Origin of the sequence: Flavobacterium cerinum (genome assembly GCF_024496085.1) — a bacterium.
GTDB classification, from domain to species: Bacteria; Bacteroidota; Bacteroidia; order Flavobacteriales; family Flavobacteriaceae; genus Flavobacterium; species Flavobacterium cerinum_A.
The window spans coordinates 1-57671 of sequence record NZ_CP101751.1; the positions used below are offsets into that span (position 1 = coordinate 1).

Consider the following 57671-nt stretch of genomic DNA (forward strand, 5'->3'; position numbering starts at 1 on the left):
ATGAATAAAACTGCGCAATCGGTATGGGATAACTGTCTATCGTTCATAAAAGACAATATTCAGGACCAAGCATATAAAACATGGTTTGAGCCAATCAAAGCTGTTGAGCTTACTGATAACGCATTATATATTCAGGTACCTAGTAAATTTTTCTACGAATGGTTGGAGGAACATTATGTAAAGCTACTTAAAGTTGCCTTGACTAAAGAACTTGGTGCAAGCGCAAAGTTACTTTATAAAATTAAAATGGAACACACTTATGGCAACAAACTACCGTTTACGGAACAATTGCCAAGTGTTAGCCGTCCTCAGGTAAAACCACAGGAAGTTGACGTACCGATTCAGAATAAAAACCCGGAATTGAAAAACCCGTTTATTATTCCCGGAATCCGAAATGTAAAAATTGAATCTCAGTTAAATTCCAACTATAGCTTTGATAATTTCCTGGAAGGGGAATCCAATCGTTTAGCGCGTTCTGCCGGTATGGCTGTTGCCAACAAACCGGGCGGAACCTCTTTTAACCCACTATTATTTTTTGGTGGCGTAGGATTAGGGAAAACGCACCTTGCACATGCTATCGGTGTGGAAATCAAAGAAAAACACCCGGAAAAAACCGTGTTATACATTTCTGCCGAAGTGTTTACACAACAATATATTGATTCGGTTAAAAAGAATACCCGAAACGACTTTATCCATTTTTACCAGTTAATTGACGTACTTATCATTGATGACGTACAGTTCTTATCCGGTAAAGCCGGTACACAGGATGTATTTTTCCACATTTTTAACTACCTGCACCAAAACGGAAAACAGGTTATCCTTACTTCCGACAAAGCGCCTGTTGATATGCAGGACATTGAACAACGTTTACTTTCCCGTTTCAAATGGGGACTTTCGGCTGAAATCCAACAACCGGATTACGATACCCGTATTGCTATCCTGAAAAACATTTTATACCGTGACGGTGTTGAAATGCCGGATGAAATCGTGGAGTATGTAGCCAAAAACATCAAAACCAACGTTAGAGAATTAGAAGGTGCTATCATTTCATTGATTGCACAGTCTTCATTTAACAAACGTGAAGTTACAACTGAATTAGCCAAACAGGTTGTTGAGAAATTCGTAAAGAATGTAAAACGCGAAGTTTCGATCGATTATATCCAAAAAGTAGTATCCGATTATTTTCAATTGGATATTGAAACACTTCAGTCCAAAACCCGAAAGCGTGATGTGGTTCAGGCTCGTCAATTAGCTATGTTTTTTGCTAAAAAATTCACGAAAGCCTCCCTTGCCAATATCGGGTCGCAAATCGGAGACCGGGATCACGCTACCGTATTACACGCCTGTAAAACCGTTGACAACCTGGTTGCCACTGATAAGCAGTTTAAAAAATACGTAGACGATATTCACAAGAAGTTATCCCTATAATATTCATGCCTACGAAAATTCTGATGGTCTGTCTGGGGAACATTTGCCGATCCCCTTTAGCTGAGGGAATCTTACAAAGCAAACTCCCGGCAACCTCTTTTATTGTAGATTCAGCAGGAACGGGAGGTTGGCATGCCGGAGAACTACCGGACAAGCGTTCGATTCTTACCGCCAAAAACAAAGGTATCGACATTACCAATCAACGGGCCAGACAATTCAAACTCGCTGATTTTCAGAATTTCGATTATATCTTCGCCATGGATAATTCCAACTACAAAGATATTATCCGCCTGGCGCCGGACGAAGCTTCCAAAAACAAAGTAAAGCTTATTTTAAACGAATTATACCCCGGTGAAAACATTCCGGTTCCCGATCCTTATTACGGCGAACAAAACGGTTTTGAACAGGTTTACAATCTACTGGATGATGCCTGCACTATTATCGCCGACAAATTAAAAAAACAACATCTATGAAACCTTTAACTTTTTATGGCAAATTATATCTGATCCCTACAACTTTAGGCGAAATGAATCCTGAAGATGTATTACCTCAAACCATAAAAAGAAGTATTGATTTCATTGATCACTACATTGTTGAAAACGAAAAGACAGCTCGTCGTTTTATAAAAAGTGTTCATCCCGAGAAAAAGCAACCGGAATTAAAAATTTCAGTACTCAACAAGCACACTGAAACTTCTGAACATAACGTTTTTATTCAGCCGCTACTGGAAGGTCATAACATCGGCTTAATGAGTGAGGCCGGTTGTCCCGGAGTTGCCGATCCCGGCGCTGCTATTGTTAAAATCGCACATGAAAAAGGCATACAAGTAGTCCCGTTAGTAGGTCCGTCGTCCATTCTTCTTGCCATTATGGCTTCCGGAATGAACGGTCAGAGCTTTGCTTTTAACGGTTATCTTCCTATTGATAAATCGGAGAAAAAACAAGCACTTAAAAATTTTGAAAAGCTATCATTCGACAAAAATCAGTCACAGCTTTTTATAGAAACCCCTTACCGTAACAATAAGCTCATTGAAGATTTGTTACAGATTTTGCAACCTAGTACGCATTTATGTATTGCTTGTGATATTACATTGCCAACCGAATTTATCAAAACCAAAACGGTTAACGAATGGAAAAAAAATAAGGTCGATTTACATAACCGACCTTGTATATTCATTATTCATAAAATGAATTAATTCATCTTTACCTTAGCATTGGGATTTGCCACAATGTTTGAGGTATCATAGCCTCCGAATTTTCTCAGGTAACTTTTTAAAGATGTCCCGAATCCATCGGTAAATCCGTTATTACCATTACTTTTAAGGAAACTTTTTACAGAACCCGCTCCACCTAAGTGCGCTGCGGCAAGAATGCCTGATTCCGTTATTTTCACTCCTTTAATGATCTTCCCTTCATAACGATCGATCTCTTTTCGGAGCTCCCATTTATTACGGGCTAAAAGTGCTTTAAATGCTTTTTCCTGCATTCTAGGGTTTTTCAAAAACTCAGCTACATCATAAATACCAACAGTTCGTAAAGTGCTTTTCCCGAACTGGTATTTCCCCATATATCCAAAAGGATTTACCAGATTATACAATCCCAGCGATTCTTTCATCGCGATGGCTTGTTTAAAGCCTACATAAGATTTACCGGTAAATGGGAAATTAAAAAATACTTTGCTGGTTTCTTCTTCAGTGGGAACTAAATACGTGATTACTTCATCATCCTCAACATGAAATCCTTCTAACTTCTCTACTTCAAAGACTTTAAATCCTGAACTGATTAAGGTGATTAGGAGAATCATTCCTAAAAAGTACGTCCATTTTTTTATCATAAGTTTTGATTTCTCAAGCCCTGTCACCATCTTGAAATTTCTGTTTGCAAATATAGGACATTTTTTATAAACCTGAAAATCAAGCTGTTAAAGTTTTCTAAAAACAAACCTAACACTCTCTTAACTCCTGCTTAACGCCCTGAAACCGCTGACTCACAGCAAAAGACACTCAATTTCGGAGTCTTCCAAAAAAAGTAAAATAGCATCCAAAACCGGCCTATTTTACAAAACGCACCCCAATATATAGATTAGGACTAAATAAAAACAAAAGGGTTAAAGCCCAAAAAACAAGGCCTTACGTGTAATTCGTAAGGCCTTGTTTTTTTTCAGTCTTTGCAATTCAGCAATTTTATTATCGATTGATTCCCTGCTTCGCTAACCAATCTACATATTTCTTTTTATTAACACCATGTTGTGCTAAAGTAGCCGCAAATTCATGATATCCGAATTTCTCTACACTAGCACAGAAATAAATATAATCGTGCTTCTCTGCGTTTAAAACCGCATCAATAGCATTAATATCCGGCATAGCAATCGGTCCCGGAGGCAATCCGGTATGGATATACGTATTATATGGTGACTTAATTTTCAAATCTTCATACAATACTCTTTTTATCACACGGTCAAAATCACCGGTTTCTCTTTTTACCGCATAAATTACAGTAGGATCCGCTTGTAACGGCATATCAACTTTTAAACGATTCAGGTACACTCCCGCCACTCTCGGTCTTTCATCAACCTTAGCTGTCTCTTTATGTACAATAGCAGCCAAAGTTGAAACTTCAATTGGCGTTAAACCCAGAGCTTTAGCCTTTTGTACACGCTCGTCGTTCCAAAACTTTCTATATTCTTTGATCATTTTATCTCGAACTTTTACTGCTGTAGTATTCCAGTAAAATTCATAAGTGTTCGGAATAAACATACTCAATATATTTTCTTTATTAAAGCCGTTTTCAGCCATAAAAGTAGAATCCGTAAACGTTTGTGTTAACGTAATACTATCCGGTTCAATCTGACTGGATAAACGTTGTACCAATTTTCCTAAAGACTCCTGATTATTGAAAGCCATTTTTACCGGAACGTTTTTACGCAAAGAACGTACAACATCAAAACTGCTCATTCCTTTTGTTAACAGGAACTTTCCGGAAACCACATTTTGTTCGTAACCTCTTTTGGAAGCCACAAAATCGAAGTTTTCCATATTTTCAATATAAGGTTCCAGTATTTTTTGTACTTGCGGATAAGTAGCATCCGTCGGAACATAAACAAACAATTCGTTTTCCGAGAATTTTGTATTCGCCGAAAACACTTTATTATACAGTATATACCCGTAAATCAAAGCACCGAATAGCAATACTACCGAAAAAATGCTGATAATTTTCTTTACTTTCAAAATAAGATACGATTTAAGATTGATGAATTAACTGATACATCCCTTCATCGGTAAACTGGTGCTGTGACCGCATCCAATCCTTTTTTACCCCGATGCATCGGAAGCCAAAAGTAGTAAAAAGCTTGATACTCGCTGCATTTTCCTGACTAATATTTGCATACAGCTGATGTAATTGTAACTGTCTGAATGCGTAATCAATAAGCAATCCTAAAGCTTCTTTTCCCATCCCCTGATTCCTGTTTTCGTTATTTTTTATTACGATACCGATTCCGGCTCTTTGATTCCTGGGATCAAAATCAAAAAGATCGATTAGTCCGATTGCTTCAAAACTACCGCTACGACATATTGCCAGGCGCAACTGTTTCGCCTCATAAATATCCTGTTGTGCATTTTCCAGATATTGCCGAATCAGAAAACGACTATAGGGTGTTTGCGTATTACTAACTTCCCAGATATTTTCATCGTTTTCAATTGCATATACAAATTCCAGATCTTCCGGTTCGAGTGCACGCAGGTATATGGTATCGCCTGTTAAGGTTATCACTTTTTACAATTATGAGTTTATTTCTCCTTTAAAAACAAAAGTAGCCGGACCTTTTAGAAATACATCGGTATAAAAACCGTTTTTCTCCTGAAAACGCACTTCCAACTCTCCGCCTTCAACATCTAATGTAATTACTGAACTATCTGTTTTTCCGGTTGCTTTCATGGCTATTGCTACCGCAGTAACCCCGGTTCCACAAGACAATGTTTCATCTTCAACTCCTCTTTCATAAGTTCTTACCGCAAAGCGATCACTTCCGGTCTGAGATACAAAATTCACATTACTTCCGGCCTGGCCGTACAATTCACCGTAGCGAATACGAGCTCCTTCGTTTTTTACGTCAAATATCTTAAGATCCTCCACCAATTCAACATGATGCGGTGATCCGGTATTTAAAAACACATGATTCGAATGTCTTTCAACTGTATCCACGTCTTTCATTTGTAAGGACACAATGTTATTTTCATCTACAGTAGCATGATGCAATCCGTCAGTTGCAATAAATGTGGCTGTATCTTTTATAATTCCTAACTGTCGGGCAAAAGCCACAAGACAACGTCCTCCATTACCACACATTGAACTTTCATTACCGTCAGAATTATAATAAACCATTCGAAAATCTGTCGATTCGTCATTTTCCAACAAGATCAGACCGTCGGCTCCAATGCCAAAACGTCTGTCGCACAAACTATTAACCAGATTGGTATTGTTTTTGGGGAAAGTTAATTGTCGGTTATCGATCATGACAAAGTCATTTCCGGTTCCCTGATATTTATAAAATTGTATTTTCATTTGTCCTGATCAATAAGGCTTTTTTAAGACGGATTTATTCTGTTATAAATGTATGTTTCGTATTGTTAATACGAAGTTACGGATAAACAAAAGTACAAATATTAATGACACGTTAAAGATTGTTAAACGGGAGTTAAACCCTTTTTTTGAATTATTGAAGTTTATAATTTTACTGTTAAATAATTAAATATGCCAGCGAATATGAAACGATTATCAAGTTTATTCTTAGTATCCCTGTTAAGCGGGGCTACAACCTTAGGAGCTTACAAACTTTTATTTGACCGATCAGCTTCTTCCGATTCCTCACTTTCAGTCGCGCCCAACTATACCCGAAATGTAAGCCTTGGAGCTGCTGATAATTTAGATTTTACCGCTGCTGCCGAAAGTGCGGTTCATTCTGTAGTACACGTAAAAAATGTTTCGGTTTCCCGAATTCCAACCAATCCTTTAATGGAGTTTTTCTACGGTTACCGCGGTGACCAACAACAAACCCAGATTGGTACCGGTTCCGGTGTTATTATAACGGAAGACGGCTATATCGTAACGAACAACCACGTAATTCAGAATGCAACTGATCTGGAAGTTACTTTAAACAACAACAAAACGTACAAAGCCAAACTAGTCGGAACCGACAGTAAAATGGACATTGCTTTATTAAAAATCGATGCTGATGAAAAGCTACCGTATGCCACTTTCGGAAATTCCGACAATATTAAAGTCGGCGAATGGGTCTTAGCCGTTGGTAATCCTTACAACCTTACTTCGACTGTAACTGCCGGTATTGTGTCGGCAAAAGCCCGTAATTTATCAAATAACGGCATCCAATCCTTTATTCAAACCGATGCTGCCGTAAATCCGGGGAACAGCGGTGGCGCATTAGTCAATACCCGCGGCGAACTAATCGGAATCAACACCATGATTTCTTCCGTGACCGGTTCTTATGTAGGTTATTCCTTTGCCGTACCTTCCAACATTACGCGTAAAATCATTGAAGATCTAATGGAATACGGCAATGTACAACGTGGCGTATTAGGTGTTGAAGGAACCGATTTAAACAGTGCGGCTTCAAAAGAATTTGGCGTTAAGCTGACACAAGGTTTTTATGTTACCAATGTTTCCAAAAAATCAGGAGCTGAAAAATCCGGTTTAAGAAAAGGAGACATCATTGTAAAATTGGACAATCAAGCGATTAATTCCTATGCTGATCTTTCTTCTTATATTAATACAAAACGTCCGAATGATGTTGTTATCGCCGGAATTATTCGCGAAGGAAGTCGCAAAGACATTAAAATCGAATTAACCAAACGCGAATTATTGAATTATGATTTTAACGGGCTAGAACTGGAAGATATCGGAGCACCCGAGAAGAAAATGTTTAACATTGATTATGGTGTCAAAATAAAAGATGTTACCAGTGGTAATCTACTAAAATATGCGAATGATCTTAAAGGAAGCATCATTCTGAATGTTGACGGTGCGAAGGCAACCGACATCGAAACCGTATCAAGAGCTTTATCCCGAAAAGGGGAAGGACAATCGGTTCGATTAGAATTAATTACCCGAAAAGGAGCCTTAGTTCAGGTAATCACTCAATAAAAATATCCTTAAAACAAACCCTGCTTTCGAGCGGGGTTTTTAATTTTAAAAAAGTTCTTTTTTCTCAAAACAAATTCAGTAAAAATCAATACTTTTGCACCAATTTTATTAACAACACAATCCTAACTTTTTTACTATAATGAACAACAATAGTGCTGTTTACGAGAAAGAGTTGGCTTTTCAAGCAGACAGAAGAAGAGCCGGCGTTGAATTTATCAAAATCATTAGCGACCTATGGTATGACAAGTCGATCGAATTGGTTCTTTTCAGAAATCAATTAATCGACCGAAATGTAAGCGACATCATCAACTTACATGAATATGCCGGAGAATTTGTTCAGAAACCAATCAACATTTTTGATTCTGTAGAAATTGCCAGAGCTATCGAAGCATTAGACCTTCCTCCTTCCCGTATTGATATCGGAAAATTAACTTACGAATATCATTTGGAAGATGACAAATACAATGATGCTACCGCTTTCGTAGTAGACAAACTAAAAAATGCGAAAGAGACGAAAGACATCCAACCAAAAGACGTTGTTTTATATGGTTTCGGACGTATCGGCCGTTTATTAGCTCGTGAGTTAATGTCAAAAATCGGAAAGGGACAACAACTTCGTTTAAGAGCTATTGTTACCCGTGATAAAAATGATGCAGTTCTTTTAGAAAAACGTGCTTCTTTATTACGTTATGATTCCGTTCACGGTGATTTCGAAGGTTCTGTTATTGCTGATCCTGAAAACAACGCATTGATCATTAACGGAACTACTGTTCATATCATTACTGCGAATTCTCCTGAAGAAATCGATTATACAAAATATGGTATCAACGATGCATTGATCATTGATAATACCGGTGCTTTCACAACAGAAGAAGCATTAAGCCGTCACCTAACTTCAAAAGGAGCTGACAAAGTATTATTAACAGCACCTGGTAAAGGCGTTCCGAATATTGTTTACGGTGTAAACCACGAAGATTACAACCCGGATGAAGTAAAAATCTACTCTGCTGCCTCTTGCACAACTAACGCGATCACTCCGATCTTAAAAGCGGTTGAAGACACTTTAGGTGTAGTTAAAGGACACTTAGAAACAATTCACGCTTATACAAACGACCAGAATCTGGTTGATAACATGCACAAAAAATACCGTCGCGGTAGAGCTGCTGCCCTAAATATGGTTATTACCGAAACAGGAGCCGGAAGTGCGGTTGCCAAAGCATTACCTTCGTTAGCCGGAAAATTAACTTCAAATGCCATCCGTGTACCGGTTCCAAACGGGTCATTGGTTGTATTAAACCTTGAAGTTAACAACGCTACAACTAAAGAAGGAGTTAATGAAATCATGAAACAATATGCCTTAGAAGGTGAATTGGTAGAACAAATCAAATATTCATTAAACAACGAATTGGTATCTTCTGATATCGTTGGTACTTCAGCACCTTCTATCTTCGACAGTAATGCTACAATTGTATCTGCCGACGGTAAAAACGTTGTAATGTATGTATGGTATGACAACGAATACGGATATAGCCATCAGGTAATCCGTTTAGCTAAATATATTGCAAAAGTAAGACGTTACATGTATTATTAATCGTTTTGCCTTACAAAGCCTTTAAAGACCGCCTCAAATATTGAGGCGGTTTTTTTATCTTTATATATCTCAATATTTACAATTATGAAAATCATCATTCCGGACGATTATCAAAATACCGTTCGTCAGTTAAATTGTTTTAAACTAATAGCCGATCAAGATGTTACAATCTATAATGATACCGTAAAAGATATCGATGCTTTAGCAGAACGATTCGCTGACGCAGAAATTTTGATCTTAATACGGGAACGTACCGAAATAACCGAAGCTTTACTAAACCGGCTACCCAAATTAAAATTGATCAGTCAAACCGGCAAGATTTCCAATCATTTGGATCTTAACGCCTGTACCCGTCATAATGTCGCTGTAGCTGAAGGAATCGGTTCTCCAATTGCTCCGGCTGAACTTACCTGGACTTTAATCATGAACGCGGTTCGCAAACTTCCGCAAGCTATTCAAGCGATGCAAAACGGACTATGGCAAACCAATATCGGATCTACTATTCACGGAAAAACGATCGGTATTTGGGGCTATGGAAAAATCGGTCAAAAAATCGCTTTATACGCCAAAGCATTCGGAGCAAATGTACTGGTCTGGGGAAGTGAAAATTCCAGAAATCAAGCTTTAAAAGACGGTCATTCAGCCGCAGAAAGTAAATCTTTTTTCTTTCGCAATTCAGATATTGTAACGCTACATCTTCGTCTCAACGAAAGTACTCACGAAATCGTAAAGGAAAGTGACTTGCTAATGATGAAGCCGAATGCCATTATTGTCAATACCAGCAGAGCAGAATTAATTCAGAAAAATGCTTTGATCAACTCTTTACAACAAGGTCGTCCGGGTTTTGCCGCTGTAGATGTATATGAATCAGAACCGATTACCGATATCCATTATCCATTATTACAAATGCCAAATGTGATCTGTACGCCTCATTTGGGCTATGTGGAGCAAAACAGTTATGAACTTTATTTCGAATATGCTTTTAAAAACATAATCGCCTTTATCAACCATAATCCTATCAATATTGCTAATCCGATAGTTCTAGGGATTTGAAATCTGACTGGTTTTATACCTGACAGGTTTTAAAAACCTGTCAGGTATAAAAAAAGGGTTGCCGAAAAGACAACCCTTTAATTTTATAATTAAAACTTGATTATGCTTTACCGGCAGCAATCAGGTTTAAAGCAGAACCTGCTACGAACCAGCCAATCTGACCTTCGTTGTACGTATGGTTTGCCATGATGATATCTTTTGAACCGTCAGCGTGAACAAATTCTAAAGTCAATTGTTTTCCTGGTGCAAATTCTTTTAAGTCTAAGAAATTGATTACATCATTCTCCTGGATTTTATCGTAATCTGCCTCGTTAGCAAACGTTAGGGCTAACATACCTTGTTTCTTAAGGTTTGTTTCGTGGATACGAGCAAAAGATTTTACCAATACCGCTTTTACCCCTAAGTGACGTGGCTCCATAGCAGCATGCTCACGAGAAGAACCTTCACCGTAGTTATGATCACCCACTACGATTGACGGCACACCAGCTGCTTTATAAGCACGTTGTACTGCCGGCACTTCACCATATTCACCTGTCAACTGATTTTTCACGTTGTTCGTTTTTTGGTTGAATGCATTTACTGCACCAATCAACATATTGTTTGAAATATTATCCAAGTGACCACGGAAACGTAACCAAGGACCTGCCATAGAAATGTGGTCAGTTGTACATTTTCCGAAAGCTTTGATTAACAGTTTCGCTCCGGTAATATTTTCACCATCCCAAGGTTGGAAAGGAGCTAATAATTGCAGACGCTCTGACTCTGGAGATACTTCCACTTTAACACCAGAACCGTCTTCAGCCGGTGCCTGATATCCAGGATCTTCAGCATCAAATCCTTTTTTAGGTAATTCATCACCACTTGGTTCGTCTAACATTACTTCCTGACCTTCTTCATTGATCAATTTGTCAGTTAACGGATTGAATCCTAAGTCACCTGCAATTGCCAAAGCTGTAACTAATTCCGGAGAACCTACGAATGCTAATGTATTCGGGTTACCGTCAGCACGTTTCGAGAAGTTACGGTTAAACGAGTGAACGATTGTATTTCTTTCTTCTTTTTCTGCACCTTCTCTATCCCACATACCGATACATGGTCCGCAAGCATTTGCGAATACCGTTGCTCCGATTTTATCGAATGTATCGATAAATCCGTCACGTTCGATTGTATAACGAACCAACTCCGATCCCGGTGTGATTGTGAATTGTGCTTTTGTTTTTAATTTTTTATCCGCTACCTGTTTTGCTAAAGAAGCAGCACGGGCGATATCTTCATAAGAGGAGTTCGTACATGATCCGATCAAACCGATCTCTACTTTTAACGGCCAGTTGTTTTTCTCCGCTTCTTCTCTCATTTTAGAGATCGGCGTAGCCAAATCCGGAGTAAAAGGTCCGTTTAAGTGCGGCTCTAATTCAGAAAGGTTGATTTCAATTACCTGATCAAAATACTGTTCCGGGTTCGCATAAACCGCTTCATCAGCTGTTAAGTATTTTGCTACTTTGTTTGCCGCATCAGCAACATCTGCACGTCCGGTTGAACGTAAATAACGATCCATAGAATCATCATATCCGAAAGTTGAAGTCGTAGCACCGATTTCAGCTCCCATATTACAGATTGTTCCTTTTCCGGTACAAGACATTGAAGTTGCTCCTTCACCGAAATATTCAACGATAGCTCCGGTTCCTCCTTTTACAGTAAGAATACCTGCTACTTTTAAGATTACGTCTTTTGGTGCTGTCCATCCTGACAATTTACCGGTTAATTTAACACCGATTAATTTCGGGAATTTCAATTCCCAAGCCATTCCTGACATTACATCTACTGCATCAGCTCCACCAACTCCGATCGCTAACATTCCTAATCCACCGGCATTTACCGTATGTGAATCCGTTCCGATCATCATTCCTCCTGGAAAAGCATAATTTTCTAATACTACCTGGTGAATAATTCCCGCTCCCGGTTTCCAGAATCCGATTCCGTATTTATTAGAAACAGAAGACAAGAAATCAAATACTTCACTACTTTGTGATTTTGCTCTTGCCAAATCGGTTTTAGCATCCACTTTTGCCTGGATCAAGTGATCACAGTGTACTGTTGTCGGAACTGCTACTTTATTTTTTCCTGCGTGCATAAACTGTAACAATGCCATCTGTGCTGTTGCATCCTGACACGCTACTCTATCCGGTGCGAAATCTACGTAATCTTTACCTCTTGTAAAAGCTTGTGACGGAGTTCCCTCCCACAAGTGTGAATATAAAATCTTTTCCGATAATGTTAGCGGACGACCAACTAACTCACGTGCTTTATCTACACGTTCCGCCATGTTGTCGTACACTTTTTTAATCATTTCAATATCAAAAGCCATACTATGAATGAGTTATGTTATTATTTGTTTGTTCTTCAAAAGTGGTACAAATTTAAACAATCTTAATGAGATTTGAAACTTTTTAGTATTTCTTTAATTTCAAAGAATTATTATTTATAAACATTCTATTTTACTGATTTTTTTTCAACGATACTAGGTAAATCATTGATTTTATTAGAAATTCGTAAAATTTTAATTTTATATTGTCGATTTCTAAAAAAACATACCCATTTTATGCAAAAAAGCCATTCTCAATTCCTTGAAAACGGCTTAAAAACGGTCTATATCCGTGTAATTACGGTTCTATTTTTACTGTTTCTTGCTGATTAAAATATTTATAAAGCAACATGGCCGACAAAACTGCTCCTATCAGACTAAACAGGCCACCTACAGACAATAATTGTATTGCTTCGGAATTAACCGTCGGGAATTTTCGATAATCGGATATTACCGCCAGGAGCAACCCAAACGACACCAACCCGACTAACAGCCCCAGAAAAACACCAAAATAACGATTCTTAAAAACCAACTGTATAATCATGATCGCCATTACGATAATCATCAGGTAATTGATTTCCGACCGAACGATTAAAGTCTCCACAAAACTGAAAACCGCCAGTCCGATCAGTACTATTTCCGGCACGTTTTTTATACTATTTTTCATTTTATAAAGGTTTTGGTTAGTCTTATCAAAAACGAAAAAAAACAGAAAAAATTATAACAATTTCGCAATAATCATTTCTTCCGTTATCCCTTCAGCATCCGCTTTATAATTCTTAATAATTCTGTGGCGTAAAATCCCTGTAGCTACTGCTTTTACATCTTCAATATCCGGTGAGAACTTACCTTTTAAAGCGGCATTGGTTTTTGCTGCTAAAATCAGATTCTGAGAAGCACGAGGTCCCGCTCCCCAATCCAGATAATTCTTTACATAATCTGTTGCCAACGGATTATCCGGACGTGTTTTACTCACCAATGTCACCGCATATTCAATCACATTATCCGCTACCGGAATACGTCGGATTAAATACTGGAAATCAATAATCTCCTGAGCCGAGAACAATGGATTCACTTTTACATTATTATCCGATGTTGTACTTTTCACCACTTGTACTTCCTCTTCGAAAGTCGGATAATTCAATTTAATTGCAAACATAAAACGATCCAGCTGCGCTTCCGGCAACGGATAGGTTCCTTCCTGTTCAATCGGGTTTTGCGTTGCCAGTACGAAAAACGGCAAATCCAGTTTATAATGATGTCCGGCAATCGTTACCGACTTTTCTTGCATTGCTTCTAAAAGCGCCGCTTGTGTTTTCGGAGGCGTACGGTTAATCTCATCCGCCAGAATAATATTAGAAAAAACCGGTCCCTTGATAAATTTAAAGGTACGCGTCTCGTCCAGAATTTCACTTCCCAAAATATCGGACGGCATCAAATCCGGCGTAAACTGAATTCGTTTAAAGTCCAGTCCCAACGCCTGAGAAATTGTATTTACCATTAAGGTTTTGGCTAATCCCGGAACTCCTACCAACAAGGCGTGACCTCCGGCAAAAATACTCAGTACAATCTGATTCACCACTTCATCCTGACCGACAATAATTTTAGCAATTTCTTCTTTCAGGGCTTTTTGTTTCTGAACCAGGTTCTGAATAGCTGCAACGTCTGACATAATATTATATAGGTATCTGTTTAAATTAAAAAAGAGTTAGCTTTAAATTCATAAAACTAACTCTTTTAATTATTTTTTAAAAATTATTTTTTTAACCAGTTATTCGTGAATTTACAATCTCTGTATTCTCCGTTAATCTTGATATAGGTTTCTTTAATTTTCTCTTCTGTCCATTTTGCAATCGCTTTAATTTGTTTTTCTTTTAAAGCTAATTCTTTAATTTTCAGATAATCTTTAGCATAGTCGGCAGTATGCTCATCATAACGATTGGTTACTGTCATGATTTTATAACATTTAACCCCTTTATCATCGCTATCTACAAACGGTAACGATACTGCGTTATCTTTTAAATCGGAAACCTGACTGTATAATCCCGGATCCATTTTAGTCAATTCAAAACGCGTCTCAAGAGTTCTCGGATTTACCAGAATACCACCACTGTTACGGGTGTCTTTATCATCTGAGGTAGCACGTGCCGCATCTGCAAATTTGATTTCCCCGCTTACGATACGCTGACGGATTTTTTCAATTTTTTCTTTAGCTTCTTTCATTGCCTCATCCGATACTTTAGGAATGATCAATATGTGTCTTAAATCCAATTCCTGTCCGCGGATTTTTTCCAGATAGATGATATGATAGCCGTAAGTTGTTTCAAACGGTTCTGAGATTTCACCTTCAGCTAAACTAAAAGCTACATCTTTAAATTCTTTTACGAAAGGCGTTTTACGGGTAATTTTATAAAATCCGCCGGTTGGTACCGAAGCTTTATCATCTGAAAACAATACCGCTTTACTATAAAAGCTGGCACCGTTGTCCGTAACATCTTTTTTAATTTCTTTTAACTGGTTGATTACTCTTTGTTTTTCCGCTTCAGAAATTTTAGGTTTGATCACAATTTGCGCTACTTCCATTTCTGCTCCGAAAACCGGTAATTCTTCTTTTGGAATACCTTTAAAGAACGTACGCACTTCTTCCGGTGTAATCTCAACTTCATCTACAACTTTACGTTGCATTTGCGACGTTAATTTATTCATCTTTACGATGTCGAAAAAGTACGTTTTAAACTCTTCTAAGTTTTTCTTATTATAGAATTTCACTACTTTTTCTACCGATCCTACTTGCTCTACCATTTGGTCTAATTGCGAGTTCATAAAATCATGTACTTCCTGATCGGTTACCACGATACTATCCTGAACGGCCTGATGCGCATATAGTTTATCTTCCAACAGTTTTCCGAACATTTCACATCGCGTAATATTTTTGATGTCGATCCCCTGTGCCTGTAACTCAACAAAAGTTTTATCGATATCCGAATCCAAAACTACATATTCTCCGACTACGGCTACCACCCCATCAATCTTCTTTTTCGGAGTTTGTTGCGCCTGTGCTGTTCCGAAAAACGTCAGGGCCAATCCGAAAAGCAAAGCCGTCTTCTTATTTATAAACTTCATATTTCTTATTTTTAATGGCATCATTAGTGATCTCTTTTTCAAATTTCTTAATGTATTCTAATTTCCTGTTATTTAATATTATTTGTTTTATTGTAGGACTTATATATTCGAACGGCGCGATCTGATTCCGATCCAATACCTTGCCGACCTTTACCAGATAAGCCGAAAGACTGTCCTGATATTCAAAGGCAATTCCATCGGTAATGTAACGGTCCCGATTATCCGGATTTACAAACGGCAGATTTCGGTATACCTGATTCATATCTACCCAAACCGTATCGTTAAAAGCATAACTCTTAAACTGAATGGTCATTCCTTCCAGTGCTTTTCGATCTTCTTTACGCGATGAATTAAACCGGCTTCTTATGACTGCAAATTTAGGATTATCTTTCGTCAGATTGATATATTTTAACCGAACTAATGTCCCTGTTGTTTTGAAATTTTCTTTGTTTGCCTGATAATAACGCAACAATTCGTCTTTTGTTATCGTTGTATCGATCGCCTGCTTGACCACTTGCTCAATATAAGCTCCGGTATACAGATCGGTTGTGTATTGTTGTATCAGGGCATCGAAAGCGTTTTTTTCCTTATCACTAAGATTCACTTCCGCCGCATCCATTAATAATGTTTTTGTCGCCCATCTGTCGATATAATTTTTAACAATCATCAGACTATCCTCTTTGGACGTTCCCGCAGGAACCAATCCTTTGATTTCGTCTGCATACAGATAGGAATCGTTAACCCTCGCTATTGCTTCGGGCTTTTGTTTCGGTCGTATATAATCACAGGACAAAACCGAAAACATTACTAAAAACAGTACGGCGATTTTATTCATTTATTTATTGCTGCAATTCCTGTTTTACCTGGTTAAATGCATCTTTATCAATACTGATTGTAAACTCTTTTTTCAATTCGTCTACCCATTTACTTTCAAGATACTGCTGGTAATCGTTAATCACTTTTCCTTTTGTCTCTTCAAATGTTTTTGGTCCTTTCGGCATTTTTTTATTCACCTGAATCACGAAATAGTAATTTCCGTCTTTGATAACATCCGAAATACCTACATCCAATTTAGAATGTTTCGGTAAAGCTTCGCTACCTTCTTCAAAAACACCTGTTTTTACAATAATCGAAACGTTATTATCTTTATTCAGTTGTTCTTTAATAAAATCAATGGATTTTTTCTTTTTCAGTAATTTCAACGTTTGTTGAATAGCATCCTGTTGTACCGATGAGAATACATTAGCCTCAACTCTAGGATTCCACTGGTATTGTGCGATATTTTTTTCGTAGAACGCTTTTAACCCTAACGTATCCGTTTTGGCTTTGTCCCATATTTCTTTTTCCATCAAATCAAACAACAACAATCCGTCGCGGTATTCGTCCATTACATTGGCAAATTCCTGATTTTCTTTTTCAAGATTATCGTTATAATATCCCATTAACTGGTTTTGAATGAATTTACCGTATAACTGATCAACAACTTTACCGATCGGTTTGATTCCCCATTTCGCTTTTTGCTGTGTATTTACATACTCTAAAAAGTCCATAGCAGAAACTTTACGATCTTTATTGATCACCAATAAACTTCCTTCTAATTCCGGTGTAGATGCAGGCAGATTCCATTCTTCATTATAGAATTTATCCGTTACCAGTTTAGCGGCTTTTGTATATAATTTGGCATTCTTTTCGATCGCGTATTTTTTAGTCAGCTTTTCATTTAAAGAAGCGTCAATCAGTTTTGAACGATCGTCTTTTCGAACTTTAGATTCCAGTTCCGACTGTACATCAGCTAAACTACGCACCGGGAATTTTTCAATTAGCTTAACAATATGCCAACCGAACTGACTTTGGAAAGGTTCCGAAACATCACCCGGATTTTTTAATGTAAAAGCAACATCTTCGAATTTTTCAGAGCTTAATTCTCCGGATCCGAAACGTTGTAAATGCCCTCCTTTTCCTGCAGATGAGCGGTCTTGTGAAAATTGTTGCGCCAGGCTTTCAAAATTTTCACCCTGTTTGATTTTTTTGTAGATATCGTCGATATTGTTTTTAACCGATTCCCCTTCAACCGGGTTTTCAGCTTTCATCAGCATAATATGTGCTACTGTTACCTGTCCTCTGTTATCCCGAATATCATTTACTTTAATAAGGTGGTAACCGAAACGGGTACGAACCGGCATCGACACCTCCCCTTTTTTGGTTTTGTAAGCTGCGGTTTCAAAAGGATATACCATTCGGAAAACGGAAAAATAACCTAAATCTCCTTTATTATCTTTAGCGGAAGGATCCTGAGAATAACGGGTCGCCAGATCTTCGAAATTTTCTCCGGCCATCGCTTTTTTACGGATGTCCATTGCCTGATGATAGGCTTTAAGTGTATCAGCCGGCGAAGCATTTTCGTCAACTGTAATCAATATATGAGCGGCTTTAATTTCTTTAAGAGAGCGTTGGTAGGCTTCATCCACCAATTCTTTCGTAACTTTCGTATCCGTCATATAATTACGTGATAATTGGCTACGATATGACCTTAATTCAGCTATATAATTAGGTCCTTTTTGCAATCCCAGTTTATTTGCTTTTTCAATTTTCAGCTTATATCCCAGAAAAAGATCCAGATACTGATTCAAATCTTTCTGTGATTCATCTTTTACCAGATCCAGGTTTTTCTTATAAACTCTACTGAATTCATCTGTGTAATAAGGGTGATTATCAATATTGAAAAGTACTTTTTTCGTTTTATCCTGTGCATACGACATCGCACTCGCTGCCACACAAAGACCTAACAGAACATGTTTTAACCTCATTCTTTCAAAATATTTTAAATAATTTATAGTCTCCGAAAAAACCGCAATCCCATTAAGGACTGCCATTATAATAGTTGATTAGCAATCAACAAAAATAACAATTCAATTACATTATACAACTATGCCAATTACTATTAACAAAAAATTATCGTGTGAATACCTACTCTAATTATCTTATTTTGAAACCGATTAAAAAGTTCTCGCAAATTATAGCTACTTTTGCAGCCATTAATTTTTGTTAAAAATGAGCTTTCAGAAAGAAATTCAACGCAGAAGAACCTTTGGTATTATCTCCCACCCGGATGCCGGAAAAACCACATTAACAGAAAAGCTGTTATTATTTGGGGGAGCTATCCAGGAAGCAGGGGCTGTAAAAAGCAACAAAATCAAAAAAGGAGCCACTTCGGATTTTATGGAAATCGAGCGCCAGAGAGGGATCTCGGTTGCTACTTCCGTATTGGCTTTTAATTATAAAGACAAAAAAATCAACATTCTGGATACGCCGGGTCACAAGGACTTTGCAGAAGATACCTTTCGAACACTTACAGCTGTTGATAGTGTAATTGTAGTCGTAGACGTAGCTAAAGGGGTTGAGGAACAAACGGAGAAACTGGTAGAAGTTTGCCGTATGCGTAATATCCCGATGATTGTTTTTATCAACAAATTAGATCGTGAAGGTAAAGACGCTTTTGATTTGATGGATGAAGTCGAGAAGAAACTGGGCTTAAAAGTTACGCCACTTAGTTTCCCTATCGGTATGGGATATGATTTCCAGGGAATTTACAACATCTGGGAAAAGAACATCAATTTATTTGAGGGTGATAGCCGTAAAAATATTGAAGAAACCATTGCTTTTTCAGACATCAACAGTCCGGAGCTGGAACAAATAATCGGTGAAAAACCGGCCAAAAAATTACGGGACGAGCTGGAACTTATTGACGAAGTATATCCGCCATTTGACCGTGAGGCTTATCTGGAAGGTAATCTTCAGCCTGTATTTTTCGGTTCTGCTTTAAATAATTTCGGAGTTCGTGAATTACTGGATTGTTTTATCGAAATCGCACCGTCGCCAAGACCAAAAGATTCCGATAGCCGTACCGTACAACCGGACGAAAACAAATTTTCCGGTTTTGTATTTAAAATTCACGCCAATATGGATCCGAAACACCGCGATCGTCTGGCTTTTATCAAAATTGTATCCGGTATCTTCGAAAGAAACAAACCTTATTTACATGTTCGTTTAGGTAAAAATCTGAAATTCTCAAGTCCGAATGCCTTTTTTGCCGAAAAGAAAGAAATCGTAGACATCTCTTATCCGGGTGATATTGTAGGATTACACGACACCGGAAATTTTAAAATCGGTGATACACTAACTGAAGGCGAATTAATGAGCTTTAAAGGGATTCCGAGTTTCTCTCCTGAACATTTCCGTTACATTAACAATGCCGATCCGATGAAAGCCAAGCAGCTTGAAAAAGGAATTGATCAGTTAATGGATGAAGGAGTTGCGCAGCTGTTTACACTGGAGATGAACAATCGTAAAGTAATCGGAACTGTAGGAGCGCTTCAGTATGAGGTAATTCAATATCGATTGGAACACGAATACGGTGCAAAATGTTCGTATGAAAATTTCCCGGCTTTTAAAGCGTGTTGGGTACAACCGGAAGACCCTAAAAATGATGAATTTGCAGAGTTTAAACGTATCAAACAAAAATTCCTAGCGAAAGACAAATACGGTCAGCTGGTATTCCTGGCGGATTCTGATTTTTCAATTCAGATGACCCAAAGCAAATACCCGACAGTAAAACTTCTTTTCACTTCCGAATTGGATTAAAGCATCAAGAAACAATAAGGAAAAGCGTAGACTAAAAAGTTTACGCTTTTTTTGTAATACCATAAGATTAATTTGACAATTGTTTTCACTTTTTTATCATAAATTTTTATATTTTTATACACCTTAACCAAAATTTATGAGCTTACTTCAAAAGAAAAAATGGTTTATTATCATTTTGCTATTTTCTTATGTTTCTTCATTTGCCGCTTTTATGGTTGACGAGACATCTCCGAATGACCCTCCCGGCGATAGTGATCCTGAACCTGTACCAATAGACAATCACACACTACTATTGGTTATAGCAGCCCTCTTTTTAGGCTACTTTCTGATTCGGAAATACTACTATAGAAAAGCAAATAATGTATAAAAAAAGACCCGCGATGCGGGTCTTTTTTATGTTAGTTGCGAATTTCTTCTCTTCTTTTTTTAATCACAAACATTGCAAAAGCTATTGCGATCAATGCCATCCATAATAAATATCCGTTAATCGGCACCGGATCAACATCCAATGGATCCGTATCGCCCGGATCACCAAAATCTCCCGGTTCATCAGCAGCAAATGCCATAAAATTCGTAAATACTGTGAACAAGAATAAGAAGCCGTATGTTTTAATTTTTTCCATAATCAGTGGTTTCAAGATGAGGCAGAATAGCAGACTACCCTGCCCGATCTTTATTTTTTAATAAACTACTTTAACTGTTGTTGTTTTATTATTATCAGCTGTTACCTGAACCAATAATACTTGTTGTGCTACCAATAAATCTGAAATGATCAGTGTATTATTGTTAACCTTCCCTTTTTGGTATACCAAACGACCGTTGATATCATAAACTGCTACATCTTTAATCGTAGTATTTTTAGTTTCGATATGTAATCCCGCGTTCTGTTTGTACACGACCACTGCATTTGCATCCAATGTAGCATCAATAGTTCCTAATGTGTTTTTATACACCATTTCAAAACGGTTATCAAAAGTACCTTCTGCAGATGCAAAAGTATAAGCTCCCGTTCTTAGATTATGTAATGTTCCGTTGGATTTATCTTTTAGGTAAATTTCCTGGTTACCGGCGAATAATCCGTCAAATGAACCTAATGAAATTGTATAGCTTCCAGCTGTAGCTGCTTTAAATCCTAAAGTAACCACATCACTATCATTAAACGGTAATGCACGTCCCTGAATTGTATAATCTGCTCCTGCAATTTTAGAAGACAAGCTGCTTCCTGTATTACCGAAAGCCAATCCGTCATATCCGCGGTCAACTCCTTCAGTTGCTCCTTCAGCATAAGCTACTAATATCTGATTAAATGCAGTTCCGGCATCGTTAGTCAGATTTAACCAGATACGGTGTCTTTCAATTTCATTATCCGTAGGTGTAGCAGTATTAATAGTTGCCACTCCTCTAAAGAACTGATCCGCATTATTAGCTTCACGCATTGTATTTTCAAAATGAACGTTTCCTCCGGCCGGTAATGATTTCACTAAGAATCCCTGACCTACCTGAATTTTACCGTTAGGTACGTTTGCCGGTACTCCGGAAGTTCCTAAAGTAGCTGCAACTCCTCCAGATCCCGGTGTCCATGTCGCATAGTTAGTTCCCGCCGGGAATTGTCCCTGAGCGTTCATTGTTAGCGTATGTGCATAGAAATATAAAGTTCCGTCGATTGTAGGGTTATTATTTACAAAATTGGTTCCGTTTACTACAGACGGATATGGATTTCCTACCAAATTGTATCCTGTTCCTGTTGTTTCTAAAGCAAATGAGATGCTTCCGTTATTTGGTTTTCCAACAAAAATTCCTTCCCAAGCCGCAGCCGGTGATGCCTGATAGTTATTAGGCGCTCTTACCGCAAATCCTTTACCCGGTATAAATGTAGAGGTCGCAGATAATCCGGTATTCACGAAAGTATTTGTTGAAGTCTGATACGTATAAAAACGATTTGTTAATGTATTCGGAGAGAAACCGAAAAGATTTTGATCTTCTACCGGAGATGACCATAAAGTATGATCCAAACGCACGATAGGTGCTGAATTACGGTGTAAAGTTACTGCACCGGTATTTGCTACTGCATTTGTTTGAATAAGGTTTGCATTGTTCTCGATTACAAAATCAGCAGCAGTCATATTGTTTACAACATCATTCACTACTGTAAGATTAGTTCCGGATACAATACGGAATGAACCGGAATTCAATGTTAATTTTTTAGCGGTAAAAACACCGTTTGTATTGGTATTATAAGCACCTGCAATGATTGCGTCTGTAGTTGCGTTCGGACCTGTCACATTTGACCAGGCCGTTCCGTTCCAGGTTACCTCAGTTACACCGGTTGTTACATCAATTACGTTAGAGTTAACAGAAGTACTCGCTGAATTTTCTGCTCTTACTCTGTAGTGATACGTTGTATTCGGGTTTAATCCGTTTACAACAAAAGAAGTAACATTTCCAACATTTCTGTTATTATATCCCGTTACAAATGACGGTACGGTATTCATATAATTAATGGTCAATTCATCCACATAAGCTACACCAGATCCGTTTTCAATCAGGATTTTTACATCATTTGATGTTTCATTAACCGGTATCGTATATTCTTCGAATGTATTTGTTAACGAAATAGATTGAAGTTGTGTTGTAACACCTCCAACTATTTTACTTACCACCATTGTACTGGCACTTGATCCTCTTTTTGCAGAGAAAACAACTGAGCTTATTTTTGCAAAACTTGGCGTTGTCATTTCACCGTCACCTGCTCTTAATTGCGCTCCGTATCCGGAAACAGTATTAGCTCCGCTTGCTCTTAAAACAGCCACTATCGGCCAACTTCCCGAAGACAAAGTTGCATTTCCTGAGACATAACCTGAAGTACTCAATCCGTTTTCAAATGATTCTAAAACACTAGCTGTACTAGAAACTCCGAAAGTAGCATATTCACTCACATCCAAACGGTATGCCGTTGCCTGTGGTACTGCATTCCAATGTGCTGTAAAATCGTAGGCCTCAATTGCTGTAGCAGCTGTAGCTACCGGTGCCGGTAAAGCTGTAATGTTTGCCGTTAAACCGGTTGGTTGAACTAAGTTGTAATTGACAGCAGCAGAACCTGACAAGGTATATCCTGTAACCGTTACTGCAATTCCGTTTCCTATAGCTGTTGAAGCAAAGGTCGCTACCGGTGTTCCTGATAACGTTACATTTCCGTTATCAGCAGCCATTACTCCCGATAAAACCGGTGTTCCTGACAATGTAGCAGCATTAGTTCCGTCTGCTACTTTATTATCTGCTGTTAATCCTGAAATAGTTACATTTTTTTTCGTTACCGTTAAAGTACGTACCACATCAGTTGCTGCATTATAATTTACATCACCCGGTTGAGAAGCCGTAATGTTTGCCGTTCCCATACCCGTAATTGTTACTGTATTTCCTGAAATAGTTGCCACAGCAGTATTACTACTGTTATACGAAACTGCTAATCCTGAACTTGAAGTTCCCGTTAAGGTAAAAGCAGCATCTCCGTATTGTTTATTGATATTCGCAAAAGTGATTGTTTGGTTTCCTTTTGCAATAGTGAAGTCGATCGCTGCCGGTGTACTATCTCCGGCACCATTTGTTCCCTTTACTGTTACAGTAGCAGTTCCTGCAGTTGTAGGCGTTCCTGTAATAGCTCCGGTTGTTGTATTAAGCGTCAATCCGGCCGGTAGTGTTCCGGTTACAATTGCATAGCTCGTTGGATTTCCCGTTGCTGAAATATTCTGACTGAAAGCAGTTCCTACTGTACCGTTAAAAGAAGCAGGAGTTACAACCGGAACTACAACCGGATCACCAGTAGCCGTCATATGAAAATTATCAATAGACACACCGTTATCAGTTCCTGTCAGGTTAGTTGTTGCCCATGTAATACCAAAAGCGGCTCCGTTAGCAATATTCAACCCTGTTAAGGTAAATTCCGGTACAGGTGTTACAGCAACTGTACCACTACTACCTGATGCCACTCCTGAAAAGTCTTTTCCGTTTAAAGTCGTATTCGTTGCTAAGGCTCCTGTTCCGGTAACATCCCATCCGGATGTATTACTTCCACCGTATCGCCATTGTTCATAATCCCACGAAATTTTCAATGATGTAATGGGAGCACCTGTGTTATTTACAAAACTTACGGTATAAGTATGTATATTACTTGATGACGGTAAAGCCCCTAAGCTAAAATCTGTTCCGGTTCCATAAGCATAAATACCTCCTGTAGCACCGGTTCCTGTAGTTCTGCCATTATATGTATTACCTGTAGTTGTCAATGTCCAACCTGTTGGCATTGTATTATTTGCAGTTGTTGAACTCGTCGGGTTGTATGCGTCAAAATTGTCTGACTTTGTGTAAGGTACAGCTGTAATACTTACCTGTCCCCAAGAGTTTAGTCCTAAAAAGCAAACCATAAGCATAATGGCATACCTCCATAAAGGGTAGTGTAGTTTTTGTTTCATACTTGTTTATTTTGTTTTTTTTGAGTTCTCAAAGATAGGAAGTTGTTGCATATTTTGAAAATGAGTATGTTACCAATTTATTAATTAACATTTAACATACTTTTTATCGTACTTTTCACACTTTTAAACGACAAAATCGGCTCTACTCTTTATATTATGCCTTATAAATAAAAAAAATCCTGTCAGATTGGCCAAAACCAACTAACAGGATCCGAACTATTTTATCAAAAATAAACTATCGTTTCATACTAAAATGTGCTTTGAATTCTTTTTGAACCCCTTCATCATAATAATGCAATACAAACCAATAATCTGTTGACGGTAAAGGATATCCGTTATAAGTACCATCCCATCCTTTTTCTTTTGGAGAAATTTGTTTGATCAACTTTCCATAACGATCAAAAATGGTGATACTCGCTTTTTCGGGATTCGGCAGGTCTTTCATATTCCAGTAATCGTGATAGGAATCTCCGTTTGGTGTAAAATAGCGCGGATAATTCAATACCAGGACACGCAACGGACTATCGCCACATCCTTTTTTATCATGAACCCTTACGGTATAATAACCCGATTGGCTCACCTGAAATACCGGCTCATCCTGAAACGGCCCGTCATTTAACTGGTATTCATAATCACCGGATCCCTGAACTGAAACAACAATCACCTGATTCAAATCAAAAGCTTCTTTTACGATAGCTTGTACCACAGCGGCTGATGAAACACTAATTGTTGCCATAGCCACTCCTTCACATCCGGTGGTAGTATCGGTTACCGTAACCTTATAATTCCCCGGTTGGCTTACAGAAATTATTGGTGTTATAGCGGATAACGGCTGATTGTTTAATGTCCAAACAAAGGTATGACCTGTTGCCGGAATACCCGGATTTAACACTACCGGATTCACTAAAACTCCCGATATCGGGTTCACACAAGTTGATGTATTTTCCAAATGGGGTTGCGGCGCATTTTTCAATGTTACCGCAAGTTGTTGTAACGGACCTAAACATCCCGTTGCAGCATCTTTTTCCTGAACCTGTATCGTATAGGTTCCTGCCGGAGTGTTTCGCCAGTCCACTTTAATTTCATTAGTACCCGGTGCATTTGAAAAGGTTATTATTCCGGAAAAATTCGGATTCGGAATTGTCCAGTTATAAACAGATCCTGATGTTCCCATTCCTCCGTTTTCAGTAGCATCGACCTTGTATACCGAGGAACTTGTTCCGTGACATATTATTTGCTGACTATATGCTGCAACACTCAACATACAAAAAACCAAACAACAGACTTTCGAAACAAGTTTCCTTATTTCCCGGTTATACGTGTGTACTAGTATATTTCTTTTTTTATTCATTATTCCGTATTTCATCCGTCAGTTGACTGACTGCTTTTCTACTAATTGAAAATAATTGCCGAAGTTGTCGGTGCTGCCGGCTGCGGATTGATTGTTTCGTTTGTTATGGCTGAAGTACATCCTCCCGTAGCATTTTGAACGGTTACCGGATAACTTCCCTGTCCTACGTTATTAAAAATCGGACTCACCTGATAGTTCACCCCGTCAATACTGTAAACATACCCTGTTCCCAACGGTGCCGTCACCTCTATAGTAGCCATTGGTTGTGCACAAGTTGGCTGTGTTACTGTTACCGTTGGTGCCGCAGGAGCCGTAGGCTGTACATCGATTGTTAATACGGTAGCAGTCGAAATACAACCTCCCGGCACTTTTACCGTAACATTATAAGTCGCTCCGGCTGTTAGTCCTGTAAATTGTAATCCGGTTTGGTAATTCGTTCCGTCCACACTATATTCATATCCTGTTCCTGTCGGTGCCGTTACCGTAATAGTTCCGGTAGCTAATGCACAGGTTGGTTGTTGTGTTACTGAGGCCGTCGGTGCCGATGGTGCTGCCGGTTGCGCATTAATTATTGCCGGTGTAATTCCCGATGTACAACCTGCTACACTTCTGATCGTTACATTATATGTCCCTTGTGCAAGATTATTAAAGACATTCGATGACTGATAATTCGTTCCGTCAATACTATAGGTAAATCCGGTTCCTGTCGGTGGTGTCACCGTAATCGTTCCCGTTGCCACAGTACATGTTGGTTGCACTAATGTCACTACCGGATTAGCCGGAATAGCTTCAATAGTCACCGTAAGATTCACCGGTGTTCCCGGACATCCGGAAGCATTCGTTTCTGTAACCTGAAGATTATACACTCCAGCCGGAGTAGTTCCCCAATTGATTGTTATCGCATTTGCGTTTACGTTAGGTGTTCCGGTAATTGTTCCGGCAAATGTACCCGGTGTTACCACCCAACTATATGTTGAGCCAGCCGGTCCCGAACCCGGAGTATTGACGCTGTAATTTTTTACAGATCCGGCACAAATTGTCTGTTGCGCATAAGTTCCTAAAGATGCCAACATTACAATTGTTAAAATCAAAATTCTTAAATAGTTTTTTTTCATTTTTCAGTATTTGATGCGTTTTTCTAGTTATAGTATATCCCCATAGTTACCGGTTTATTGATCACTTTCAACATCGCCGCAAAGGAATGCTCCTGACAACTCGGCGTTGTTACAAAACAGTAATATTGGTTTCCGTTAAAACCGGCCGGTACATTCGTAACGGTCAACACCGGTGTTGTAGCTCCCGAATAAGTTGTTGAATTCGTTACGTTAACCCAGTTCCCTGAACTGTTTAAAATTTTCCATTGATAAGTCACTCCGGTTGTATTACTCATCGCCACCGTAAACGTTGCATTCTGACTTTCGCACACCGTTACAGTTACCGGCTGCGTTGTTATTGAACTGGTATTTGAAACCGAATAATTATGAATTCCTATATCATCACAACTTTCCGTAGACGATATCATCCAATCACTACTTGCATATACACTTCTCGGAGCTGTCACGTCATTACGCCGAATCATTGTATAACCGGTATTATTCGGAGCATTTACGGCATCGATTACCGTTCCTCCTTTAACCAATTCAAAACCGTCATCGGCATTAAATCCGGTAGAATAACTCATATTCTGCGTAAAAGAACAATCCTGCGCATCATTTCCGATCCGAATCAGATATAAATTTCCCGAGGGCAAACTTCCCGAAAGCGATATGGTATAAGAAGGTGTCGGATCTCCGGCCGTTCCGTATCTTAAAATAGAATACTGTGATAAATTGATTGTCGATCCGGTACCGTTATACAATTCGATAATTCCGGCATCACCTCGTTCGGCATCGTATAATTCTGAAATAAACAAATCCGGATATAAAGAGGTACACGTTGCTTTTAGCACTGTAAATACCGGCGTTGAATTCCCTACACAACCATTCGTTGTGATGGTTACCGATCCGGTTGTTGCACCTACCGGAACCACGGCTTCGATAAGCGTATTGGAAACAACAGTAAAAGAAGTTGCCTCCACTCCATTGAACTTAACAGATGAAGTCCCGGAACCGTTTGTAAAACCATTACCATTAATTTTAACCAAAGTATTAACAGGTCCTGATGTTGGTAAAAAGCTAGTTACCGTTGCCGGCGTACAAGTTGTCACTATCGTTCCGTTAAATGCAAAATCGTTTATACTAAAAGTTCCGCCGGAAGCAGAAGCGCCCCATGCATAAATACGAAAAGTAATCGGTTGCGTTATATTTTGAAAAGCGGCTGCTGCCAAACTGATTGTCGTTCCGGTAGCCGTAGCGGTTCCGATATTGGCTCCGAAAGCATCCAGAGAAGAACGGAAAGCAAAAGCATTAGGTCCCGTTCCGGAAGCCTGTCCGGTATATTCAAAACTGGTAAATTTAATAGCATACCCGGCTGAAGGCGTTAACGTAAATTCAAAATAACGGGTATTAGATAACGCTCCGGCATTCCATCCGCTTGCATTATATCTGTTATTTGTATTACTCCCGGTTATTCCCGATCCGCGCCCGATACCGGAAACGGTTATATTCGGGCTTACGGTTTGTCCTGCGGTATATGGATTTGCAGTATTCGGATTCGTTCCTGTTATCGGGTTACTAAAGATTGCTTGTGCCTGAGTTGTATTAACGAAAAAAAGAATAAATAGCATTATCGCTGATAAACTCAGTTTAGACATTACGTTTGATATGTTGAATTGTATTAATTTCATTCAAATAATTTTCATTTTTTGCATTATAACTCGTTTGATTTTGAGCCATACAAAAATATATATCCCTAAAAACCAGACACTCATTACCACATTATCATTTACTATTCATAAGGTTATCATTCTGTTAACTCCTTCTTTTTTTTCCATAAAAAAAGGGGCTGTCTCAAAAGGACATCCCCTTTTTTATTGCCGACAATCTTCTGATTTATTTTTTCTGATTTAGCTATTTTGATGTCTCTTTTAGCCAGTAAAAGCATCTACTTTTCAAAAAAGAGAAAATTATCCCTTTTATGATGTCCTAACAGGGCATTTTTTGAGGTTATGAGCCATAGCAAGTAATGCCGTTTCCACTTCGGCCTTGGCTTTGCTACGCAGATTATACCTGCGGAAGCCTTTGTTGTTTTTTATCTGGGCAAACACGGTTTCTACATCATGACAGCGTTGCTTTCTGAGTTCCTTTCCCCTGTCGGTTACGAGCAGGTTATAAGCTTTTGTTCTTAACTGGGCTACTTCGGGATTAGATAAAGAGATACTTGGTATTCCTGTTCTGGTGTCTTTGTCAAAATGATTATATTTTACATATGCTTCAACACCTTCATTATCAAGTAATGTGTAGTTTTCCTGCGAACCATAACCTGCATCAGCCACAAGTTCTTCAGGTAGTCTATTGTAGTGTTCTTTAAAAATTTTTATATGTTCGGGTAGCGTCCTTGTATCATTGGGATTAGGGTGTAAAGAGTAATTTACAATGAACTGGTTGTGTGTGCTTATCTGTAAGTTATATCCCGGTTTTAACTGTCCGTTCTTCATGTGGTCTTCTTTCATCCGCATAAAAGTAGCATCAGTATCGGTCTTACAAAAGCTGTTTCGCTTACCCATTATATCTTCTTGCTTAGCATACTTCTCAAGGTTTGCAGGCCAGTTCTTACGGGCATAGTTAAGCTTCTGCCGTACTTTAGGGCATATCTTTTTGCCTTTAAGGGCGGTGTCAATCTTCTTAATAGTCTTTTCAACAGCTTCCTTGTCAATAGCCTTAAACTCAACTTCTGTCTTGTCTTTAGATTCAGTAGCGGCAACTTGCTGCGTATACTCCCATAAGTCCTGAAGCTGCTCTTCTATGCGCCTTTTATTCCTTTCGATGGATCTGCCCCATACAAAAGTGTACCGGTTGGCATTGGCTTCTATTTTTGTACCATCGGTAAAAACAGTTTTAAGGCTCACATGTCCCTGGGATTCTAAAAGCAATACAACCTGGGTAAAGATGCTGCGTACCTCATCTTTAAGGCGTTCACTCCTAAAGCGGTTTATAGTATTATGGTCAGGACGGCTCATACCGCTTAACCACATAAAATGGATATTCTGCTTCAAGGCTTCCTCAAGCCTGCGGCTGGAAAAAATATTGCACAAATAACCATAAACCAACACTTTAAGAAGCATGCGGGGATGGTAACTGGAAGTGCCGCCTGGTTTGTAATTCTTAATAAGGCATTCCAAATCAAGACCGTCAATCACATCGGAAACGGTTCTTACTGGATGGTTGAGTTCTATCAGCTCCTCTAAACTCGGAGGAAGTAGAAAATTTTGCTTGGGATTGTAATCTTTAAAGACTACTTTTGATTTATTATACACACCGCAAGTTAACAAACTTGCAAAATATAGGGAGCTCTCGGGCTCCCTTATTTGTATAAAAAAATTGAGGCTGCCTCACTTTTGAGACAGCCCCCTTCCTTTTATAATAATAGTAAGATTATTTTTTAATCACTTTAACAGACTGTGATTGTCCGTTTGCTTTCACCTGTAAGATATAAGCTCCGGTTGGTAACACACTCATATCTACTGAAACTGTTGTTGCATTTGGCTGAACAGCAATAACACGCTGTCCTACCAGATTAAATACCTCAACTGAAGTAATATCGTTAGTATATGTTACTGTAAACACATCGATTACCGGGTTCGGATAATATTTTAATCCCGGCATATTGAAAGAACCAGTTCCTAAAGTTACTGTTGCCGTTACCGCTAACGGTGCAATACTTCTACAACCTCCTACCGTTTGCATTGCATAGTAAGTTGTTCCGCTTACTAACTGTGTAGTCGTTGCTAAAGCATTGGTATTAGCTAAAGCATCAGCTTCCGTCGGGTACCATACTACTGCTGTTCCCGTTGCTACAAGACTAGCAATTGTTGCTTCAGCCGGAGTGTTAACATTGATTACCTGCGTAGCATTTCCTGTTGGCGCAGCCGGTGCCGGAGTTACATTTACTGTTATTGTAGATTCTGTATAACATCCTGTTGTCGGATTTGTTCCTCTTACTGTATATGTAGTTGTTGTAGCCGGTGATACCGATACTGAATTTCCTGATAAGTTACCCGGCATCCAGTTCCACGTTAAATCGCCTGCTCCTGTAGAAGCTGTCTGACCACCAAATACTACATTTAATCTGTTTTTAGATAAAGCCGGTGTCGGGTTTGTTGTTGCCAATACTGTTGTAGCTGACGGCGTACTTGTTGTAGCCGATGCTGTTGTATTATCAGCAGTTGCCGTATAATAAGTAATTGCATTATACGTTAAATCCGCTCCGTCTTGTCTGATATCTAAGATGATATTAGACACTCCGTCCCATACATATGGAGTTGTAAACGTAATTGTATTTAATCCTACTGCATGTGTATAAGTAGCCGGTCCGTATACCAGGTTTAATCCTGTTGTTGTAAATGCCGTCATTGTACTAGCAGTAGTCGTTCCGATACGTACTGTAAAGTTCGTTACATTCGTTCCGCTTCCTAAACTTGTAATTCGGTAAGCGATTGAGGTAATGTTACCCGGTTTTAATCCCGCTGCTGTTAATTCTGCCGCAGTAAATACCGTTTGATTCCAATATTGTGCCCAACGGTTACAGAATGCTGTAGGCTGTGTTGTATCTCCTGTTAGCGATGTACCTGTTCCGATAGTAATCGTACCCGGTGCCACTGTTTGTGTAGTTGCTGCTATCGTTGATGACGTTCCCTGGCAAATTGTAGCCGGTGTAGCAGTAACATTAACAACCGGATTCGGATTGATATTCACTACTACTGTTGCTGTTGTAGCACAACTTCCAGCCGATTGAGAAGCTGTTAAAGTATAAGTTGTTGTTGCTGTCGGATTAAAAGTCCATCCGTTAGTTGCATCTCCTGTTACTCCCGTTGCTGGAGACCAGGTATAGGTATCGTAGTTTAAACCTCCTGTTGCAAGTGTTATTGCGCTGCTGGTTTGTCCGCTACATACCGCTGTTGTACTGTTTGCACTTAGTGTTATAGCCGGTGCCGAAGTAACTGTAGCTACAACTTCTGTTCTTACTGAAGCACAAGCTAAATCAAATTTCCAGTTATAAAAGCCCATAAAATAAGTCGGATCATATCCGTTTCCGGTGATGTTTGCCGCTGCAGAAGTATACGGATATACTGCTCCGGATACATTACGACTAACTCCTCCTGAAGGTAGTGTCGGATATAACTGATAGCTTCCCGGTGCCAATGTATGATTTAATGTAATTGTCTGTGCAGTCGCTCCTCCGCCTACGTTTGTTGTATACGGATAAGTTGCAATTACAGTTCCTGATGAATTTCGAACCGCAATAGATCCGGTTTGTCCGGTTGTTTGCGGGAAGATATCAATCGAAACTAATTTTGTATTTTGTAAAACCGTAAAGCTGACATCCCATTCAATTGTTTGTGTTCCAATAGTACCTCCTTGCGCAGTTGGCGAAATCGGTCCTACGTTGGTAGAACCCGGTACTGCTGTTTCCACCCAGTAGGATGTTGTCGCCGAAATTACCGGTGTTGTAAATGAAGGTCCCGTTCCCAAAGCCGTTCCTCCGGTTTGAGCCGCATACCATCCGATTACTCCACCTGCTGCCGTAGCACTAAGTGTTGCTGTTCCGGTACCACATACGGTTCCCGGTGTTGTTCCGGTGATATCAAAATAATCACACTTGGTTGTAAACGTTGCTGATGCAGCCCACGCACTAAAATCACTACCCCCACAACTTGAACGTACATAAACTGTATATGTAGTAGATGGTGCTAATCCGGTAGCATTTTGTGTCACTACACCTGCCGGGGATGTTCCTGAAGCTCCCAAACCGGTTGCTCCGCTTCCTGCGGCTCCGCTGCTTCTTACTTCATATTGGTATCCGTTTGCCGGAGCTGTCGCCGGAGCCGTCCATGAAAGTGTAGCACTGTTTTTAGTAACAGCACTTGTTGTAACTGCTGTTGGCGCAAAACAAGTCGGCACTGTTGATGTTAATGAAATATTATCTAATGAAGCCGGTGGGTTTTCTCCGTCAGAAGAATCATTTTTCCATACGAATAATAATCGTTTCGTTTTTCCGGAAACATAATTCATTTGTGCAGTAGTAAACGCATAGGTTACCGCTGTTGTTGTTGTTGGATTTACAGTTCCGGCACGTTGTAACAGATAATAACCTGTAGTTCCGTTTGTATATCCGGTCCATCCTGTAGTAGTTGTATTCGTACCGGTTGGTCCAACGTTAGACGGCGTGATGTTTGTATCTATAATATACACCATCAGGTTATCATAGTTCCCATCGTTTCCGTTTCCTCTCCAGTCAAAAGACAAGTTAACGGAAGTTGCTCCGACAGGGAAAGCCACATCTCTATAGAAAAAAGATCTGCTGGTCGAAGTTGCATTATAATTCCATGTTGTTCCGCCGTCTGTAGAAATATAAGCACCTCTATTTCCGGTAAACCAACCCGGCGCAGTACCTAAACTCCATTTATTTGTCACATCGTCCAATGCAGTCCAGCCATTCGCAGCCAAAGTAGTTCCGTTTTCAAAACCGCCTTCAGCAGCCGGATTGATCAAAACCGTCTGGGCATTTAACTGTCCCAAACAAAAGGTCAGCATAAACAAATAAAAGGCATTCCAACCCAGTGTCGGTTTTTTATGCCATTTCAATTTGCTTAATAAAGTAGTTTTTTTCATAAATAATATATTAACAGTTTATTAGCACCAATGTAAGCAAATATTAATCATGTTATATAAAATATTAATCTTTTAATAAACAAAAATCAACATTATAACAAATTAAAAACACTATATACACTAAATTAACTTATTGTTTGTTTATTTAATCAATTATCAAAACCACGACTTTTAATCCTGCAATATTGCAACCCTGTTTTACTCCAATAAAAAAGGGCCATCCGAAGACAGCCCTTTTAAAATTTCCTAAATAGGATTTGTATTATTTTTTAATCACTTTAATTGATTGTGATTGTCCGTTTGCTTTTACTTGTAAAATATAAGCTCCTGTCGGTAATGCACTCATATCTACTGAAGCTGTTGTTGCATTCGGCTGAACAGCAATAACGCGTTGTCCTACTAAATTAAACACCTCAACTGAAGTAATATCGTTAGTATAAAGTACTGTAAATACGTCTACCACAGGGTTTGGATAGTATTTTAGTCCTAGCATATCAAAAGAACCGGCACTTAAAGTTAAGGTTACTGTTACTGCCAATGGCGTTACACTTCTACAACCACCTACCGTTTGCATTGCATAGTACGTGTTTCCGTGCACTAATTGTGTTCCGGCTGCTAAAGCATTTGTATTCGCAATTGCATCCGCTTCTGTCGGATACCATACTACCGCAGTTCCGGTTACTGTGATATCTTCGATCGTAGCATCTGCTGCTGTATTAGCATGGATAGCCTGAGTTGCACTTCCGGCCGGTGCAGCCGGTGCAGCTGTTACGTTTACTGTTACAGTAGATTCTGTATAACATCCGGTTGTAGGATTTGTTCCTCTTACTGTATACGTAGTCGTTGTAGCCGGTGATACTGACACTGAGCTTCCGGTTAAGTTACCCGGCATCCAGTTCCAAGTTAAATCGCCCGCTCCTGTAGAAGCAACCTGTCCGCCAAACACGATATTCAATCTGTTTTTAGATAAAGACGGTGTTGGATTTGAAGTTGCCAATACTGTTACTGAAGGCAACGTACTTGTTGTAGCCGATGCTGTTGTATTATCAGCTGTAGCTGTATAATAAGTAATTGCATTATAAGTTGAATCTGCTCCCTCTTGTCTGATATCTACAATGATGTTAGACACTCCGTCCCATACATACGGCGTTGCAAATGTGATTGTGTTTAATCCGATTGCATGTGTATAAGTCGCCGGTCCGTAAACTAAGTTTAATCCGGTTGTTGTAAATGCCGTCATTGTACTAGCAGTAGTCGTTCCGATACGTACTGTAAAGTTCGTCACATTCGTTCCGCTTCCTAAACTTGTAATATTATAAGCAATTGATGTAATGTTACCTGGTTTTAATCCAGCTGCTGTTAATTCTGCCGCTGTAAATACCGTTTGATTCCAGTATTGTTTCCAACGGTTACAGAATGCTGTTGGCTGTGTAGTATCACCTGATAAAGTTGTACCTGTTCCGATAGTAATTGTACCCGGCGCAAACACTGTAGTTGTTGCTGCCAATGTTGTTGAAGTACCTTCACAAATTGTTGCCGGTGTAGCCGTAGCATTCACAATCGGATTCGGGTTGATATTAACAACTACTGAAGCGTTAATATTACATCCGTTTGTCGAGTTTGACGCTGTTAAAGTATAGGTTGTTGTAGCTGACGGATTAAATGTCCATCCGTTAGTCGCATCTCCTGTAACACCTGTTGCCGGAGCCCAAACATATGTATCGTAAGATGAAGCACCAGCTGTAACTGTTACCACACTACTTGATTGTCCGCTACAAACTGCAGTTGTGCTGGCAGTACTTAATGTCAAGGCCGGAGGTGTTGTTACAGTTGCAACCACTTCTGTTCTTGCTGATGTACAATATTCATCAAATTTCCAGTTGTAAATACCCATATAATATACAGGATCATATCCGTTACCGGTGATGTTCGCTACAGAAGATGTATACGGATATACCGCCCCTGTTGTGTTACGCATTAAACCGGCCGTTGGCAATGTTGGGTATAACTGATAGTTACCCGGTACCAATGTATGGTCAAGTGTAATTGTTTGTGCTGTTGCTCCTCCACTTACGTTTGTTGTAAACGGATAGGTAGCAATTACAGTTCCTGATGCATTTCTAACCGCGATAGCTCCGGTTTGTCCGGTTGTTTGCGGGAAGATATCGATCGAGATTAATTTTGTATTTTTTAAAACGGTAAAGTTTACTTCCCAAGCCGTAGTTTGTGTTCCTGTTGTTCCTCCCTGAGCGGTTGGTGAAACCGGACCTACAACTGACTGACCTAATAATACACTTGAATCAACCCAATATGATGTTGTAGCTGTGATTACCGGTGTTGTAAATGAAGCTCCTGATCCTAAAGAAACTCCTCCTGTTTGAGCTGCATACCAGTTTACAGTTCCTGTACTTGCAGTTGCACCTAAAGTAGCCGTTCCTTGTCCGCAAATAGAGGCTGGAGTTGTAGCCGAAATAACCGGCGGATCACATGGTGTAGTAAATGTAACTGGTGTTAATGTCCATGCACTTACATTTCCTGTTCCACAATTAGAACGCACCCATACATAATAAGTTGATGCAGGATTTAATCCTGTAAGCGGAGCCGTTACAGCACCTGCTGCTGCCGTTGCAGTTGGTGTAGCACTTACCGCCGGAGTCGTATTTGAAGTCGAATGATATAATTCATATCCGTTTGACGGAGTTGATACCGATACTGTCCAGTTTACTGTAGCCGTAAAAGCGGTATTAGCTGTAGCCGTAACTGCTGTTGGCGCTAAACATGAAGGTATTGCTACTACTGTTAATTTATAATCTTCTGCTTCTGTTCTTGTATTTGTACTAGCACATGCATCCGGTGAAGAGTTGTTATAATCAATTCGTACACGCATTCTGTAATCTCCAATAGCTGTTCCAGCCGGAATTACAAAACTTCCTGTTTGATTATTTCCATAAGCTGTAGTTACAAATACTCTTTCAGTAGTATTGTCAAATACTAAATCATTGTTCCAGTCAACCCAGATAGAAGTCCCTACAGTTCCTCCAACGATAGTCGTTGCGAAGTTCACAGTACCTGTTGGATATTGTGTTACCGCTCCCGTTGCATAGTTGTCCTGATATCCGTTTGTAGCATATCCTGAATTTGTATTCGAGATATTAGTCGATCCACCTGTAGTGGTAAAGCTATTGATATAAGTTGCAGATGAAGTCGATGATGGCACACAGTATCCTGTACGGAATGTACCTGCTGCTGTCCATGCACTGAAACTTCCTGATCCACAATTCGATCTCACATAAAAGAAATAATCTGTTGAAGGTGTTAAACTAGCAATATTAGCTGTTAACACTCCTGCTGCTGTCGATCCGCTTGTCGCTAATCCGGTCGCGCCACTTCCAGCTGCTCCAGTAGTTCTGATTTCATATTCATATCCTGCTGCCGGTGCAGTTGCAGGCGCAGTCCATCCGATTGTCGTAGAAACTGTTGTTGTACCTGTTGCAGTTAATGCAGTTGGCGCTAAACATGAAGGTGTTAATTCTACCGAAATTTCCCCTAAATACAAAGTACTCATATCGGCTGCAGAATAACACTGGAATCCGATATTATACACACCTGTAGTTGGTACAGTAAAATCAATTTCTTTTGTTACCACTGTAGTTCCTACTCCCGTCGTTACATCAAACAACGTTGTAGTCATTGCTGTATTAACAGCTGTGCTTCCGATACCTACTTTTAATTTTTCAGCATATCCGGAATCTTTATATTTAAATTTTAAACGGTAGCTGGTTCCTTGTGTAAGACTTATTCCATTCGTAAAAAACCAATCATTTGCTGCATTTGAACCATGATACGGATATCCCATTACTTTTCCGGTAATTCCGGTAACACTAGCATAACTCACCCATGTTCTCGTATCATTATTAACATTTTGTACCGTCGTACACGCTGGAATTGCCGGTACAGTTACCGCATTAATCGGCACAACATAAGGAATTGTCGCTGTATCACATAACGTTGTAAAGGTATAAGCTGCAGTCCAGTCACTAAAATCACCAGATCCACAATTTGCTCTTACATATACTGTATAAACAGTACTGTTAGTCAATCCGGATAATGGCGTTGTAGTAACTCCCGCTCCGGTTGTACCGCTTGTAAACAATCCTGTAGCACCGCTTCCTGCTGCACCACTGGTTCTTACTTCATATTCGTATCCGTTAGCCGGGTTCGATACAGAAGCAGTCCAAGAGATTGTTGCTGATGTTGTTGTAATCGCTGAAGCCACTACAGCAGATGCTTTTACACAAGTTACAGCCGTTGCAGTCAACGAAATATTATCAACGGACGCCGGTGGATTTGTCCCTCCGGATCCGTCGTTTTTCCATACAAAAACAAGACGTTTTGTCTTACCGTCTACATAAGTACGTTGTCCAGCTGTAAGATTATAAGTAATATTAGTTGTAGTTGTCGGAACTGCCGTACCATTTTGTCTTAACAAATAGTAACCTGTTGTTCCATCTACATACGTTGCCCAACCTGTAGTAGTAGTATCTGTACCTGTAGGCCCGGCTGTTGTAGGCGTAATGCTTGTATCTATAATATATACCTGCAAGTTATCCCAGTTACCGTCATTACCGTTACCTCTCCAGTCGAATTTCAGGTTTACTGCGGTTACCCCGGCAGGAAACACTACATCACGATAGAAAATTGAACGGTTTGCAGTACTGTTTGTATAAGCCCATGTAGTTCCGGTGTCATTGGAGATATACGCTCCTCCGGTTCCGGAAAACCATCCCGGAACGGTTCCTACATTCCAGGTATTTGCAGCTGCATTGACAGTTGTCCAGCCATTTGCTGCGAATGTGCTTCCATTTTCGAAGCCTCCTTCAGCAGTCGGATTAATTAAAACGGTTGTCTGTGTTCCCTGTGCATTACCCTGGTAGCCCATTAGCAATGCCATCCACAACAAACAACTCAGCTTCAAGTGTAACTTCAAGGCATCACGCCACCGAAGTTTACTTAAAAAAGTAGTTTTTTTCATAATAGTGTCATTAGTTTTACAGGCAGCTAATTTAACAAAATAATAACACTGAAAAGGGTTGAAATGTTTTTTAACAATTTAAAATCGGAATTAAATAAAAACCCCCTATTTTCTTAACAGAATTACTCACTAAAGTTAAAAACGAGATTTTAGAAGTAATAATTTCACACCATATTTTATAAATGTTTTCAAAAAAAATACCCGAAGATTACTCTTCGGGCATTTTCCACATCTAATGCGTTAATTTATTTGCTATTTTTTAATAATACGAACCTCTTGTGTCACATTTCCGGATTTCACATGAGCAATATAAGCACCAGAAGCCAAATCACTCATATCAATTACAACATCTGTTGCCATACTATTTCTGGTGATGACTTTTTGTCCTAACATATTGTAAATCTCAATAGTACTAATCGGTTCCGAATAGCTAATTGTGATAACATCCGATACCGGGTTAGGATAATACTTAAATGCTGCTTTATCAAATGATGAAGTACCTAAAGTAACTGTTACCGTTACCGCCAATGGCGTATTACTTGTACATGTCCCAACGGTTTGCATCGCATAATATGTAGTTCCGCTTACCAATTGTGTCCCTGCTGCAATGGCATTCGTTCCGGCCATAGCATCCGCAGATGTAGGATACCAGATAACATTCGTTCCGGTTACCACGATATCTTCGATTGTTGCCTCAGCCGGTGTATTTACCGGAATAACTTGTGTTGCAGCACCTGTAGGTGCATTGACAACATTTACTGTAACTGCCACAAGTAATCTTGGACTTTCACATCCTGCAATCGTTTGCGTTACATAATAGTTACCCGTAGCCAATGCAGCTGTTGAAGCTAAAGCGGTTCCTCCGGTTGGCACATCATACCATTGAATTCCTGTTCCAGTAGCAGTAAGATTTCCTACCGTTGCACTGTTACAGAATGATTGCGCTGTAGCCGTTGGCTGCGGCGTTACATTTACAACTACATCTACTTGTAGTCGCGTACTTTCACATCCCGCAATAGTTTGTGTTACAAAATAAGGTCCCGTTGCTAAAGCTGTTGTTGAAGCTAAAGCAGTTCCTCCGGTTGGCACATCATACCATTGAATTCCTGTTCCAGTAGCAGTAAGATTTCCTACCGTTGCACTGTTACAGAATGATTGCGCTGTAGCCGTTGGCTGCGGCGTTACATTTACAACTACATCTACTTGTAGTCGCGTACTTTCACATCCCGCAATAGTTTGTGTTACAAAATAAGGTCCCGTTGCTAAAGCTGTTGTTGAAGCTAAAGCAGCTCCTCCTGTCGGCACATCATACCATTGAATTCCAGTTCCTGTAGCAACAAGATTGGCAACCGTTGCACTGTTACAAAATGATTGCGCTGTAGCCGTTGGTTGCGGTGTTACATTTACTGTAACCGTTACAACATTTGAGAAATTAGCCTGGCTAAGAGCCGCGCAAGTAACCACTAAACGATAATACGTTGTTTGTGTTATTGTTCCTGTTGTAAGATCTGCATATGTAGCTGAAGCTGTCCCTTCATTAACCGGCGCTGTAAACGCCAAATCACTGGATGACTGCCACTGATACATTGTAGTCTCTCCAGTGGAGTAACCTGTAGCCTGAATTGTTGTTGTTCCTGAAGCACAAATTGTAGCTACCGTCGCTGTAGCCGTTCCGCCTACTGCCGATGTACAAACCGGAGAAGTAAACTCATCAGCTCCCATATCCGGAGTTGTTACATTACGAGTATCACCATCAATATCGGTTGTAATTCCCGCAATTGGCGTACCTGTATTGTCTAAATAAATATTAGACGCCGGTACTAAATGTAAATCTGTTGTAGAAGTAAATACCGGTAAGATATTTTTCGAATTGACATTTCCGCCAAAACCGGTTTGAATTGCTGCTAAATTAGCACGATCCGATCCGATATATCCTAAATTAGTACCTGTTGTATAGTAGTTGTTATAATCGATCGCTGTAAAAACAGTGTTCGGTGCTTCCGAATAAATCGCATAACGGGCGCCGGTTTGTGTTTGCTGATTAACCAAAATATTATTTCTTAGGTTAATTGCTCCCGTTGCCGTTACTGTTACCGTAACATTGATCGCTGCCGGTCGGCCGCTTACCGTTTGATTGGTATTCATCGCTACAGTATTGTGGTACACATTGTAACCCGCTCCCTGATTGATGATAATTCCATAACCGTTATCGGCTACTCCGCCTCCGGCTGAATATCCGTAGCTGGCTACATCGCTTACAAAGTTATTGTATACATTGATATTCGCTACAGCACTATTAGAGTTCAGAAAGATACCGTTACTTCCGTATCCTGTAGTATTGGTATTTTTAACATCGCTAATTCTATTGTTAAATACATTTCCGTTTATGGCAACACCACCAACTAAAATTCCGGATGATGTACTGGTAGTCGCAGTTGTAACTCCCATAATCTGGTTACCGGAAATCACGAATCCTTGTGCATTTTGCAATGCAACACCTCTAAAGCCAAGTTTATCAGCAGTAGTTGTAGATCCGAATACGTTATCAGCAATTACAAATCCTTGATCCGGAGTTGTAGCATTACCAATTGCAAAGATTCCGTTTTGCATTTTGTTAAACGTATTGTTAATTGATTTAAATCCTGTATTTGCTGCATCAGCAGCTGCACCCAGAGTAGCACCACTCACTACAATACCCGCTACTGTCGATGTTGAAGAATTTCCTATGATTTTCACATTTCGGAATACTGCATTTAAAGCACCGTTTGTAGCATCTACCGAAGCAACCCATACAACAACTCCTGCTGCATTTGTATTTGCAATAGTTAAATCACGTGTTGTTGTTCCGTTATTACTTCCTTCGAAAGTCACATAATCAGCTCCTGAAATTTTGAAAATTGTTGTAGCATTCGATCCTGTGATTGTTGTTGTAACTCCTGTTGCCGGCGCAATAGTCAATGTATTGGTTGCATTGGCATCCGGATTTGTATTGATTGTTATCGGGAATGTTTCCGTCGGATAAGTTGCATCCAATAAAGAGAACGTTACCGGTCCTGATAAACATCTTGAATTATAATCGGCAACTGCAGCTGTGATCGTTGTATACGTTCCTGCTGTTCCAACTGTATACACTCCGTTTAACGGTGCTAATAAACTGTAAGAGAACGGAGTTGCAGGTGGTGTTGCCGCTGCCGGTGGATTGGCTGTATATCCTGAAGCACCTGCTGCCGGTAATGCCGTTATATTTGGTGTTCCTGCATTATCCTGTGCTACAAAATAATAGCTCACAGTATCTCCTAACGCTGCTCCTGCACCAATTGTGAACTGATATTGCCCTGAACCCATACTGGTTGCTGTAGCAGCCGTGTAAGTTCCTGTATTAATTCTCCAGTACGCTACCGGCATACCGGCTCCTGAAGTTGGTACGCCACTTGCATCAGTAACCGTAACCGTAACCGTACGACTTCCTACCGAGCAAGTATTTGCTAACACAGTATGTGCAATCAAAGGAGCTGTAATATCACTTGGTACTCCTGTAAATTCATCCGCTCCGATATCAGGAGTTGTCGCATTACGTACATCTCCGTCAAAATCGTCAGTGATTGTTGCAATTGGCGCTCCGCCACTTTCGATTTGAGTTGCAATCGTAGTATCGATATGTAAGAAATTGGCATTTGCTCCTGTTGTTGAGACCCAATTCGGATTTTCCGATACGGAAGCACTATCTCTGGTACCCATTCTTGTTTTTAAGGTTGCCAATGTTGTATCAGTATTGGTTCCATCAGCAAACAATGTTGGTCCAAAGAATAAGTTGTTATTTGATGCCGCATCATATGTTGTTAATGAAGTACCTGATCTTCTATAAGCTACTGCTAATCCGGTTCCGTTTGGTGTCGACTGGTTAGCAAAGATATTGTTACGCAATGCTACCGTTGGCGTTGTAGACACCGAAATAGCACTTGATCCGAAGTTGGTTCCCGTACTGGTTGCATTTAATCGCACTGTATTATAGAATGCGTTTACAGCTGTAGCACCGGTAATATTAATCCCTACTATCGGATTGGCCGCATTAGCAATCGGTGTTCTTAAGTCACCTATTATATTGTTATACAAATTAACAGTAGTACTTCCGCTTACCAAAATTCCGTTTACAGTTCCGGAAGCATTATTTGCCTCGATGTTGTAAATTTTATTTTTATATACGTTTTGTAATGTTCCTCCCGTAATAGAGATAGCACTTACTGTATTACCTCCGGTAGTTGTTAATCCGCTAATTGTATTATTGTAGAAATTCTGATCTCCGGCAGCCGAAGTAATTCCGATTATACTATTAGCTCCCGTAATATTACTAATTACGTTACCGGAAACATTATTCGCCCCACCTATTAAACTGTATCCTACATTCAGAATAGTCATCGATCCGTTACCGTTCGTAATATTATTAAATGTATTATTCATTACAATTTTAGCCGGATATCCTGATGTTCCTCCGTCAGCAGTACGGAAACCGTTTAAAGTAGTCGCTCCGGTTAACGTCACATTCGAAAAGTCATTTAGGGAGTTTACTTCCGTTCCGCTTACAGTACTTCCGAATGAATCATAAAAATACACCGTACCTCCGGCTCCGGTTTTACTAAATGCTGTTACGATAGCATTAGAACTTACATTCGTTACCGAGTTATTCGGGTGTGTCACACTATTAGTGATAAATGTGAAATTCCCGGTTGTATTTACACTAAGGTTTGTAAACTTATTAGAACCGATAAGTGTGTTGAGTGTTGCAGCCACATTACTAATTAACGTAATGGCACCTGTTCCGGAAACTGTATGCCCGAAATTCGTAAAGTCGTTAGACGTAATGTTCAACGTAGAAGTTGCACTTACAGTACTTCCTTCGTTCAAAATACCAAATATCGCTCCACTGGCAACACCACTTCTAAGTGAAATGGTATTGGCATGGATATCGTTAGTAATAGTTCCGGTTGGCACATTAGTAAATGCCGTTACAAAAATACCGCGTAGCGTTCCTGCTATAACTCCTCCGTTTGAACTGGTAATCGTATTGTTGCCAATGTAAAAGTTTTTCACATTTCGCACTAAGATTCCGTTTACCGAACCGGAAACGTTAGCATAACCTGAAAAAGTTCCGGTTGAACCGAAATTCGTAATGCTATTTCCCAATGAAGCAACTGCGCCTCCGATTTCCAATCCGTTATGATGATCAGCAGCGCCGGTTGGACCTATTACCAGAATTCCGATATTAACATCTGTAATAGTATTGCTTTGTATCTTCAGATTATGGAATCCTCCGTTTGCTCCTGTAGCAGTAGCGGAAGTAGTCACAGCGGTAGCAGAGTGTGTTGCATTACAATAGATCCCGAACGTATTTTGATAGCTACGGTTTAAATCGATCGTATTATTGACAATCGTATTGTTTTGTGCTCCGTTTGTCAGAGAGGCATAAAGCAATGCTACTCCCCATTCCGTCATGGTATTTGTACCGGCAGCTGTAATTGTGTTAGCTGCATTTTCAAGCATGGTAAAACCTTGAATTGTTACATAATCGGCTCCTACCAGTTTAAATATAGCATCGTTTAAAGCTCCCGCTGTTTGTGGAGTCGGTGCTGTAATTGTACTTGAACTTCCTGCAATTACAATTGTATTGGCAGCTGTTCCTTCGGCGGTAATCACATACCCTCCGGCCGGAGCCGTTTCGTTCCCTGTTAAAGTAATCACGATGGGGCTTGTGATAGTTGCACCGTTTAATGCGGTTATAGCCGACGCTAATGTCGGATACGTGGCATTAAGTCCTGATCCTCCATTTGTAGCGACCTGTGCCTGACCTACAAATACAGATAAAAACAAAAAGAACATTAAACAGACCTGCTGTCGAATGTTCTTAAGCCGCGAATCCTCACGGTCTCTTTTTTGGTTAAGCAATGAAGCAAATCGGTTGCTTAATGAATAGTATTTTTTATTCATACAAAATGATTTAGTTAGTGAAATTACTAAATTTTTAAATATTTTTTAACACTATTAACATATAACAAAGTATATCACAAATAATATTTAATATTTTTATTTTTTCACAAATAGTTTATAAAAATTAAGACCTGTTGAAAAAAGACACTCTTTTTGTGAATACATTCTGATAAAACAGTAATAATGCCTGATATTTTAAAAGAATTACAAACAAACAATAATACATTTTGCAATAAAAAACCTGTCATATTTTAAAACATGACAGGTTTAACAAAAAAAAGCCTCTCAAATGAGAGGCTTTTTATTAAGCTTGACCGGTTGGTCCGAAATTTAATGGAATCGGTGGCAATTCAGCCTCCTTTATTTCACCGTGAGCGGCTTCAAATCTGTTGATATTTTCAGTTAAAGCACCCAATAAACGTTTGGCATGTTGCGGCGTTAGTATAATTCTTGATTTTACTTTAGCTTTAGGCATACCCGGCATGATATTGATATAATCAATTACAAATTCTGTATTGGAGTGATTAATGATCGCCAGATTGGAATAAATTCCTTCTGCCGTTTGCTCATCCAATTCAATATTAATCTGCCCTTGTTGCTTATTCTCACTCATGATTCTTAGTAATTAAATTCTTCTTTTGCAGCCATTAATTCGTTGAATTCTTCTTTAGAACCTACGATGATGTTGTCGTAATCTCTCATACCGGTTCCGGCAGGGATTCTGTGTCCTACGATAACATTTTCTTTCAATCCTTCTAATCCGTCAACTTTTCCTGCTACTGCAGCTTCGTTTAATACTTTTGTTGTTTCCTGGAACGATGCAGCCGAGATAAACGATTTCGTTTGTAATGACGCTCTTGTAATACCTTGAAGTATCGGAGTTGCCGTTGCCGGAACTACGTCTCTTGCTATAACCAAGTTTCTGTCATTACGTTTCAAGATCGAGTTTTCATCTCTTAATTCTCTAGGCGAAATGATTTGTCCCGCTTTAAGATTATCTGAATCACCTGCATCTTCAACCACTTTCATTCCGTATAACTTATCATTTTCTACGATAAAGTCGCTGGTGTGAGCCAATTGATCTTCCAGGAATAAGGTATCTCCCGGATCCTGGATCTGAACTTTACGCATCATCTGACGAATTACAACTTCAAAGTGCTTGTCATTAATTTTTACCCCTTGTAAACGGTATACTTCCTGAATCTCATTTACTAAATACTGTTGTACAGCAGATGGTCCCTGGATTCTTAAAATATCATCCGGAGTAATTGCTCCGTCTGATAATGGCATACCAGCTCTTACGTAATCGTTTTCTTGTACCAGAATCTGATTAGAAAGTTTTACAAGGTATTTTTTAAGTTCTCCGAATTTCGATTCTACTACAATCTCACGGTTACCTCTTTTGATTTTTCCAAAAGATACTACACCGTCGATTTCAGAAACTACAGCCGGATTCGATGGGTTACGAGCTTCTAATAACTCGGTAATTCTCGGTAAACCTCCGGTAATATCACCCGCTTTAGACGAACGACGTGGAATTTTTACTAAAATCTTACCTGCTTTAATTTTCTCTCCGTCATCTACCATAAGGTGGGCACCCACCGGTAAGTTGTAAGAACGGATCAATTCTCCGTCTTTTCCGTAGATTAATAAAGTAGGGATTAATTTTTTATTTCTTCCTTCAGAGATTACTTTTTCCTGGAATCCGGTTTGCTCATCGATTTCAACCATGAACGTTTGTCCTTGCTCGATATCTTCGTAAGCTACTTTACCGGTAAACTCAGAAATAATTACCCCGTTATACGGATCCCATTTACAGATTGTTGTTCCTTTTTCTACAATATCACCATCTTTTACAAAAATGCTTGATCCATAAGGGATATTGTGTGTATTCAATACGATTCCGGTTGTTTCGTCGATCAATTTCAATTCTGTTGAACGTGAGATTACGATATCAGTAGTATTACCTTCGTTATCTTCACCTTTAACTGTTTTTAAATCTTCGATCTCTAATCTTCCGCGGAATTTCGTGATAATGCTTGATTCTTCAGAGATGTTACCTGCGGTACCTCCCACGTGGAATGTACGTAGTGTTAACTGTGTACCCGGCTCACCAATTGATTGTGCAGCGATTACTCCGACTGCTTCACCTTTTTGGGTCATTTTTCCGGTTGCCAGGTTTCTTCCGTAACATTTCGCACAGATTCCTTTTCCTGCCTCACAAGTTAACGGCGAACGAACATCTACTTTTTCAATTGGAGAAGCATCGATTGCTTTAACAATAGCTTCTGTAATTTCTTCTCCGGCTGCAACCAATACTTCGCTTGTTAGCGGGTTGATTACATCCTGTAGTGCCACACGACCTAAGATTCTTTCTCCTAATGATTCTACAACCTCTTCGTTTTTCTTTAAAGCAGTAACCTCTACACCTCTTAATGTACCACAATCCACCGAGTTCACAATTACATCCTGAGATACATCGTGTAACCTTCTGGTTAAGTACCCGGCATCCGCCGTTTTAAGAGCCGTATCCGCAAGACCTTTACGGGCACCGTGCGTCGAGATAAAGTACTCTAAGATCGAAAGACCTTCTTTAAAGTTCGATAAGATCGGGTTTTCAATAATTTCACCACCACCGGCAGTTGATTTTTTAGGCTTCGCCATCAATCCACGCATACCGGTTAACTGACGGATCTGCTCTTTCGATCCCCTCGCTCCAGAGTCAAGCATCATATACACAGAGTTGAAACCTTGCTGGTCTTCTCTAATGTTTTTCATTGCTAACTCTGTCAATAATGCATTTGTTGAAGTCCACACGTCAATTACCTGATTGTAACGTTCGTTGTTTGTGATAAGACCCATGTTATAGTTCATGGAAATTGCTTCAACCTGATTGTTTGCATCAGCGATCAGATCTTGTTTTTGATCCGGGATTTTGATATCACCCAAAGAGAACGATAATCCTCCTTTGAAAGCGAATCGGTATCCCATATCTTTCATATTATCCAAGAAGGCAGCTGTTGTAGGTACATCAGTAACACTTAAAATCTTACCGATAATATCTCTTAAACTTTTCTTAGTTAATACTTCATTGATATATCCAGCTGCTTCCGGTACTACTTCGTTAAATAATACTCTACCGGCAGTTGTCTGGATGATTTTATATACTAACTCTCCGTTTTCATTAAAATCTTTTGCACGGATTTTCACACGAGCATTTAATTCTAATTTTCCTTCATTCAAAGCAATATTTACTTCTTCAGCAGAATAGAAAGTTAATCCTTCACCTAAAATTTTATGTGTTTCGGTTGACAAACGTTCTTTGGTCATATAATAAAGACCCAAAACCATGTCCTGAGAAGGTACCGTAATCGGTGCTCCGTTCGCAGGGTTAAGGATATTGTGAGAAGCCAACATTAACAATTGTGCTTCTAAAATAGCCTCCGGTCCTAACGGTAAGTGAACCGCCATCTGGTCACCATCGAAATCGGCATTAAACGCCGTACACACTAACGGGTGTAACTGGATCGCTTTACCTTCAATCAATTTCGGCTGGAAAGCCTGGATACCCAAACGGTGCAAAGTAGGAGCACGGTTTAGTAATACCGGGTGTCCTTTAATTACGTTTTCAAGGATATCCCATACTACCGGCTCTTTTTTGTCGATAATTTTCTTAGCCGACTTCACTGTTTTAACGATTCCTCTTTCGATTAACTTACGAATAACGAATGGTTTGTACAGTTCAGCAGCCATATCTTTCGGAAGACCACATTCGAACAATTTCATTTCCGGTCCAACGACAATTACGGAACGCGCTGAATAATCCACACGTTTACCTAATAAGTTCTGACGGAAACGACCTTGTTTACCTTTTAAGGAATCCGAAAGTGATTTCAACGGTCTGTTTGATTCTGTCTTAACAGCAGATGCTTTTCTTGTGTTATCGAATAACGAGTCAACAGATTCCTGTAACATACGTTTTTCATTTCTCAAGATTACTTCCGGTGCTTTAATCTCCATTAATCGTTTTAAACGGTTGTTACGGATGATTACACGTCTGTAAAGGTCATTCAAATCGGAAGTTGCAAAACGTCCACCATCAAGCGGCACTAACGGACGTAATTCCGGCGGGATAACCGGGATTACTTTTAAGATCATCCATTCCGGACGATTCTCACGGTTATTGTTTGCTTCACGGAATGATTCTACAACCTGTAATCTTTTTAAAGCTTCTGTTTTACGTTGTTTAGACGTTTCATTATTTGCTGCGTGACGCAATTGGTATGACAAAGCATCCAAATCGATACGGGCTAATAAATCCATGATACATTCCGCACCCATCTTAGCGATGAATTTGTTCGGATCGGTATCGTCTAAATATTGGTTCTCCATCGGAAGGCTGTCCTGAATATTCAGGTACTCTTCTTCAGTTAAGAAATCCAAAGTATTTAATGTGTCTCCGTCCGGTCCTTTTGCAATACCCGGCTGAATTACTACGTATCTTTCGTAGTAAATAATCATATCCAGCTTTTTAGAAGGTAATCCTAAGATATATCCGATTTTATTCGGAAGGGAACGGAAATACCAGATGTGTGCAATTGGCACAACAAGGTTAATATGACCTACTCTGTCTCTACGTACTTTTTTCTCAGTTACTTCAACTCCACAACGGTCACAAACGATTCCTTTATAACGGATTCTTTTGTATTTTCCACAAGCACATTCAAAATCTTTTACTGGACCGAAAATTCGCTCACAGAAAAGACCGTCACGCTCTGGTTTATGGGTACGATAGTTGATGGTTTCCGGTTTTAAAACCTCACCTCTTGATTCAGCCAGAATAGATTCCGGAGAAGCAAGACCTATCGAAATTTTGTTAAATCTTTTAACGGTATTTTTATCTTTTAATCTCGTCATGATATAATACTATCGATTTATTAAAAACGCTATAAGAGGGAGCAATCCGAAGATTACTCCCGTGTGAATTTATTCTTCTAATCTGATGTCTAATCCAAGACCTTTCAATTCATGCATCAATACATTGAATGATTCCGGTAATCCTGGTTCCGGCATAGTTTCACCCTTAACGATAGCTTCGTAAGTTTTTGCTCTACCAATAACGTCATCCGATTTAACAGTCAAGATCTCTCTTAATGTGCTGGAAGCACCATAAGCTTCTAGTGCCCAAACCTCCATCTCTCCGAAACGCTGACCTCCGAATTGTGCTTTACCTCCAAGAGGCTGCTGCGTGATCAACGAGTACGGACCGATAGAACGTGCGTGCATCTTATCATCAACCATGTGTCCTAATTTCAACATATAGATAATACCTACAGTTGCCGGTTGGTGGAAACGTTCTCCGGTTCCTCCGTCATACAGGTAAGTATGACCGAATCTTGGAATTCCGGCTTCGTCTGTTAATGCATTGATTTGCTCTAGTGAAGCTCCGTCAAAAATAGGCGTTGCGAATTTTTTACCTAGCTTCTGACCTGCCCATCCTAATACGGTCTCATAAATCTGACCGATGTTCATACGGGAAGGTACCCCTAGCGGGTTCAATACAATATCCACCGGTGTTCCGTCTTCTAAGAACGGCATGTCTTCCTGACGAACAATTTTCGCTACGATACCTTTGTTACCGTGACGACCCGCCATTTTATCCCCTACTTTCAATTTACGTTTCTTAGCAATGTAAACTTTAGCCAGTTTTAAAATTCCGGATGGTAATTCGTCTCCCACCGTGATTGTGAATTTCTCTCTTCTCAATGCTCCCTGAAGGTCGTTCAGCTTAATTTTATAGTTGTGGATCAAATCATTAACCATAGCGTTGGTTTCATCATCTGTAGTCCACTGTCCTTTTGTTAAGTGAGCGAAATCTTCAACAGCATATAACATTTTTTGAGAGAATTTCTTACCTTTTGGCAATACTTCTTCTCCTAAATCGTTCATTACGCCCTGAGAGGTTTTTCCATTAACGATGTCGAACAATTTTTCAACCAGTCTGTCTTTCAATTCGATGAATTTCACTTCAAACTGTGTTTCCAACAGTGCTAAATCGTCTTTATCTTTAGAACGTTTACGTTTATCTTTAACCGCTCTTGCGAATAATTTTTTGTCTAATACCACACCGTGTAATGATGGAGATGCTTTTAAAGACGCATCTTTTACATCACCTGCTTTATCTCCGAAGATGGCACGTAAAAGTTTCTCTTCCGGAGTTGGATCAGATTCTCCTTTTGGAGTGATTTTTCCGATTAGAATGTCACCAGGTTTAACCTCGGCTCCGATTCTGATCATTCCGTTTTCATCTAAATCTTTAGTTGCTTCTTCACTTACGTTCGGGATATCGTTAGTTAACTCTTCGTTACCTAATTTAGTATCTCTCACTTCCAATGAATAGTCATCTACGTGGATTGACGTAAAGATGTCATCGCGAACTACTTTTTCAGAAATTACAATCGCATCCTCGAAGTTATACCCTTTCCAAGGCATGAACGCTACTTGTAGGTTACGACCTAAAGCAAGTTCTCCGTTTTGCGTTGCATATCCTTCACAAAGTACTTGTCCTTTAGCCACTCTGTCACCTTTTCTTACGATTGGTTTCAGGTTGATGGAAGTACTCTGGTTGGTTTTTCTAAATTTAATTAATTGGTACGTTTTCTCGTCCGGATCGAAGCTAACTGCTCTTTCCGCATCGGTTCTGTCGTATTTGATTGTAATTTCATTCGCATCAACGTATTCAACCGTTCCGCTTCCTTCTGCATTAATCAATACTCTTGAATCTGACGCTACCTGACGCTCTAAACCTGTACCTACGATTGGTGCTTCCGGTCTTAATAACGGAACAGCCTGACGCATCATGTTTGATCCCATCAAAGCACGGTTCGCATCATCATGCTCCAAGAACGGAATCAATGATGCTGAAATCGATGCAATCTGGTTTGGCGCAACGTCTGTATAATGTACCACATTCGGTTCAACAACCGGGAAGTCACCTTCCTCACGAGCAATAACTCTATCAGCTGTGATCGTACCGTTGTCGTTCATGTCGATATTGGCCTGTGCGATCAGTTTTCCTTCTTCTTCTTCAGCACTTAAGTAAACCGGTTCTTCTTCAAGGTTCACTTTACCGTTTTCAACTTTACGGTAAGGTGTTTCAATGAATCCCATTCCATTTACTTTCGCATAAACTCCAAGAGATGAAATCAAACCAATGTTTGGTCCCTCCGGTGTTTCAATCGGACATAAACGTCCGTAGTGTGTATAGTGAACGTCACGCACCTCGAAACCGGCTCTCTCTCTCGAAAGACCTCCTGGTCCTAATGCTGACAATCTTCTTTTGTGTGTGATCTCCGCTAATGGATTCGTTTGATCCATGAACTGAGATAACTGGTTGGTACCGAAGAAAGAGTTGATTACCGATGATAATGTTTTAGCATTAATCAAATCGATTGGTGTAAACACCTCGTTATCTCTAACGTTCATTCTTTCACGGATGGTTCTGGCCATACGCGCTAAACCTACACCAAACTGTGCTGACAATTGTTCACCAACTGTACGTACACGACGGTTTGATAAGTGGTCGATATCATCAATCTCCGCTTTAGAGTTGATTAATTCGATCAAATATTTTACGATAGTAATAATATCCTCTTTGGTCAACACTTGTTTTTCCATTGGGATATCCAAACCTAATTTTTTATTCATTCTGTAACGACCAACTTCACCTAAGTTATAACGTTGATCCGAGAAGAATAATTTATCGATGATACCACGAGCTGTTTCTTCATCAGGCGGTTCTGCATTACGCAACTGACGGTAAATATGCTCTACGGCTTCTTTTTCTGAGTTTGTAGGGTCTTTTTGTAACGTATTGTGGATAATAGCGTAATCAGCCTGATTGTTATCTTCTTTGTGTAACAAGATCGCTTTTACGTTAGCATCGATGATTTCCTCTACATTGTCTTTATCTAAGATCGTATCACGATCTAAGATAATTTCGTTACGTTCGATCGATACTACCTCACCTGTATCCTCATCTACGAAATCTTCATGCCATGTATTCAACACACGGGCAGCAAGACGACGTCCGATATATTTTTTAAGACCTGTTTTAGAAACTTTAATTTCTTCAGCAAGATCAAAAATTTCCAAGATATCTTTATCTCTTTCAAATCCGATTGCACGGAAAAGAGTTGTTACCGGTAATTTTTTCTTTCTATCGATATACGCGTACATAACGCTGTTGATATCGGTAGCAAATTCAATCCAAGATCCTTTAAAAGGAATTACTCTGGCAGAGTATAATTTTGTTCCATTTGCATGGAAAGATTGTCCGAAGAACACACCAGGTGAACGGTGTAACTGAGAAACTACAACACGTTCGGCTCCGTTGATTACGAATGTACCGCTTGGTGTCATGTAAGGGATTGTACCTAAATATACATCCTGAACTATAGTTTCGAAGTCTTCGTGTTCCGGATCTGTACAGTATAATTTTAAACGTGCTTTTAACGGCACACTATACGTTAATCCTCTATCGATACACTCTTCAATTGTATAACGTGGCGGATCCACAAAGTAATCAAGGAATTCCAATACAAATTGATTTCTTGTATCTGTAATTGGGAAGTTCTCCATGAAGGTATTATAAAGACCTTCGTTACCTCTTTCGTCAGATTTGGTTTCCAATTGGAAGAAATCCTTAAAAGATTTTACCTGAATGTCAAGAAAATCCGGGTAATCAGGGATGTTTTTCGTCGAGGCGAAATTTAATCTTTCAGTCTGATTTGTTAACATCAATGGACAAAATTTTGATTAAAAAAAAGTAATTTTGTGTAAATACACAGTCGAATTGTACTTTCTTTTTATAAGCGATACATCTCTGAAAATGAACAGAAAGTTATATTTCATTTTCTTTCTTCGTACCGAATAAAATATGGGTTGTATTTTAAATTATTGTCGGTTCAAGAACAATAAATTCATTATACGCAAAATGGTTTAGGCCTTTGAGAGTTCTTCTCAAGGCCTAAACCTAGCTTTTTATACTAAAGCTTAGCTTATTTAAGCTCAACTACAGCTCCAGCTTCTTCTAAAGATTTTTTAAGACCTTCAGCCTCATCTTTAGAAACACCTTCTTTAACATTTGAAGGAGCACCGTCTACTAAGTCTTTAGCTTCTTTAAGACCTAAACCAGTTAATTCTTTAACAGCTTTAACTACAGCTAATTTAGAAGCACCAGCATCTTTCAATACTACTGTAAATTCAGTTTGCTCTTCAACAGCAGCAGCTTCACCACCACCTGATACTACTACAGCAGCTGCAGCAGGCTCAATTCCATACTCGTCTTTTAATATAGTTGCTAATTCGTTAACTTCTTTAACTGTTAAGTTAACCAATTGTTCTGCGAATTGTTTCAAATCTGCCATTTTTTCTATCTTTTAAAATGATTTGTAATTATAATTTATTATGCGCGTTCGTTGTGGAAAATTACTCCGCAGCTCCCTCTTCGTCTTTGAATTGGTTTTTAAGAGCTGAAATAACTCTCTGAGCCGGAGATTGAAGTAATCCGATGATTTCTCCGATAACTTCTTCTTTCGATTTAAGAGATGCTAATGAATCAAGTAAGTTATCTCCGATGTAGATTTCTTCATTGATATAAGCTCCTTTTAAAATCGGTTTATCAGATTTTTTACGGAATTCTTTGATAATTTTTGCAGGTGCATTTGCGATGTCTGCAATTAATATAGAAGTGTTTCCTTTTAAAACAGTTGGTAATTCACCAAAGTTGCTCTCTGAAGCTTCCATTGCTTTTTCTAACAATGTATTCTTCACAACTTCTAATTTAATACCTGCTTTAAAACAAGCTCTTCTTAAGTTTGAAGTAGTGTCTGCATTTAAACCCGAAATATCGGCCAAATAAACAATATTAGCACCAGCTAACTGTGCAGTTAAATCTTCAATCGCGATTGATTTTTCTTCTCTAGTCATACTAAAAATTTTTAACTACCAATTATACAGCTTTAGGATCTAAAGCGATAGCAGGACTCATTGTTGATGAGATGTGGATACTCTTAATATAAGTACCTTTCGCTGCTGTTGGTTTTAATTTGATTAACGTTTGAATGATTTCGTGAGCGTTCTCAGAAATTTTATCAGCCTCAAAAGAAACTTTCCCGATTCCAGCGTGAACGATACCAGTTTTATCAACTTTGAAGTCAATTTTACCAGCTTTCACTTCCTGAACTGCTTTCGCAACGTCCATAGTAACCGTTCCGGTTTTTGGGTTTGGCATTAAACCTCTTGGACCTAAAATACGTCCTAATGGTCCTAATTTACCCATTACAGCTGGCATAGTGATGATTACATCAACATCCGTCCAACCGTCTTTTATCTTTTGTAAATAATCGTCTAATCCTACGTGATCAGCACCAGCAGCTTTCGCTTCTGCCTCCTTATCCGGAGTAACTAATGCTAAAACGCGTACGTCTTTACCTGTACCGTGTGGCAATGTAACCACACCTCTAACCATTTGATTCGCTTTTCTTGGATCTACTCCCAAACGAACTGCGATATCAACAGACTCATCAAATTTTGCAGAAGCAACAGTTTTGATTAATGCAGAAGCATCTTTCAAGCTGTATAATTTATTCTTCTCAATTTTTGAAGCAGCCTCTTTTTGCTTTTTTGTCAATTTTGCCATGTCTTTTTCTTTTTACGAATTAAAAAGGAGCGTTTCCTGATACAGTTATACCCATAGATCTAGCTGTTCCAGCTATCATACTCATTGCTTTTTCAATTTCGAAAGCATTAAGATCCTGCATTTTGTCTTCAGCGATAGCTTTAATTTGATCCCAAGTAACGCTAGCTACTTTCTTACGATTCGGCTCTCCAGAACCAGACTTTAATTTTGCAGCATCCAATAATTGAATTGCAGCAGGTGGCGTTTTAACAACAAAGTCAAAAGACTTGTCTTTATACACAGTAATTTGTACTGGTAATACTTTGCCAGGTTTATCTTGTGTTCTAGCATTGAACTGCTTACAGAACTCCATGATGTTAACCCCAGCAGCCCCCAAAGCAGGTCCAACCGGTGGCGACGGATTCGCAGCACCTCCCTTAACTTGTAGTTTAACTACTTTACTAATTTCTTTTGCCATTTTTAAAAAAATTTAGCACATCTTCATTGGAAGCGAATGATGTGGTTTATGTATGTAACAAAAATTATACTTTTTCTACTTGCATAAAACTTAATTCCAATGGTGTTTTTCTTCCGAAAATTTTAACCATTACCTCAAGTTTACGCTTCTCTTCGTTAACCTTTTCAACTGTTCCATTGAAACCATTGAAAGGACCATCGATTACTTTTACTGTTTCTCCAACAGCGTAAGGTATTGCAGCCGTATCGGTTTTAACTGAAAGCTCATCTACTTTACCTAACATACGGTTAACTTCCGATTGTCTTAACGGTACAGCATCTCCGCCTTTAGTTTCCCCTAAAAACCCGATAACACCGGTTATCGACTTTATTATATGAGGAATCTCTCCCGTAAGATTTGCTTCTATCATCACATATCCCGGGAAATAAACACGATCTTTGCTTATTTTTTTACCATCACGTACCTGAACCACTTTTTCAGTCGGAACAAGTACCTGAGAAATATAATCAGCCATACCCAAACGGTTAATTTCCGTCTCGATATAGTTTTTTACTTTATTCTCCTGACCGCTAACCGCTCTAACTACATACCACTTTTTGACATTATTATCAGTCATATCAAAAAAATTAAGCCTTTTTTAATAAATTAAAGAATCCTCCCAGCACTTTAGCGAACACAACATCTACTCCCCATGTTGCTAACGCGAATAAGATCGAGAAAATCGCAACAATGATTGTTAAACGTTGTACTTCAGACCATTGCGGCCAGGTTACATTTGATTTCAATTCCTCAAATGCTTCCGATATGTAATTAACAACTTTTGCCATCATATTCTGTTTTTGCACGGGTGGAGGGATTCGAACCCCCATCAACGGTTTTGGAGACCGCTATTCTACCCTTGAACTACACCCGTTTGTTAAACCAGTGTCGTCGTTTAACGACACTGGTTTTTATTTAAAATGAAATTAGTCTAAAATTTCAGTTACCTGACCAGCACCTACTGTTCTACCACCTTCACGGATAGCGAAACGTAAACCTACGCTTAATGCGATTGGGCTTAATAATTGTACTTCAATAGTCAAGTTATCCCCAGGCATAACCATTTCTACACCAGCTGGTAAAGAGATAGTACCTGTTACGTCAGTTGTACGTACGTAGAACTGTGGACGGTAGTTATTGTGGAATGGAGTGTGACGTCCACCTTCTTCTTTTTTCAAGATATAAACCTCTGCTTTGAATTTAGCGTGTGGCTTAACAGATCCTGGCTTAACGATAACCATACCACGACGGATATCAGCTTTGTCAATACCTCTTAATAATAAACCTACGTTATCTCCAGCTTCACCTCTATCAAGGATTTTACGGAACATCTCAACTCCTGTAATAGTAGAAGTTAATTTGTCAGCTCCCATACCAATGATTTCAACAGCATCACCTGTATTAGCAACTCCAGTTTCGATACGACCTGTAGCAACAGTTCCACGACCTGTAATTGTAAATACGTCCTCTACCGGCATCAAGAATGGCTTATCAACATCACGTTGTGGTAATTC

The 57671-nt window shown here is 39.3% G+C and carries 37 protein-coding genes and 1 tRNA gene (1 of these 38 running past the window's edge); 8 read left to right on the top strand and 30 right to left on the bottom strand.

All coding sequences use genetic code 11. The features are described from left to right. The 3 genes from dnaA to NOX80_RS00015 are packed head-to-tail and all read left to right on the top strand — an operon-like array spanning position 1 to position 2623. Complete coding sequence (gene dnaA, locus NOX80_RS00005) at positions 1 to 1428, top strand: chromosomal replication initiator protein DnaA (protein ID WP_256551307.1); 1428 nt, start codon at positions 1 to 3, stop codon at positions 1426 to 1428. A 5-nt stretch (positions 1429 to 1433) separates the two neighbouring features. Then, the gene (locus NOX80_RS00010) at positions 1434 to 1901 is read left to right on the top strand and encodes a low molecular weight protein-tyrosine-phosphatase (RefSeq protein WP_256551308.1); all 468 of its coding nucleotides are present in this window, start codon (positions 1434 to 1436) and stop codon (positions 1899 to 1901) included. Further along, positions 1898 to 2623, top strand: a complete 726-nt coding sequence (locus NOX80_RS00015) for an SAM-dependent methyltransferase (protein ID WP_256551309.1) — start codon at positions 1898 to 1900, stop codon at positions 2621 to 2623. Before NOX80_RS00010 ends, NOX80_RS00015 begins: the two co-directional genes overlap by 4 nt. Here the strand turns inward: NOX80_RS00015 and NOX80_RS00020 are convergent. The 4 genes from NOX80_RS00020 to dapF all read right to left on the bottom strand — a co-directional run bounded on the left by NOX80_RS00020 (position 2620) and on the right by dapF (position 5990). Next, positions 2620 to 3261 (bottom strand): peptidoglycan-binding protein LysM, encoded by a 642-nt coding sequence (locus NOX80_RS00020; RefSeq protein WP_256551310.1) that lies wholly within the window; start codon positions 3259 to 3261, stop codon positions 2620 to 2622. The two genes, NOX80_RS00015 and NOX80_RS00020, sit on opposite strands and share 4 nt — an antisense overlap. 352 nt (positions 3262 to 3613) lie before the next feature. Beyond that, positions 3614 to 4654, bottom strand: a complete 1041-nt coding sequence (gene mltG / locus NOX80_RS00025; RefSeq protein WP_256551311.1) for an endolytic transglycosylase MltG — start codon at positions 4652 to 4654, stop codon at positions 3614 to 3616. A 13-nt stretch (positions 4655 to 4667) separates the two neighbouring features. Continuing rightward, positions 4668 to 5198, bottom strand: coding sequence for a GNAT family N-acetyltransferase (locus NOX80_RS00030; protein WP_256551312.1), 531 nt, complete (start codon positions 5196 to 5198; stop codon positions 4668 to 4670). 9 nt (positions 5199 to 5207) lie between these two features. Beyond that, on the bottom strand, positions 5208 to 5990 hold the full coding sequence (gene dapF / locus NOX80_RS00035) for a diaminopimelate epimerase (RefSeq protein ID WP_256551313.1): 783 nt from the start codon (positions 5988 to 5990) through the stop codon (positions 5208 to 5210). 201 nt (positions 5991 to 6191) lie between these two features. Here dapF and NOX80_RS00040 point away from each other — a divergent pair, with 201 nt between their 5' ends. The 3 genes from NOX80_RS00040 (at position 6192) to NOX80_RS00050 (ending at position 10230) form a co-directional block, all read left to right on the top strand. Beyond that, positions 6192 to 7586, top strand: a complete 1395-nt coding sequence (locus NOX80_RS00040) for a trypsin-like peptidase domain-containing protein (protein ID WP_256551314.1) — start codon at positions 6192 to 6194, stop codon at positions 7584 to 7586. Positions 7587 to 7725: 139 nt separating this feature from the next. Then, on the top strand, positions 7726 to 9177 hold the full coding sequence (locus NOX80_RS00045; RefSeq protein WP_256551315.1) for a glyceraldehyde-3-phosphate dehydrogenase: 1452 nt from the start codon (positions 7726 to 7728) through the stop codon (positions 9175 to 9177). 84 nt (positions 9178 to 9261) lie between these two features. After that, positions 9262 to 10230 (top strand): D-2-hydroxyacid dehydrogenase family protein, encoded by a 969-nt coding sequence (locus tag NOX80_RS00050; protein WP_256551316.1) that lies wholly within the window; start codon positions 9262 to 9264, stop codon positions 10228 to 10230. Positions 10231 to 10330: 100 nt separating this feature from the next. On the opposite strand, the gene NOX80_RS00055 is transcribed toward NOX80_RS00050, so the two are convergent. From NOX80_RS00055 to NOX80_RS00080, 6 genes are all read right to left on the bottom strand, one after another. Then, positions 10331 to 12595 carry an aconitate hydratase gene (locus NOX80_RS00055; RefSeq protein ID WP_256551317.1) on the bottom strand — a complete coding sequence of 755 codons (2265 nt, stop codon included), beginning with the start codon at positions 12593 to 12595 and terminating at the stop codon, positions 10331 to 10333. Positions 12596 to 12890: 295 nt separating this feature from the next. Then, positions 12891 to 13259 carry a hypothetical protein gene (locus NOX80_RS00060; RefSeq protein ID WP_256551318.1) on the bottom strand — a complete coding sequence of 123 codons (369 nt, stop codon included), beginning with the start codon at positions 13257 to 13259 and terminating at the stop codon, positions 12891 to 12893. Between the two features lie 51 nt (positions 13260 to 13310). Continuing rightward, positions 13311 to 14264 (bottom strand): AAA family ATPase, encoded by a 954-nt coding sequence (locus NOX80_RS00065; protein WP_256551319.1) that lies wholly within the window; start codon positions 14262 to 14264, stop codon positions 13311 to 13313. Positions 14265 to 14347: 83 nt separating this feature from the next. Then, positions 14348 to 15715: a peptidylprolyl isomerase gene (locus NOX80_RS00070; protein ID WP_256551320.1), complete on the bottom strand. Its 1368-nt coding sequence runs from the start codon at positions 15713 to 15715 to the stop codon at positions 14348 to 14350. After that, positions 15699 to 16550, bottom strand: coding sequence for a hypothetical protein (locus tag NOX80_RS00075; RefSeq protein ID WP_256551321.1), 852 nt, complete (start codon positions 16548 to 16550; stop codon positions 15699 to 15701). The genes NOX80_RS00070 and NOX80_RS00075 overlap by 17 nt, the downstream gene beginning before the upstream one ends. 4 nt (positions 16551 to 16554) lie before the next feature. Continuing rightward, positions 16555 to 18522: a peptidylprolyl isomerase gene (locus NOX80_RS00080; protein WP_256551322.1), complete on the bottom strand. Its 1968-nt coding sequence runs from the start codon at positions 18520 to 18522 to the stop codon at positions 16555 to 16557. Between the two features lie 244 nt (positions 18523 to 18766). Here NOX80_RS00080 and NOX80_RS00085 point away from each other — a divergent pair, with 244 nt between their 5' ends. Both NOX80_RS00085 and NOX80_RS00090 read left to right on the top strand, forming a co-directional pair. After that, a complete protein-coding gene (locus tag NOX80_RS00085; RefSeq protein ID WP_256551323.1) occupies positions 18767 to 20356 on the top strand; it encodes a peptide chain release factor 3 in 1590 nt (529 codons plus the stop codon). Positions 20357 to 20492: 136 nt separating this feature from the next. Beyond that, the gene (locus tag NOX80_RS00090; protein WP_256551324.1) at positions 20493 to 20723 is read left to right on the top strand and encodes a hypothetical protein; all 231 of its coding nucleotides are present in this window, start codon (positions 20493 to 20495) and stop codon (positions 20721 to 20723) included. 31 nt (positions 20724 to 20754) lie between these two features. Here NOX80_RS00090 and NOX80_RS00095 read toward each other — a convergent pair whose 3' ends face one another. The 20 genes from NOX80_RS00095 to tuf all read right to left on the bottom strand — a co-directional run. After that, positions 20755 to 20979, bottom strand: coding sequence for a hypothetical protein (locus NOX80_RS00095; RefSeq protein WP_256551325.1), 225 nt, complete (start codon positions 20977 to 20979; stop codon positions 20755 to 20757). A gap of 57 nt (positions 20980 to 21036) precedes the next feature. Next, positions 21037 to 24825 carry a YDG domain-containing protein gene (locus NOX80_RS00100; protein WP_256551326.1) on the bottom strand — a complete coding sequence of 1263 codons (3789 nt, stop codon included), beginning with the start codon at positions 24823 to 24825 and terminating at the stop codon, positions 21037 to 21039. A gap of 235 nt (positions 24826 to 25060) precedes the next feature. Further along, the gene (locus tag NOX80_RS00105) at positions 25061 to 26176 is read right to left on the bottom strand and encodes a T9SS type B sorting domain-containing protein (protein WP_256551327.1); all 1116 of its coding nucleotides are present in this window, start codon (positions 26174 to 26176) and stop codon (positions 25061 to 25063) included. Positions 26177 to 26217: 41 nt separating this feature from the next. After that, complete coding sequence (locus NOX80_RS00110; protein ID WP_256551328.1) at positions 26218 to 27291, bottom strand: hypothetical protein; 1074 nt, start codon at positions 27289 to 27291, stop codon at positions 26218 to 26220. A 23-nt stretch (positions 27292 to 27314) separates the two neighbouring features. Further along, positions 27315 to 28961, bottom strand: coding sequence for a lamin tail domain-containing protein (locus tag NOX80_RS00115; protein ID WP_256551329.1), 1647 nt, complete (start codon positions 28959 to 28961; stop codon positions 27315 to 27317). Between the two features lie 288 nt (positions 28962 to 29249). Continuing rightward, positions 29250 to 30590: an IS1182 family transposase gene (locus NOX80_RS00120; RefSeq protein ID WP_256549765.1), complete on the bottom strand. Its 1341-nt coding sequence runs from the start codon at positions 30588 to 30590 to the stop codon at positions 29250 to 29252. A 118-nt stretch (positions 30591 to 30708) separates the two neighbouring features. After that, positions 30709 to 33945: an Ig-like domain-containing protein gene (locus NOX80_RS00125; RefSeq protein WP_256551330.1), complete on the bottom strand. Its 3237-nt coding sequence runs from the start codon at positions 33943 to 33945 to the stop codon at positions 30709 to 30711. A 262-nt stretch (positions 33946 to 34207) separates the two neighbouring features. Next, entirely contained in the window at positions 34208 to 38977 is a 4770-nt protein-coding gene (locus NOX80_RS00130) for a fibronectin type III domain-containing protein (RefSeq protein ID WP_256551331.1), read from the bottom strand. Between the two features lie 252 nt (positions 38978 to 39229). Then, positions 39230 to 44959 carry an Ig-like domain-containing protein gene (locus NOX80_RS00135; RefSeq protein WP_256551332.1) on the bottom strand — a complete coding sequence of 1910 codons (5730 nt, stop codon included), beginning with the start codon at positions 44957 to 44959 and terminating at the stop codon, positions 39230 to 39232. A 304-nt stretch (positions 44960 to 45263) separates the two neighbouring features. Continuing rightward, positions 45264 to 45572: a DUF3467 domain-containing protein gene (locus tag NOX80_RS00140; RefSeq protein ID WP_256551333.1), complete on the bottom strand. Its 309-nt coding sequence runs from the start codon at positions 45570 to 45572 to the stop codon at positions 45264 to 45266. A gap of 5 nt (positions 45573 to 45577) precedes the next feature. Then, positions 45578 to 49876, bottom strand: a complete 4299-nt coding sequence (rpoC, locus tag NOX80_RS00145) for a DNA-directed RNA polymerase subunit beta' (RefSeq protein ID WP_256551334.1) — start codon at positions 49874 to 49876, stop codon at positions 45578 to 45580. A 69-nt stretch (positions 49877 to 49945) separates the two neighbouring features. Beyond that, positions 49946 to 53758, bottom strand: coding sequence for a DNA-directed RNA polymerase subunit beta (gene rpoB / locus NOX80_RS00150; protein ID WP_256551335.1), 3813 nt, complete (start codon positions 53756 to 53758; stop codon positions 49946 to 49948). A 260-nt stretch (positions 53759 to 54018) separates the two neighbouring features. Next, positions 54019 to 54387, bottom strand: coding sequence for a 50S ribosomal protein L7/L12 (gene rplL, locus NOX80_RS00155; RefSeq protein WP_256551336.1), 369 nt, complete (start codon positions 54385 to 54387; stop codon positions 54019 to 54021). A gap of 61 nt (positions 54388 to 54448) precedes the next feature. Further along, positions 54449 to 54949, bottom strand: a complete 501-nt coding sequence (rplJ, locus tag NOX80_RS00160; RefSeq protein WP_256551337.1) for a 50S ribosomal protein L10 — start codon at positions 54947 to 54949, stop codon at positions 54449 to 54451. 22 nt (positions 54950 to 54971) lie between these two features. Then, a complete protein-coding gene (gene rplA, locus NOX80_RS00165; RefSeq protein ID WP_136402311.1) occupies positions 54972 to 55661 on the bottom strand; it encodes a 50S ribosomal protein L1 in 690 nt (229 codons plus the stop codon). 19 nt (positions 55662 to 55680) lie between these two features. Continuing rightward, entirely contained in the window at positions 55681 to 56118 is a 438-nt protein-coding gene (gene rplK / locus NOX80_RS00170; RefSeq protein WP_256551338.1) for a 50S ribosomal protein L11, read from the bottom strand. 64 nt (positions 56119 to 56182) lie between these two features. Next, on the bottom strand, positions 56183 to 56734 hold the full coding sequence (nusG, locus tag NOX80_RS00175) for a transcription termination/antitermination protein NusG (protein ID WP_256551339.1): 552 nt from the start codon (positions 56732 to 56734) through the stop codon (positions 56183 to 56185). A gap of 10 nt (positions 56735 to 56744) precedes the next feature. Next, entirely contained in the window at positions 56745 to 56945 is a 201-nt protein-coding gene (gene secE / locus NOX80_RS00180; protein WP_256553043.1) for a preprotein translocase subunit SecE, read from the bottom strand. Positions 56946 to 56960: 15 nt separating this feature from the next. Beyond that, positions 56961 to 57031: transfer RNA gene (locus tag NOX80_RS00185), tRNA-Trp, on the bottom strand. 52 nt (positions 57032 to 57083) lie between these two features. Beyond that, positions 57084 to 57671 carry the 3' end of an elongation factor Tu gene (gene tuf / locus NOX80_RS00190; RefSeq protein ID WP_136402307.1) on the bottom strand. It continues 600 nt past the right edge of the window, so the window shows 588 of its 1188 coding nt (coding positions 601–1188); the start codon falls outside the window, past its right edge — the gene reads right to left on this strand; it ends in the stop codon at positions 57084 to 57086.

Coding starts and splice junctions, on each gene's coding strand:
- NOX80_RS00140 (WP_256551333.1), bottom strand. CDS start 45,572: ATGAGTGAGAATAAGCAACAAGGGCAGATTAATATTGAATTGGATGAG.
- NOX80_RS00055 (WP_256551317.1), bottom strand. CDS start 12,595: ATGGCTTTTGATATTGAAATGATTAAAAAAGTGTACGACAACATGGCG.
- rpoB (WP_256551335.1), bottom strand. CDS start 53,758: ATGTTAACAAATCAGACTGAAAGATTAAATTTCGCCTCGACGAAAAAC.
- NOX80_RS00130 (WP_256551331.1), bottom strand. CDS start 38,977: ATGAAAAAAACTACTTTTTTAAGTAAACTTCGGTGGCGTGATGCCTTG.
- NOX80_RS00105 (WP_256551327.1), bottom strand. CDS start 26,176: ATGAATAAAAAAAGAAATATACTAGTACACACGTATAACCGGGAAATA.
- NOX80_RS00010 (WP_256551308.1), top strand. CDS start 1,434: ATGCCTACGAAAATTCTGATGGTCTGTCTGGGGAACATTTGCCGATCC.
- rplK (WP_256551338.1), bottom strand. CDS start 56,118: ATGGCAAAAGAAATTAGTAAAGTAGTTAAACTACAAGTTAAGGGAGGT.
- NOX80_RS00050 (WP_256551316.1), top strand. CDS start 9,262: ATGAAAATCATCATTCCGGACGATTATCAAAATACCGTTCGTCAGTTA.
- NOX80_RS00040 (WP_256551314.1), top strand. CDS start 6,192: ATGAAACGATTATCAAGTTTATTCTTAGTATCCCTGTTAAGCGGGGCT.
- rplA (WP_136402311.1), bottom strand. CDS start 55,661: ATGGCAAAATTGACAAAAAAGCAAAAAGAGGCTGCTTCAAAAATTGAG.
- NOX80_RS00110 (WP_256551328.1), bottom strand. CDS start 27,291: ATGAAAAAAAACTATTTAAGAATTTTGATTTTAACAATTGTAATGTTG.
- dapF (WP_256551313.1), bottom strand. CDS start 5,990: ATGAAAATACAATTTTATAAATATCAGGGAACCGGAAATGACTTTGTC.
- nusG (WP_256551339.1), bottom strand. CDS start 56,734: ATGACTGATAATAATGTCAAAAAGTGGTATGTAGTTAGAGCGGTTAGC.
- NOX80_RS00060 (WP_256551318.1), bottom strand. CDS start 13,259: ATGAAAAATAGTATAAAAAACGTGCCGGAAATAGTACTGATCGGACTG.
- NOX80_RS00090 (WP_256551324.1), top strand. CDS start 20,493: ATGAGCTTACTTCAAAAGAAAAAATGGTTTATTATCATTTTGCTATTT.
- NOX80_RS00020 (WP_256551310.1), bottom strand. CDS start 3,261: ATGATAAAAAAATGGACGTACTTTTTAGGAATGATTCTCCTAATCACC.
- secE (WP_256553043.1), bottom strand. CDS start 56,945: ATGGCAAAAGTTGTTAATTACATATCGGAAGCATTTGAGGAATTGAAA.
- rplJ (WP_256551337.1), bottom strand. CDS start 54,949: ATGACTAGAGAAGAAAAATCAATCGCGATTGAAGATTTAACTGCACAG.
- NOX80_RS00085 (WP_256551323.1), top strand. CDS start 18,767: ATGAGCTTTCAGAAAGAAATTCAACGCAGAAGAACCTTTGGTATTATC.
- NOX80_RS00095 (WP_256551325.1), bottom strand. CDS start 20,979: ATGGAAAAAATTAAAACATACGGCTTCTTATTCTTGTTCACAGTATTT.
- NOX80_RS00100 (WP_256551326.1), bottom strand. CDS start 24,825: ATGAAACAAAAACTACACTACCCTTTATGGAGGTATGCCATTATGCTT.
- NOX80_RS00015 (WP_256551309.1), top strand. CDS start 1,898: ATGAAACCTTTAACTTTTTATGGCAAATTATATCTGATCCCTACAACT.
- NOX80_RS00125 (WP_256551330.1), bottom strand. CDS start 33,945: ATGAAAAAAACTACTTTATTAAGCAAATTGAAATGGCATAAAAAACCG.
- NOX80_RS00135 (WP_256551332.1), bottom strand. CDS start 44,959: ATGAATAAAAAATACTATTCATTAAGCAACCGATTTGCTTCATTGCTT.
- NOX80_RS00070 (WP_256551320.1), bottom strand. CDS start 15,715: ATGAAGTTTATAAATAAGAAGACGGCTTTGCTTTTCGGATTGGCCCTG.
- rplL (WP_256551336.1), bottom strand. CDS start 54,387: ATGGCAGATTTGAAACAATTCGCAGAACAATTGGTTAACTTAACAGTT.
- NOX80_RS00065 (WP_256551319.1), bottom strand. CDS start 14,264: ATGTCAGACGTTGCAGCTATTCAGAACCTGGTTCAGAAACAAAAAGCC.
- dnaA (WP_256551307.1), top strand. CDS start 1: ATGAATAAAACTGCGCAATCGGTATGGGATAACTGTCTATCGTTCATA.
- NOX80_RS00080 (WP_256551322.1), bottom strand. CDS start 18,522: ATGAGGTTAAAACATGTTCTGTTAGGTCTTTGTGTGGCAGCGAGTGCG.
- NOX80_RS00045 (WP_256551315.1), top strand. CDS start 7,726: ATGAACAACAATAGTGCTGTTTACGAGAAAGAGTTGGCTTTTCAAGCA.
- rpoC (WP_256551334.1), bottom strand. CDS start 49,876: ATGACGAGATTAAAAGATAAAAATACCGTTAAAAGATTTAACAAAATT.
- NOX80_RS00115 (WP_256551329.1), bottom strand. CDS start 28,961: ATGAAATTAATACAATTCAACATATCAAACGTAATGTCTAAACTGAGT.
- NOX80_RS00075 (WP_256551321.1), bottom strand. CDS start 16,550: ATGAATAAAATCGCCGTACTGTTTTTAGTAATGTTTTCGGTTTTGTCC.